The following is a 47,037-nucleotide window of genomic DNA, read 5'->3' as shown; positions in this document are numbered from 1 at the left end:
TCGGGCAGCGTCGGCAGGAGATGGCGGACGGCCTCAGGATCGATCACGGGCTGCGCTGCGTACACGCTTGCCATGACGAGCCGAGTCGGATTGGGGTACAGCACGAACAGGGTCCAGAGGAGAATCAACCAGACGGTGTTGCGGGGCATCGTTGCCTCCTTGAAGCAGGATTGCGTAGGACCGAGCGGCGGGCGGATCAATCGTTGGATAGCTCTATGATGCCGTTAATAGCACCATTTTTGCTAGCAAAAAGCTATCAATCTCCCAGCTTATGTTATGTTAGCCGAGTAACCTAGCTGTGCATACACCTGTGGTCATAGTGCCGCGCCGACACACGCCGGGCTGCGCCGATCGTCGCCGCGCGGCTCAGCGCGCGAAGCTGCGTATCACGCTTCGGGCATATGCTTCATTGGCGATATTGTGAAATCGCGGTACAATGCGATCATCGTGCGGAATCACGGCGCATGTTCGGAAAATAGCGCACCCCGCAGCGATCGGGGGAGCATGGAACCAAGCGAACAAGGAGTAAAGCAGTTGTTCGTTTTGTTCCTTTGTTCTTTGTTCTTCGCCCCACCCCCGGCCTGTCGGCGCAATAGGTAGATATGCAACGAACCCAGCTACGTCACCGCGTGCGTGGCGTTGTTCAAACCATCAGCACGCCTCCGAGTGCGCTTTCGCTGTACGAGCGCAACGCGCGCTATGTCATGATCGACGGGCTGGGCGTGGGACTGGTCGCGGGCGTTGCGACGTTTCTGTCCGTCTTCCTCGCGCGGCTGGGCGCATCGAATATTCTCGTCGGCCTGCTCACCGCCATGCCAGCCGTCACCGGCGCGCTCCTGGCGATTCCGCTCGGCCAGTTTCTTGGACGGCAGACCAACATCGTCACGTGGTACGCGCGCTCGCGCATCTGGGTGCTGTCGTCGTATGCGCTGACCGGCATCACGCCGTTTCTGTTTGGCGATGCCGCGCCGATCGCGATCATCGTGATCTGGGCGATTGCGACGATCCCGCAGACGCTGGTCAATATCTGCTTCACGCTGGTCATGAGCGGCGTGGCCGGGCCGACCAGGCGCATGGCGCTGATGAGCCGCCGCTGGACGACGCTGGGCATCAGCAACGCGCTCTCGGTCGCCGCCGTCGGCTGGGCGCTGGAGCAGATCCGCTTTCCGCTCAACTATCAGGTCGTCTTTATCTGCTCGTTCGTCGGCGGACTAATCAGCTATTATTTCTCGACCAATATCGTGCTGCCTGCCAGCGAGCCGCCCCCGCCGCCGGAGCAGGTGCCGTGGCGCACATCCTTTGCGCGGATGTTTCGGCTCTTCAAAGAGCAGCGCCCATTCACGCATTTTGTCGTCAGCCAGTTCGTCTTTCGCTGCGGCATGGCGATGGCAATCCCGCTCTTTCCGCTCTACTGGGTGCGCGTCGTCCAGGCGTCGGACTCGTCGATCGGGCTGATCAACACCGTGCAGAGCGGCGTGCTGCTCGTAGCCTACGGCCTATGGATCTACATCGCGCGGCGCTGGGGCGCAGGCAACGTGCTGACTCTGTGCGCGTTCGGGCTGGCGCTCTACCCGCTGCTGACGGCGGCGACCGGCAGTGTATGGCCGCTGCTGATCTATGCCGGAGTCGCCGGGATATTCGTGGCCGGCTCCGATCTTGTAATTTTCGATGTGCTGATGGGTACTGCGCCGGAGGCATCGCGCGGCACAGCAGTTGGACTCTATCATACGACGAATTACCTGGCAACCTTTGGCGCTCCGCTGATCGGCGCGGCGCTGGCAAACTATGTCGGGATCGGCACGATGCTGCTGGTAGCGGCGGCGCTCCGGCTGCTCGGCAGCATGCTGTTTCTTGGACTGGGCGTGGGACGCGGCCCGGCATCCGAGACGTGATCAAGCTTGTATCAGGAGGAACTATGTCTGAGGCACTCCAAACGCTGAAAGAACGTCTGGCGACCGTAACGGATCTGAATCGCGCGGCAAGCGTGCTAAGCTGGGATCAGCGCACCTACATGCCGTCCGGCGGCGCGGCAGCCCGCGCGCATCAGGTGGCGACGCTGCGGCGGCTGGCGCATGAGTACTTCACCGCCGACGAGATCGGGCGGCTGCTGGACGAAGCTGCGCCGCTGGCCGCCGACGAGCAGGACGAGAGCGACGACGCCTGTCTGGTGCGCTATGTGCGCCGCGAGTACGAGCAGGATCGCAAGCTGCCCTCGGAGTTCGTGCGGGCGCGCGCCCAGGCGGCCTCGCTGGCAAACCAGGCGTGGGAAGAGGCCCGGCGCAAATCGGATTTTACGCGCTTCCAGCCGTATCTTGAGAAAATGTTTGATTTTGCCAAACGCGAGGCCGATTACCTGGGCTACGACGAGCACCCCTACGATGCGCTGCTCGATCAGTACGAGCCCGGCATGAGCACCGCCCAGGTGCGCGTGGTCTTCGATGAGCTGAAGGCGGGCACGGTGCCGCTGCTCAAGGCGATCATGGCGAGCAGCACGCAGATCGACGACAGCATCCTCCATCAGGAGTTCGACGAAGCCAGGCAGGAGCAGTTCGGCGTCGAGATCACGCGCGCGTTCGGCTACGACTGGAGCCGTGGGCGGCAGGATCGCACGGTCCATCCGTTCTACACCAACTTCGATCAGGGCGATGTGCGCATCACAACGCGCTTCTACCCCGATTTCTTGAATCCCGCGCTGTTTGGCACGATGCACGAGGCCGGCCACGCGATGTATGAGCAGGGCGTTGATCCGGCGCTGAATCGCACGCCCCTGAGCGGCGGCGCGTCGCTGGGCGTGCATGAGTCACAGTCGCGGCTGTGGGAGAACCTCGTAGGCCGCAGCCGACCATTCTGGCAGGCAAATTATGGGCGGCTTCAGGAACTCTTCCCGGCCCAGTTCGGCCAGGTCGATTTCGATGTGTTCTACCGCGCGATCAACAACGTCCAGCCCTCGTTCATCCGCGTCGAGGCCGACGAGCTGACCTACAATCTGCATATCATGCTGCGCTTCGAGCTTGAGACGGCGGTCCTTGAGGGTAAGATGCAGGTCGGCGATCTGGCCGAAGAGTGGCAGAGCCGCATGGAATCGCTGCTTGGCATCACGCCGCCCGACGACGCGCAGGGCGTGCTGCAAGATATGCATTGGAGCAGCGGCCTGATCGGCTACTTCCCGACCTACACGCTCGGCAACGTGCTGTCGGTGCAGTTGTGGGAGAGCGCGCTGGGAGCGCATCCGTCGATCCCCGAAGAGATCGCGCGCAACGAGTATGCGACGCTGCTCGGCTGGCTGCGGCAGAACATCCACCGCCACGGGCGGAAGTTCAAGCCCAACACGCTGATCCAGAAGGCAACCGGCGGCTCGCTCGACGCCAAGCCCTATCTGAACTACCTGCGCGCCAAGTTCGGTGAGATCTATGGAGTAAGCGTTTAGAACAGCGGAACACGGGAACCAGGGAACAGAGAGTACGGTTGAATTTATCCCCTGTTCTTGGTTCCGGGTGCCATGCGGGTGCCCATGCCCAAAGGGCACCCGGCGTCTTTGTGCTCTGTTCTCGCTTCTGCATTCGCTTGCAGCCAGCTCACGATTTCAGGCACGTCCACCCGTCCGGCGGCGATGCCCGTCGTAAACGCCGCCGCCTCAGGCATGCTCACGGTCAGGTCCCAGCCGTTGCGGCGCAGAAACTCCTGCGCCGCGATAAAGGCGATGCGCTTGTTGCCGTCGTGAAACGGATGGTTTTTGATCAGCAGCGACAAGAGGATCGCCGCCTTATCCCACAGCGTCGGCTGCAGCTCTATGCCAAACATCGACTGTCGGGGAGCGGCCAGCGCCGACTGGAGGCCGTGCAGATTCCACTCGTCGAACGAGGTACGCACCTGCGCGGCCAGCCTGGTACGAATTTGCAGCACGTCGAATTGTGACAGATACTCAATCGGCATACGCTACACACCGCGCTTCGATCCACGCCGCGACCTGCTCCTGCGTCGCATCGGTTGCCGCCGCCATCGTGAAATCATACACAGCATCGTCATCGGCATGAAGCCTCATGCCGTTCCGTTCCAGATACACGATCAGTGCCACGAGTGCGACGCGCTTGTTACCGTCCGAGAAGCCATGCGCGCGGACCAGGCGAAAAAAGAGCGCGGTCGCCTTTGCGGGCAGGCCCACGTACAAATCCTCGCCGAACATCGACACATCGGGCGCGGCTACGGCGGCTTCCAGCTTACCAAAGCCGTGCTCGGTGACACCGCGCATGCCGCCGAATGTCTCGATCAGCAATTCGTGGATCAGAAAGATCTCGGTCAGCTTCAGCGATTGGAGCGGCAGCACGTCGTCGCTCATGTCAGCCTGCGCAGCACATCGGCGTGCTGCGCCAGCACGCGCCGGATCTGCGCCACCAGCGTCGGATCGACATCGGGCAGCGCTTGCAGCACAAGCCGTCCATCGGGCAGGCGTTCGAGCGATACCAGCAGCGCGACGGACTCGTGAGCAGACAGCCATTCGTCGAGCGCCGGAGGAACGGCATCGGCGGGCAATGTTAGCATGTCATTCAGATATTTTTCCATATTCCGCGAACTATAGCAGACTTCCCATGCTGCTTCAATGCCCGATCGCCTCGACCCGGCACGCGCTGCCTGGATCGAGAACGTATCCAGTATACACTTTGGAACCTGCTCAGGACCAGGGGGAGACAGTAGAGGTGGACGGCATGCGTCCTGGGCAGATGAAGGTTCATCATACCCAGGACACGTTGCGTCGGGACTGGTCTGCGCTACCGTCCAGGCTGGCGCAGCGGACGACGCGACATGATCGGACGGTTGCCAAAGGGCTGTTTGGGCGGACGATGTGGCGCTCCGCCGCGTCAGGGCTGCGCTGGTTTCTGCTTCTTCTTCGACATACTTCCTCCGTTGCGCTCGCCGACCCCGGATGGTCGGCGGCCACATCGGCAACAGTCAGATGAGCGCGTCAGATTCGCGTGCCAGCGGCTTACAGAGAGGATAGAATCAAAAAGCCGTGGACGAAGTCTTCGCCCACGGCCAACGTATCGCATGGAGCACCAGCCTAGCCCGGCGACACCTCGGCAGAGGGCGTGATGCCGCGCAGCTCCCGAACGCGAACAGCGTTAAGGGGCGTGCTCAGCATCATGTCGCGCAGGTTGACCATCGTGATGTGGCTCCTTGAGTTGCTATCGTAGAGGCGAGCATAGCATGGATCGGTCGTGTTTCAATTGGACTTTCGACCGATCGCCAAAACTCAGCGCGGCGCATCCTCAGTAGGGCGGCTCTGCCGGTCCCCCATAGCCACACATGCCAACTCGCGGCGAGTTGACCAGCGGCATCGGCTCTCCGTAGTCGGTGTGCGGATGCTCCTCGGCATGACGATCACAGAGCACTCCGCCCGCTTCGTCCTCGTAGAGGCACTGGATGCACAGCCAGATCGCAGGCTGTTCGCACTCGATACACTGCGCCTGGAACGGATCGTTGCGCGCCAGCAGCACAATCGGGTGTCTTGTCAGCGCCTTGCCGGTACGAGTGCCGACCAGCTTGATCAAGGTTTCTGAGGACGTGCCAAAATCATAGATATGCGTCACCGTCACGCCTGGCTGGAAGACCTGCGCAATTTTGCGGTTTTTTGCAATCTCCTGCCCGCTCCATCCGCCAACCGAGAATTGACTGAGATGTCCGCAGCACTCCAACCAGATCGCGCGCAAATACTGATCGAGCACGGCGAGCGATGCTGAGCCGCGAATCTCGATATGCAGCCAATAATCGCCATAGCCTGCGTCTTGAATCTGGAGATGGTACCAGGGATCTTCGGCTCCCTTGCCCTGATCGGCGCGCTGGATCGCCGCCTGGCGCTCGGAGCAGGTTGCCAGGTGCCTGGCAAGACCACCGCGCGTCATCGATTTCCCGCAAAAGACACACGACCCTCGAGACTGTTGTCGTCGCGCCATAGTACGCACGATCCTTTCGCCTCAGCACCGTTGCATCTTCGTCGCGCGTCTACGCCTCGGCCTTCCGTCGGCTTCCGGCAGGCGACACATCGATCATCAGAGCGATCACGAGGCCGACGATCGGCCAGAAGGTCCACGCGCCACCGAACCAATGCTGAACGGCGGTGTACCAGAGCAGCGTGGTGGGCAGAAAGAAGAAGCCCAGCACCGGCCATAGCGCCGATTCGAAGATTCCGGTGAACCAATCGCTGAACAGCCATAAGAGTACGATTACCAAACGTGGTGTCGCCAGCGCCAGAAGTCCAAGTAGGCAGGGCATCGCAGCTCTCCTCTGGTTGGAACGGATGAGGTATCGCTTCTGCATCGATGCGCCCTATTCTACGACGCGAGTCAAGCCTGCTCCTACGCCGACACGCCAGGGTGTGGGAACACAAGAACAGCGGAACAAAGAACCAAGCAGCAAGCACCAAGCACCGCGAGGCACTGCTCCCCCTCGCCTATCCAACAGGAGAGCAGGCCGGGGGTGAGGGCATGCAAAGCGAAACTCGGAACTCGAAACTTGAAGTTATCCGAAAGCTTGCTGCAACACCTGCGCGAGGTCGGCAGTAGCTCCGGGCTGAAACGGCAGCGCGCCGACCCGATCGGCGGTGATGAGCGGCACGGTGCCGGGGAAGAGCAAAAACGTGCCGAGTGTCGCCCGCGCTCCTGCCACGCCGATCGCGCTGCGGTAGGCATAGGCATCGTCGAGCGCGTCCTGGGGCACACAGCCATCGGGCGCGACACGATACTTGGCGTCGAAGATCAGCACCTCCTGCGGCTGCTCGGCGCGCGCGCGCTCCACGGCAATATCGGGGATGCGCACAAACGGATCGAGCGCGCCGAGCACCGCGCTCGACGGCGGCTGGGGCTGGTAGCGCCGCTGGTAGCAGACAGCCAGCCGGGCTCCATCCGCGCGCCGCACGGTCAGCAGCGGCGTGTTCTGGCTGAGGCGAAGGGTCCAGCGACTACTGCGGATCGGATCGGTCGCCTGCTGGGCGCGCGCCACAAGCGATTGCACAAGGATCTCGCCCATCGGCAGCAGCGCGTTGACGACTTGCAGCGCGCACCACTGCTCGTAGAGCAGCGGCAACTCCTGGATCGGCAGCCAGAGCGTCGGGCTGTCCAGAGCGATGAACGGCACGGCGCGCAGGTGTCGGTATAGCTCGTACAGGCGGCGGTAGCGCGGGTCGTGGCGCATCAGGTGCGTGGGACCGGGCAGCGCATGCAGCGCGGCAACGCCCGCCAGGAACGGCGACTCAAGCGCCTTGCGCAGATCGCGCAGCGCTCGTCCGCAGCGCTTGTGCCAGCGCTCAAACGTAGCGAGCGCGCCGCCCTCGTCGATCACCTGCGCGTTACGCTGGCGGCGCAGCAGCTCGCGACGCACCATCTCGCGCACAAAGCCCATGCGCCAGAGCAGCACATGCAGCACATGCTTCAGCAGCCGGTGCTCGATCACATCGTGCGACGCGGTCGAGCGGGCGGTACGGACCATGCGCGGCACGGGACCGCCGCGCACGCGCTCAGGCGGACGCAGCGCCGCCTGAAGCGGCGGCAGCACATCGTCGGGCAGATCGTCCAGCGGGCCACGCAGCGCCTCGGCCAGCGCCGCCGCCTCCAGCCGATCGACCTCCGGCAACTGTGTCTCGGTCGGCTGCGGCTGCAACGTGTGATGCGGTCGCGGCCCGATCTGTTTGACCAGCGCCAAAGCGTCCGCGACATGCCGCTCGACCAGCGTGTAGTACTCCTCGACGAGCGGACGCTGCGGAGCGGATGGAGGTTGGAGCGTCGCGCCCTCGCGACCACCGCTCAGCGCATAGACGATCGCATAGGCATCGCGCTGCACTGCCGTGATCAGCGCCTCGTAGCGCTCAAGGTCGAGCTTGCGCGGCACGATCCGCAGCTCGAACGACTCGGTCGTCGTATCGTCGGCGCGGCGCAGCTCAAGCGTCGCCTCGAAGCGACCGACCGCGTGCTGCGGATTCCAGCGCCAGCGCCAGGTCGTATCGCCCAGCGTCGTCGTCGGCGAGCCCAGGTCGGCAGCATCGATCCGCAGCCGCGCGGCCACTACGCCCGGCTGCGGCGCGCAGCCAATCTCGATCGGCTGCCACTCGTAGAAATCGCCGACCGGCGCTGCCGCGCTGAGCGGCTGATTGTTGACCGTGATTGCATCGCGCAGATTCATCAGGCTCCTCTTGCCTGTATTGTACCGCGTGGGGCCGTCAGCGCGTGCTGAGCGATGATCCTATGGCGGTAGAACTTCAAGAAGCCCGTGAAGATGAATACCGAACTCGCCAGATTGAACGCCACCCTTGACCAGTGGAGCGTCTGGAACTCTTGAGCGGTCTGCCGCAGAAAGGCCGCCGAATGGACCGCTGGCCCCTCGATAAACATGATCGTGTTGCGCGGCCAGAAAAACGCCATCGAAACCAGTCCCTCACACACGATCATCAGCAGGCTACCCAAGATCCAATACCGTGCTGAGCGCACATTCCAGCCCAGGAGCAAGGCCCCCGCGCCCGTCACCCAGCTAAGAAAACCGAGCGGCGGAAAGAAGTCGTTTGGAGCGCGAACCGACATGAACTTCAGCGCGATGTCGAACGACTCCGGCGGGTTGTGGAAAATATTGGGATAGATCATAAACGTCTCGATGGCGATGCTGCCCAACAGGATCATCATCACCCACAGATAGGCCAGCATGATCGTGAATGCGATGCGTTGTCGCGTCATGGTTTGCTCCTCAGATGACGGTGCGGTAAAGCCGGTTGCCAGGTATCGGCGACGATCGCGCTGTTTCGTGACGTTGCTCAGCGCGTCTGAATCGACGAAGACCGCTCATCAAAGGTTGCAGCGGCAAGCGTAGCGCGCGACCTGAGCGCACGCGAGGGTATTCCAGGCGATTCGCTCCATGTTGGTCCGCGCAGCCTCCTGCTGTACAATTTACAAACCGGATCTGGACGAGGCTACACTCAATCTAACCCTGAGCTTGGCACAAGATGACAGGAGCACGATATGACGAACAGCCTACAAGAAGTCGCAAAGAAACGGCTGCGAACCAGCTTCGAGGCGCTATCAGCGCGTGAGCAGCAGATTCTTCGGCAGCATGTCGAAGGCATCCATATCAGCCGGAATACCAACCGCGATTTTGAAGAGCGGTTGACATTTGGGCAACGGCTGGCCGATCGGGTGGCGACCTTTGGCGGATCATGGACCTTTATCATGCTGTTTGCCGCGATCCTCTTCTCATGGATTATCCTCAACTCATTAGTCCTGGCACGCCGCGCAGAAGCCTTTGACCCGTATCCATACATTCTGCTCAATCTTGTGCTCTCGATGCTCGCCGCGATCCAGGCACCGATCATCATGATGTCGCAGAATCGCCAGGCGGCAAAGGATCGGCTGACCGTAGCGCATGACTACGAGGTGAATTTGAAGGCTGAGCTCGAAATCGCCAGCCTTCATGAAAAGTTCGACGAGCTACGTGAGCATCAATGGGCCGAGCTGGTCGCGATGCAGCAGGAGCAGATTCGCCTACTGATGCAACTGCTCGATGCCCGGACTACGCCTGTCAAGTCAGGGTAGTGCTTTTTGCCCTTGACCAAGTCACGGCAGAGGTGTCGGATGCCTTCTAGCAAATCTGTGCTAGAATAGCGCATGCTTTTGGTACGCATCTGAGGAGCCGACCGATGAGCGCAGCCCAGCAATATATCGCGTTTCTGCGGGCGATTAACGTTGGCGGTCATACCGTCAAGATGGCCGACCTGCGCGCGCTCTTTGAGGAGCTTTCGTTTGCTAACGTCGCGACGTTCATCGCAAGCGGCAATGTGATCTTTGAATCGCCGAACGCGGACGCGCGCGCGCTCGAAGCGCAGATCGAGCGTCACCTCAAGCAAGCGCTGGGCTACGAGGTCGCGACATTCCTGCGAACGACCGCCGAGCTGGCGGCGATTGCAGCCTATCAGCCGTTCGCCAAGGCCGATGCGGAAGGCAGCTCGCTCTATATCTCGTTCGTGGCAGCGCCGCCCACCAAAGAGGCGCGGCAAAAGCTGATGGCCCTTCGCTCGCCGACCGACGACTTTCACGTCCACGGGCGCGAAATCTACTGGCTATGCCGCACCAAGCTCAGCGAGTCGGCCTTTTCCGGCGCGCTGCTCGAAAAGACGATCGGCATGCCAGCGACGATGCGCAGCGCAACGACGGTCAAAAAATTGGCGGCAAAATACCCCGCTCCCCAGTAGGCTACAGGCACGCTTCGGCTGTGGGAGCGGGATCGTGCGGCGCGTGTACCACCAGGGCCTACGCGGTGGCGTGGACCGGGCTGGCGGCGCGAGCAGAATCCTCGGCCAGGGGCTGCACCGCGACCACACGCTTGCTGTGCGGCGTGTAGAAGATCGTCACGGGCTGTCCAGCGTCGTATCCGGCGTAGAGCGCGCGCTCGACGGGCAGCACCACGATCGGGCCGTCCTCGGTTGCCAGCGCCAGCCGCGAGCGAAACTGGATCTTCCGCAGCGGCCCGCTCAGCGCGGATACCTTGCCGCCAACCAGATCGCGCCAGACGGGCCAGAGCAGGCCCAGCCGCACCAGCGCCATACCGGCCAGTCCCCAGCGCAGGGCAGTGCCTTGCAGCCCGGCATCGGGCTGCCAGCCCAGCGCGAAGAGGATCGCGGCAAGGCCAAAGATGATCTCCGGCAGATTGTAGAGCAGCAGCGCCCGCCGCTGCTGCACCGTGAGCCGTCCCAGATGATTGCGCGCGATCGTCGCGGGCGAGGCGGTCGGCGGGAGCATATTCACGCGCCGGATCGCATTCGCGGTCAGCCAGGCCAGCAGATAGGGCGCGGCAAAGACAAAGAGCACCTCAGGTAGCGACATCGACAGCACCTTTCCACAAAACAGACGCGCCTCGCGGCGTAGAGGCTCGATCATACCGATCGGGCTGTGCATCCAACAGGTATATCGTCCTCATCGGCGCTAGCGCGTTCGGATCGCAGCGCCTAGCCCCGGCACGAGCGCTCACGAGTCGGCGTCGAACTGCTCAAGCAGGCGGCTGAAGCTGTCCGAGCGATCACCGAAGACATAGTGCAGCGGCAGCACGACGATGCCGGTGCTGCCCAGCGAGCGCAGATGCTCGACCGCAGGCAGCGTCCGGTCGCTGTGGACCACGATCGAGATGCTGTACCAGCCGGAGCCGCCGTCGCCCGCCGCCGCGTCCAGCCGCGTCTTGTCGAAGACGGGCGCGACCGTCGGGCCTTGCAGCCCCGCCAGATCGGGCACGGCCACGATCCGCCGCCCCACATCCGCCACCGACGCGCCGGGCACGTTGGCGATCACCTGGGCAAAGCCGCGCGCCCGTCTGCGCGCCTCGATCAGCTCCAGAATCGTCTTGACCGTCGCGAGCTTCTGGGAATCCTGGCGCAGCGCCCGCCGCCCGCAGATCAGACACGCCTGCGAGCGCAGCATCGTGGTGCCCGCGACGATCTTGAGCCGGTTCTCGCGAAACGTCGTGCCGGTTTCGGTGATGTCGGCGATCAGATCGGCGTAGCCCAGCGCGGGAGCCGCCTCGGTCGCGCCCTGCGAGTCGACGAGCGTGAAGACGTTGATGCCCTGGCGGTAGCAGAAGGCGCGCACCAGGTTGGGATACTTGGTCGCGATGCGAAGCTGACGACCCTCAGCGGCCCACTCCGCGGCCAGATCGGCCAGATCGTGCCGGGATTGCACATCGACCCAGGCTTCGGGCACCGCCAGCACTAGATCGACGCCGCCAAAGCCCAGGTCCTCATCGGCGATCAGCAGGTTCTGGTCGTCGCCCGCCAGCTCCGCCACCAGATCGAGGCCGGTGATGCCCAGGTCGACATCGCCCGCCGCAACCTTCTGCACAATGTCCGCCGGACGGTGCAGCAGCACCTCGGCATCGGGCAGGCTGCGGATACGGGCCGTGTACTGCCGTGGGTTGGGCCGCGACACTTTCAGGCCGCTGCTTTCAAGAAAGCGCGTCGCTGCATCGTACAGCGAGCCTTTGGAAGGAATTGCAAAGCGTAGCATATGTGTAATGGTAGAACAAAGAACAAAGAGCAAAGAACAAAACGACTGGCTTTGTCAGTCGGTTGTTCTTTGTTACGTTTCTTTGTTCTTTGTGTCGTCCTCTGTTTGTTTCGGCATCAGTTGTTCACCCGGCTCACGGTTCAAAGTTTCAAGTTTCGAGTTTCAAGCTGCGGCCCTCACCCCCGTCGCTGCCGCGCCACCCTCTGCCCCACGCTCAGGCGGGCCTCCGCCTTCGCCGTGATAGGAGAGGGGGAGAATCTGTGCCTGGTTCTTAGTTCGTAGTTCTTAGTGCGCCGGGTGCCCTCTGGGCGTGGCACCCGGTTCTTGGCTCTTGGCTCTCCACCTGTTCCTTTGTTCTTTGTTTGTTTGTTCTTTGTTCTTCGCTATCAATCCCGCCTCACCCGCTCCGCCCACCACGCGGCGGCGGCGTCCTCGTACGAGCCGCTGAAGTAGCGATCGACGAAGGACTGGTAGAGCGCGCGGCGGCTCGCGTAGAACTCGCGGAGCGGCTGTGGATCGCCAGTCTGGAGCAGCAGGCTGACCCACTGCGCAATCGCGTCGAGCGCCTGCTCGATCGCAACCTCGCCGCTGGCAGCGGTCGCCGACACGGGCAGCTCGCCCAGGATGCCCAGATCGGCGACATGACCGGCGGGATAGTCGGCCAGCGCCTGGGTGAGCGCACGCAGATCGACCAGCTCAGGATGCGTCGCCAGGAGCTGCGCGGTTTCCCAGCGCCCGGCATGATCGAGATACTCCTCGCTGACCAGCGCCATCGGCGGCGTCGCCAGCACCAGCAGATTATGATCGACGATCGCGCGCTCGGCGACATCGATCAGCACCAGCTCGTGGCCCTGCGCGTAGTGTCCGCTCAGCAGCACCACCACCCGAAAGCCGATCCGCGCCAGCTCCGCCAGCAGCTCCTCAAGCACCGCCCGCACCGTCGACGCGCTGAGCGAGATCGAGAAGCGATGCGGCAGCGCGGTGATCGGCAGATACATCGTCGGCAGCACCACGCCGCTGGTACGCGCGACCGCGCGCTCGGCGATACACTCCGCGACCAGGCCATCCAGCCCGACCGGCAGATGCATGCTGTGCCATTCGAGCGCGCCCCAGGGCACATACGCGACGGGAGCCTCCGCCAGCTTTGCCGCCAACTGATCGGGACGCAGCGCGACATAGGCGCTGTCGCGGGGCTTGCCATAGCTCATGCGGTTCCTCCTTGCGGAATAGCGTCGAGATGCAGCGTTTGTTCGGTGCGATCGGCGAGCGTGTACCAGCGCACATGCTCCGGCGACTGGTTATCACAGATCGCCACCGCCAGCGCATCGCGTCGAACGGCATCGCGGACATTGGCGTTGAAGCTGCGGCCACGCACATCGACGATCGCGACGTAGCCGCGCGCGCGCAGATGCTCGGCGGTCGTCAGCGCCGCCGCAAAGTAGGCCAGATCCTCGGCCATCACCAGCACGGTCGGCGCGGGCGCTGGCTGCGGCCTCCCGGCGAGAGCGGAGGCTACGCGCTCCAATCCGTACGCACAGCCGATCGCAGGCACGCTCGCGCGACCGCCCAGCGCCGTCACCAGATCGTCGTAGCGACCGCCGCCGCAGAGCTGAAGGCCGTCGGCGCTGGCGATCTCGAAGATCAGCCCGGTGTAGTAGTGCAGGCCGCGACCTAGCCCGGCATCGACGGTCAGCCGCTCTATGGGTATGGCCTGAGCACTGAGCAGATCGAGGATCGCGCGCAGCTCGCCGATCGGCGCGGGATCGATCTCCTCGGCGGCGAAGAGCGCCTCAAGCTGCGGCAGCGCCACATCGGGCGCGCCACGCGCTCCGGCCAGCTGGCTCATCAGATGCAGCGCCCGCTCGACACGCGGCTGCGGATCATCGCGCCGCAGCTTACGCACCAGCCGCGCCACAATCGCCTCAGGCGGTCGCGTCGAGGTGTCGAGGCGCAGGCCCACGGCGCGCAGCATCGTCAGCAGCAGCGCCTCGATCTGATCGTCGGGCAGCTCGGCGAGCGGCCCCAGGTCAAACAGCTCCTCGCCGTGGACATCGGCAAGCTGCCTCCGGATCAGATCGGTCTGGCCCGCGCGGAGGCGCTCCATGTTCCACAGCAGCAGATTCGCCGTGCGATCGGCCAGGCCCAGGCCGCTCAGCAGCGCGCGGATCACGCCGATATGCCCGATCGTCAGCGTGTACTGCGAAATACCAACCCGCTCCAGGCCACGGCAGGCCAGCGCGATCACCTCGGCATCGGCGCGCGGCGCGGCACCGCCGATCAGCTCGACGCCCACCTGGGTAAACTGCCGGAAGGTGACGCGCTGCGGACGCTCGTAGCGAAAGACGGGGCCGCTGTACGACAGCCGCAGCGGCAGCGGCTCAGACTGTAATGCGTTGAGATACGCGCGCAGCACCGACGCGGTCCACTCGGGACGCAGCGCCAGGCCGCGCCCGTGATGCGTAAAATCGTACAGCTTGCCAACCAGCTCTTCGCCGGCCTTTTTGAGATACAGCTCGCGCCGCTCCAAGATCGGCAAGTCCAGCAACTCATAGCCCCAGCGGCTCATCTCATCTTGTAACGCTGCCTGGACGTCCGCCAGCACGCGCTGCTGCGCCGGTAGCACATCGCGCATGCCGCGCACAGGCTCAAGCATCCGATCCACAATCGCTCCTTCAGTCGGGCAGATTGTAGCACAGGCGTGGTATATAAATTGAAACGCCCGCCCCATGATCGACCCCGGAGGAGCGCATTGCAATACGCTCCCACCGAACTGTCAAATAAGGAAGCCGCTTGAGCACAATCACAACACTGCGCCTGCGCGACGGCAGCACCGTCCGGGCCAAAATCATGGGCCAGGGTCCGCCGCTGCTGCTCTTCGCCAACATGGTTTCGTGGGAATTTTGGTGCCATCAGATCCCGGTGCTGGCACAGCGCTACCGCGTGATCGCGCCCGAATACCGCCGCGTCTATCTGCCGGGCGTCACCGCGCTGGACGCGCTGGCGGACGACGTGCCGGATCTGCTCCACGGGCTTGGCTACGAGCGGGCGCTGCTGATGGGCCACTCGATCGGCGCGATGGTGCTGGCGCGCATGCTTGAAAAAACGCCTAAGGTCGCGGCGGCGGTGGTCCTGGCGAACGGCTTTCTGCATCTGCGCGTGCTGCCCGGCCCGCTGCATCATCTCCAGCCGCGTCTCGTGCCGCTGCTGCGCGCGATCTACCCGCGTCTGCCGTGGCTGGCGCGGCAGCTTGGCTCGTACACGCTGCTGTGGGGCGATCAGCATATCTTTCTGCATCGGGAGCCCGACAGCGAGAAGCGCAAGATGTTCTTCGGCTATACGTTCACGCCTGATGCCTCGATGGTGCTGCGGGTTGGCTCGGCGCTCGAATACCACGAGCCGCCCGATCTCATCCGCGCCACAATGCCGGTACTGGTAATCAGCGGCGGTCAAGATCGCTGGGTTTCGGTGGCGCAGGCGCGTCGGCTGGCGGAGTCGCTGCCCTGCGGCGAGCACCTGATCTGCCCGTCGGTGGGGCACATGCTGCCGATGATCGTACCAGAGATCTTTAACCGCGCCGTTCTGGAATTTTTCGGTCGCGCCGAGAGCGGCGTGTTATAATGCGGATGTGAGCACGGTACACGCAATCCCCATGATGTTTTACACCAAGCCCGGCTGCCACCTGTGCGAGGATGTGGCCGAAGAGCTGGAGATACTTTCCGAGCAGTGGCCGCTCCAGATCACCGCCGTCGACATCACCACCGATCTGGAAATCCATCGGCGCTACTGGGACAAAATACCGGTTGTCGTGGTCGGCGAGCGCATGCTGGCCGCGCCGATCGTGCCGGAGGCGCTACGCGCGCTGGTGGCGAGCAGCGCGCAGCAGATGAGATGATAGGAGAGCAGACAGCTTTTGAATCGAGAGTCGAGCGCTGGGGCGGTGCCCTGCTGCGGCGCTGGCCGCTGCTGCTGAGCGGCGCGCTGGCGATCTACGCCGGGCTGCCGTGGCTCTCGCCGCTGCTGCGGAGCTGGGGCTACGAGCGGCTGGGCCGGATGATCTTTGGCCTGTATCGATCGTTCTGCCACCAGTTGCCGGAGCGCTCGTTCTTTGTGGTCGGCTATCAGGTCTGCTACTGCCACCGCTGCACCGCGCTGTACACCGGGCTGCTGATCATGAGCCTGATCTACAGCGTCCGGCGCTGGCGCAGCACAATCTCGCATCGTCTGCTGCTGCTCCTCACGCTGCCGATCGTCGTCGATGGGCTGTGGCACATGCTCAACGATCTGCTGCCCGGCCTTGGTCTGCGCGCGACCGAGAGCGCGGTCGGCTCGCTCAACTTCTGGCTTCGTATTGTCACCGGCACGCTCTTCGCGCTGGGCGTTGTGCTGTGGGCCTATCCCCGGCTTCAACGCGAGCTGGCACCTATCTAGTTTCGAGTTTCAAGTTCAACGTTTCGAGCTATTTCCTTGTTCCCTTGTTCTTTCGCTTTGTTCCGTTGTTCTTTGTTCCGTTGTTCTTCCTTCGGTTCTTGCTTCAGAGGCTTTCATGGATCAAACTCCCGATATTCTCGAACTGGCTCGGCGCGATATTGCAGCGCGGCGGGCGCAAGAGGTGCAGCGCGCATCGGAGGGGCGGCAGCCGTGGCTGTGGGCTTTTCTGGGGCTGGGCCTGACGCTGATCGGCGGCGTGCTGCTGCTGCCGGTCGGGTCGCTCGCCGATCGGCTACATCTGGTGGTGCAGGGTGTATGCGCGCAGGCGCACTACCTCACGATCGGCTCGTACACGCTGCCGCTGTGTGCCCGCAACACGGGCATCTATGCCGGGTTTTTGGCGACGCTGCTGTATCTGCTGGCGCTGGGCCGGTCGCGCGCGGCCAGAATCCCGCCACTCAGCATCACGATCTTTCTTGGCCTGGCGATTATCGCGATGGGCATCGACGGCTTCAACTCGATGCTGCTGGACATCGGCGGCTACAACGTCTATCCGCCGCGCAACTCGCTGCGGGTGATCACCGGCCTGGGCATGGGCATCGCGATCGGCGCGTTCTTTGTGCTGATGTTCAACATGAGCCTGCGCTACGACGCGCGGCAGGATCAGCGCGTGCTGCGCAACTGGCCTGAGCTGCTGGGCGTGCTCGTCGCCGCGACACTGCTGTACGGGCTGCTCTTCTCCGCGCCGCAGTGGCTCTTCTACCCGCTGGCGATCTTTAGCGTGCTGGGCATCGTCGGTGTGCTCTTCATGGCGAATCTGTTCGTAGTGGCGATGCTGAGCGGCTTGGAGGGCCGAGTTCTGCGTCTGCGGCAGCTTGCCCGCGCGGCGACGATCGGCCTGGCGCTGACGGCGGGAGAGCTGGCGCTGCTGGCCTGGCTGCGCGAGATCATGGAGCGCTCGCTGGGGCTGGCGTAACCCGCAAGCCCCAGCCGCCGGGCGCGTCACCCAGAGGCACGATCCTGCGCACTGATTCAGGTCGCGGCGGAGCGTACGAAGTGACGTGCCAGCGCGCTTTGCAGCGTCGGCGAGGTCCACACTGCCCGCGTGTCCAGGTTGCAGGCCACCAGCGCCTGGGCAATATCCGGTCGCACGCCTACCAGGATCGTCTGCGCGCCAAGCAGCCGGGCGCTTTGAATCGCATCGGTCAGGACGATCGCGGCCTCATGGTCAAGCGACGATACGCCCGTCAGATCGAGCAGGGCCGTATGTGCGCGATGCTGCTCGATGCCGTGCAGAAAACGCCCCGTGAACTCGTCGCGACGCTGCGCATCGAGCACGCCGATCAACGGCAGCACGATCACCCCCTCCAGCACCGGAATGATCGGCATCGACAGGGCGTGGACCGTATCGATCAAGTGGTGCTGGGCGGCGTAGGCTTGTTGTAGCTCGCCCAGCGTTTGCTCCAGCGCGCGCTGTCGCTCCTGCAAAGCGCGCGCTGCGGCCTGCGCCTCCGTAACATCACGAATCAGCAGCAAATACCCCTGCACACTTGCCTGCTGATCGCGAATGGCCGTGCTGCTCATCACCAGCGTGTGCTGTCTCGCCCTGACGATCTGCTCCATCTGATCCGCCGCAAGCGCCATCGGTCGCGGCTGCCCATACGGATCGGTCATTTCGATCGCGGCTGCCGACTGTCCGACGCGCAGGCCAAGCAGGTGCGTTGCCGCCGCATTGGCCCAGAGCACGGTTTCGTCGCGTGCCACCACCGCGATCCCCTGAGGAATGTTCTCCAGCGCAAAGTCCAGCGCCACGCGGGTTGTCTCGAAGATGCGGCGACGAAACAAGAGATAGGCGAGCGCGGCGACAAACAACACATCGCTGACGGAGGGCGCGATAGGTGCCACGGCAGGAAAGCCCCGCGCGACACCGCTCAATGTCCCGCTGGCAATCGCGCTCACGAGCAGCACGACCAGCGACGCCCGCTCCCTGGGCTGCCGGACAAAGGCGTACACCAGCACCGTCAGATGCAGCAGCCAACTGAAGTTAAGCATGTAAGCGAAGACCCAGCCGAGCGATGTGTACATGATCTGCGCGTACCGATCGCCGATCTGCCTGACACCTGCGATCAGGAGACGTTGGCCGAGCACGGCATCCAGGGCAAAGAGCACCGCCGCAAGGCCGTACAGGATAACGACGCTGCGCACAAGCCATCGGCGCTGCCAGAGCTGAGGCACATACAGGGCGCTAAAAAAGAGCAGCATGCTGAGCCCAAAGCACCACAGTGTCACCAGGCGCAGGCTTGCGATAGCCAGGGCCACATCCGGCGACGATGTGATCGCGAGGCCGACGTTGCCGAGCGCTAAGACAATGCGCGTTGCGATCACGTTCAAAAACAGCCAGCCCAGGCGATGCTCGCGGTAGCGGAGGATTGCCACCGTTGCCATCACCGTGCTGACCATAATCGCAACAATCGTCGCAAGAACGGAAACCATTGTGACTCCTTGACGGTCCTAAGGTTTGGAACGTGTATCAGCAATGTGCTGTACCATCACGCAGGAGTCGCCGCTCACAGGCAAGCGCCGTGCGGCTGGGGGGCTGGTCCGACCCGGCTATCCTGGCTGGCGGCGCGCTGTGTCTGGCGCAGGTTGGAAGCCGGGCACCAGCGCGTGCCGCGCATGATCGAGAATCCGAAGGGGACGTACGTGAGGTACGCCCCCTACAGCCTATGGCGATAGTTCTACCCCGTCGATGTCGTCGTCTCGGCGGGCGGTACGCTCGCGTCGGGCACGTTCACCAGGATCTCGGAAACCCAGCCCTCGCCGCCCTGGATCTCTGAGCCTTCGGCGTGCTTCTCGCCCAGCCGCACGCGGTACCACGTGCCGCTCTTCGCCAGGAAGACCAGCTCATCGCCGACGCTGACCTGCCCGATGCGGCGGCTGTCGCGGCTGGGACCGTTGCGCACGTTGCCGCTGGCTTTGACCGTCCCGACGATCTGGTCGGCGGCCTCGATCGATGGCGTCGGCGTGGCCGGCTCGGCGGTCGGCGTCTCCTCCGGCTCCGCTGTCGCCGTCTCATCCGCAGGAGCGCTGACATTGACAACCGGCACGGGCACGTTGCCGCCGCGCCCAAGCTCGTCGCGCAGCGCCTGCACGCGATTACCGGCAAAGGCCAGCACCGCCAGCATCGCCACGAAGACCAGCGCGGTCTTGATCGGCTCCGAGAAGCGTAGCAGCGCCGAGCGCGATTGCAGCCGGTCAAGTGCAAGCTGCGCCGTATCGGCCACGGACTCGCCCCAGCTCGTTTTGCCGTGATCCTCCTGCACCACCCGGCGCAGCGCCAGCAGCGTGCGGGTATCGCCGACCTCCGAGAGCGCTCGCACGACGCTCCAGCGCACGTTGCTGTTGGGATGTCGCAGCGCGTTGATCAGCGCACCGCTCGCGCGACCGTCGCCGATCTGCGCCAGCGCCTCGGCGGCGCGGTACGAGGTGAGCCAGGGATAGTTGGGCGAGAGCGCCGACGATAGCGCGGCCACAGCCGGTTCGCCAATATCGACGAGATCGTTCACCGCCTGGCTGTGCAGCGGATGATTGGGATCGCCCAGGGCGTTGATCAGATCGCGCAGCCGATCCTGACTGACCCGTGGCCGGTCCGGGCTGGCTTCAACGCGCGGCGTGTCGTGCCGTGGCTCGTCCTCAGGTTGACCGGCGACCTCACGTGTACGTGTACTCATATTTCCCTGGTATTCCTCCTGTAACCGCTTGCTTGGCTTCAACTCATTCGACGCCCGATCCGTTCGGGCCAATGGTGGAGCACGCGCTCCAGAATCGCTTGGGCCGCCGCCGCTTTCGGCTGTCGCGGCAATCGCTCGTGGCTGCCGTCTGCGGCCAGCACCGTCACCTCGATCTCGGATTGTCCGATGCTACTGACGGCATCGTTGGCGACGATCATGTCCAGGCCCTTGCGCCGCATTTTATCGGCGGCATAGGTTAGCAGATCGTTGGTTTCGGCGGCAAAGCCCACCTTGACCGGCTGCGTGACCTCCACCAGCGATTGCAGGATGTCGGGCGTGCGTTGCAGCTCGATCGTCAGCTCCGCGTGGGTCTTCTTCAATTTATGATCCGCCGTTTGCGCCGGGCGATAATCTGCGACAGCGGCGTTCATCAGCAGCAGATCGGCGTCGGTCATCGCGGCATGAACCGCATCGTGCATCTGCTGCGCCGTCTCGACACGCACCACCTCGACGCCGTACGGCGCTGCATAGGCGGTCTGCCCCGCGATCACCACCACCTGCGCGCCCTCGTCCCGCGCCGCCTCCGCCAGCGCAAAGCCCATCTGCCCCGACGCCCGATTGCCGATGAAGCGCACCGGATCGAGCGGCTCGTGCGTGCCGCCAGCCGTGACCACAACCTTGCGACCGGCCATGCGGCCATGCGCGCGGCCCAGCAGCACGCGCATCTCGGCTTCGATCCGCAGGATGTCGGGCAGGCGTCCGCTCCCCACCAGCCCCGACGCGAGCAGGCCCTCGTCTGGCTCCATGACATGCAGGCCGCGCCGTCGCAGCACCGCGACATTCTCCTGAGTAGCGGCGTTGCGCCACATGTTGGTTTCCATCGCAGGCACGAGCAGCACCGGCGCGCGTGTGGCGAGCACCGTCGTCAGGATGAGATTGTCGGCAAAGCCAGCCGCGATGCTGGCGATGGTATGGGCCGTGGCGGGCGCGATCACCACCAGATCGGCGTCGTGGCCCAGCTTGATATGCGCCGCCGCGTTTTCGAGCGTCGACCACATCTCGGTATAGACCGGACGATAGGTTAGGCTTTGAAAGCTGAGCGGCGTGACAAAGCGCGTCGCCTCTGCGGTCATCACCACATCGACGAGCGCCCCGGCAACCGTAAGCTGCCGCGCCAGCTCGATCACTTTGTAACTTGCGATGCTCCCCGAAACGCCCAGAACAATGTGTTTGCCAGCCAGCATACCCACGCATCTATCCTTGGTCAATTCGTCATTGTAGCAGCGCGCCGTAGCAACGTCAAAGCGCGACGATGAAAGGGCGATCGTCGACTTCGTAGAGTCGGATCGCCTACGCGCCCTGGTTGATCCGATAGATCCGGTGCAAGCCTTCGAGCACCAGATTATCGGCGATGTAGTCGATCACCTTATCGTCGGCGGGCAGCGCATCCATGATCACCTGCGATAGCCCGCCGGTCGCTACGACGGTCGCGCGCTCGCCCAGCTCATCCCACATGCGATGGATCAGGCCCTCGGTCAGCGCGGCCCAGCCCAGGACGATCCCCGATTGCATGTAGTGGACGGTGTTTTTGCCGATCGCGCGCGGTGGACGCACCAGATCGACCTGATAGAGCTTGGCCGCCGAGGTGGAGAGCGCCTCCGCCGAGATGGCAAGGCCCGGCGCAATCGCCCCGCCGATGTAGTCGCCCTCGCGCGAGACAACATCGAAGACGGTGGCCGTGCCGAACTCGATCACGATCACCGGGCCGCCGTAGCGCTGGTATGCCGCGACCGCATGCGCCACGCGGTCGGCTCCAAGCTCGCGCGGCGTGTCGATCAGCAGCCGCATCCCGATCTTGACGCCCGGCCCGATCACGATCGGCTCGACGCCAAGATAGTTGCGGGCCAGCTCGATAAAGACCGCCGTCAGCGGCGGCACCACACACGAGATCGCGCAGCCGCGCACCTGCGCCAGATCGTACTTGCGCAGCGCGAACAGATTGCGCACAATCACCGCGTAGTCGTCGGTCAGCCTGTGCCGCTCGGTTGAGATGCGCCAGACCTCAACGCGGGTATCGCCGTCGTACAGGCCAAATTTAATGTTTGTATTGCCAATATCGATCGCCAGGAGCATGATCTACCTCAATCGTTGTTAGCGCGCCGTCAGGCTGGGGCTTGGAGGACACCCCACATATGTGCGTTGTACGGAAACAACAAGCACTTTCCCGAACATGTGTCAACCGCATTCTAGCATTTAAACGCGCAGCGGGTTACGATCGATGCGCGGCTTGACCAGCGGCACGGCCTGTGCATAATGCCGCAGAATCATAGAAGGAGCAGCTATGCCTAATCAGCTTCCTGAAACGCGCCGGGTCCAGCTCGCCCGGCTTTTTACGCAGGTGTTCGACGCGCCGCCGACGTTGTTTACACGCGCGCCGGGTCGAGTCAACCTGATTGGCGAGCATACCGATTATAACGAAGGCTTTGTGCTGCCCGCAGCGATCAATCGCGCGGCCTACGTGGCGGCGCGCCCCCGCGACGACCGACAGTTGCGCCTGTATGCCAGGCAAAAAGACGAGCACGCGACGCTCGCGCTGGACGAATTGAAGCCGGATCTCGTCACGGGCTGGGCGGCCTACATCGCCGGCATGGCCGATTTTCTCCAGCAGGCCGGGCATACGCTGACCGGCGCGGATCTGATGATCGATGGCGATGTGCCGCAGGGCGCGGGACTCTCATCGTCCGCCGCGCTGGAAATGGCGATCGGCGCGACGCTGCTGGCGCTGGCCGGGCACGAGATCGACCGGGTGCAGCTGGCTCAGGTCGGGCAGCGCACCGAGCACCATTATATCCATGTGCTGAGCGGGATCATGGATCAACTGATCTCGGCGCTGGGCAAGGCCAATCACGCGCTGCTGATCGACTGTCGCAACTACAGCACGCAGCCGCTACCGCTGCAACGCGATGTCCAGATCGTCGTGTGTAACAGCAAGGTCAAGCGCGAGCTGGCGCATTCGGGCTATAATCAGCGCCGCGCGGAGTGCGACGAGGCGGTGCGGCTGCTGCGCGCGGTGCTGCCCGAAATTACAACCCTGCGCGATGTCACGCCCGATCACCTCGATCAGCACGCCGATCTGCTGCCGGAGAACGTGCTCAAGCGCGCGCGGCATGTTGTCACCGAGAATGCGCGCGTGCTTGAGAGCGCCGAAGTGTTGCGGCGCGGCGATCTCCAGCGCTTCGGGGCGCTGATGAACGAGGCGCACGCCAGCTACCGCGACGATTTCGAGGCCAGCATCCGCGAGATCGAGGTGCTGGTCCACGCCGCGCAAACGCTGACGGGCGTCTATGGCTCGCGGCTAACCGGCGGCGGCTGGGGCGGCTGTACCGTCAGCCTGGTCGCGGACGAGGCGGTCGAGCGCTTTTGCAGCACGGTCAGCACGATCTATGAGCATGAGGTCGGGTACACGCCCGACATTTATGTCTGCACGGCGGCGGATGGCGTCGAGGTCGTTCCGGTGGAGGAAGAGCAGACCGCCACGTAGCCGCAATCGTACGAAGGCACGGGAGAGAACATGGATACGCACGAGTACACAGCCAAACGCGAGCGTCTTCACGACCTGATGCGGCGGCACGGCGCCGATGCCGTCTGGCTGACGCAGACCGCCAATGTCGCCTGGCTCTCCGGCGGCAATCGCAGCTACATCGACGCTACCACCGACTACGGCGTAGCCGCGCTGCTGGTGACGCCCGACCGGCGCTATGTGCTGACCAACACGATCGAGGGCGAGCGCCTGCGGCACGAGGAGGGCTTCGCCGACTGGGAGATCGTCGCCGAGCCCTGGTTTCAAGCGCCCGCGCGCTTCGACGAGCTGACCAAGGGCATGCGCGTCCTCGCCGATCGCCCGCATCCCACTGCGATCGACGTGAGCGCGGATCTGATCAAGCTGCGCGCGCCGCTGACGCCGCCGGAGATCGAGCGCTATCGTGCATTAGGCCACGACGCCGGCGCGGCGCTGGCACGAGCGGCTCGCGCGGTCGAGCGCGGCATGACCGAGCACGCCATCGCGGGGCTGATTGCCCGCGAGACGTTCGCCATCGGCGCGTTTCCGACGGTGGTGCTGGTGGCGTCGGACGAGCGCCTGCAAACGGTTCGCCATCCGCTGCCCACCGATCGGCGCGTCCAGCGCGTGGTGATGATGGTGCTCTGCGCGCGGCGGCATGGCCTGATCGCCAACCTGACGCGGATCGTCCACGTTGGTCCAGCGCCCGATGAGCTCCAGCGGCGGATCAAGGCGGTGAGCCAGATCGACGCGACAGCCATCGCCGCCACCCGGCCCGGAGCGCGCATCGCCGAGGTCTTCGCGCAGATCCGGCAGGCGTATGCCGATGTCGGCTTTGCCGACGAGTGGCGCAACCATCATCAGGGCGGCGCGTGCTCCTACGGCGGGCGGGATTATATCGCCACGCCGGAGAGCGCCGAGGTTGTGAACGCGCCGCAGGCGTTTGCCTGGAATCCAAGCGTGCCCGGCGCAAAGTCGGAGGACACCGTGCTGATCACCGAGGCCGGAGCGGAGATTCTCACACCCTCCCCGGACTGGCCGATACAGCGCTATGAGGTCGGCGGCCAGACGATCGAGCGGCCAGCGGTGCTTGAGCTGTAGCCGCGCGGTGTGGCGAGTGCCACGATGAGGCCGGGATGCGCCTGTCACCGGGCGTGTCCCGAACCTCCGCCTGCCATCCAGCATCGTCACATCATTGCATGGTCGGATCGTGCGGACGATCAGCGTTTAACCAGGACGCAGACCGACTGACCAAGATTGCCGAGTCCTTCCATAACACGTCCATCATCCAGCGTCACCGGCTGCGATAGCGGGATATGCGGCTTATCGCCGTCGTGCATCGCCTCAATCTCAAGATCGAGGTGGCTGCTCCATGCTGCAATCGCATCGCGGCTGATAAACATATTCAGCGGATGGTCGCCGCCGATGTCGGCAATATTGCCGTCGAAAATATCCCAATGGCACGGGATCGCGAAGTCCAGAAACGAAAAGATAATCTTGCCGCCCGGCTTGAGCACGCGCCTGGCCTCGCGCAGATAGATATACGACTGTTCGTGCAAGAGGTGGGTAAACACCGAGAAAAAGCACACCATGTTGGCCTGCTCGTCGTGTTCGGGGATCGACAAGCCCTCCGTCACCTCGAAGCGCCAATCCGCACGACCCACCAGCGCACGCGCGTAGTCAACCAGATCAGGCACGACATCCGTGCCGAGGTAGGGTCCCTTCAAATACGCGGAAAGCGGCTTCGCCAATCGGCCAGAGCCGCAGCCGACATCGATCACGTACTGGTTGGGCTGTAGGCCGTACTGAATCAGCAGCTCGCGCTCGATGATCCCGAATGCCTCGAACTCCGCCCCGATCGCTTGATGCATCGCCTCGTCCGGGGCATACTTCTGCTTGACCGATTGCACAAGGTCGCGGTAGCTTTGGCGAAAGTCGAGCTTCTTCATATCCAGATCTCCTGCTGTTTTGAGAATCAATGCTCATGGAGACGCAATCACGGGGTGAAGCCGGATTATAGCATAGGCGCTATGCGCTCGTGCCGCCCGGCAATCTCCGATGCATGGCTTGTGGGGCGCATGGCATACGCGCCGAAGATGAGGGAGACGCACATGTGCGGTTCAGCGGCGATCCACCCATCCCACCCGCGCCCACCCAAAACTCCCACCGCACTATCAACCGTAGCAGTTGTCGCGTATCGCCGCGATCAAGTATAATCGCCTCGCAGAGGGGTCTGCTTCTTCGTCGCAGCGTCGCAGCACAGCAGCGTGGCAGAGCCGTTTCGCCCCAACCTTTCAGCGCCACCTCCGGGCCAATGGCGATCCCCGCTGTGGAGCAGAAGCGATGGACCCGCGCAGAGATTCGCGATAGCCAGCTATCGCCTGCCTGGTTTTGGAGGACAAGTTGCCGCAATTTCTGGCTGATCTCCTGACATCGACCCAATGGCTTGGCACGATCGCCGCCGGACTCTGCTACGTCGGCGCGGTGTTGGGCGTGTTTATCACCTTTCGCGTCCTATCGTTCCCGGACCTGACGATCGAGGGATCGTTTCCGCTGGGCGCGGTCGTGGCCGCAGTTTTCCTGATCAACGGCTGGTCGCAGTGGCTCTCGCTGCCGATCGCCTTTGTGCTGGGCGGGCTGTCGGGCGCGACGACCGCCTGGCTGGCGACGCGGCTCAAGATCAACGGCCTGCTGGCCTCGATCATCGTCGCGCTTGGCCTCTACTCGATCAACCTGCGGCTGCTGGGCCTGGGCACGATCGACCGCAGCCCGACCGCCAACCTGCCGATCCCAATCTCCGGCGCTCCATCGGTGGAGAACCGCGTGCAGCCGTTCTTCGCGGGATTGAAAGGCATCTGTCTGGCCGAGCGAAGCTGCTTCAACGACGCCTACATCAACTACAGCGCGCAAACGCTGATCTTCCTGCTCTTCGCGATCGGGCTGGCGGCGGCGCTCTACTGGTTTCTCAACACCGAGCTTGGCCTGGCGCTGCGGGCAACCGGCGACAACGAGCAGATGGTGCGGGCGCAGGGCATGAGCGCCGACACGCTCAAAATGCTGGGCCTGGGCGTCTCGAACGGCCTGATCGCGCTGTCGGGAGCGCTGATCGTCGCGCGCTTCGGCTACGCCGAGGTCAACCTGGGGCGCGGGCTGATCATCACCGGGCTGGCGGCGGTGATCATCGGCGAGGTGGTGGTTGCGCCGCGCACGCTGCGAACGGCGCTGCTGGGCGTGCTGCTCGGCTCGCTGCTGTACCGCGTATTCATCACGCTGGCGCTCAACAACACCCGCTCGATCGGCCTGCAAGAGACGGATCTGCAACTGCTGACGGCCTGCATCGTCGTGCTGGCGCTGGCCCTGCCGCAGCTTCGGCGCTTCGTGCTGCCGCGACGAGGCGTATGATGATCCAGCTACGCAACATCCACAAATTCTTCCATCGCGGCGAGGGCCACGAGGTCCACGCGCTGCGCGGCATCGACCTCGACATCGGCCCTGGCGAGTTCGTCACGCTGATCGGCACCAACGGCGCTGGCAAGTCCACGCTGCTCAACACCATCGCGGGCGTGTACGCGCCCGACGAGGGCAGCATCTCGATCGGTGGGCGCGACGTGACCAGACAGCAGGAGCACCAGCGGGCCAGCCTGATCGGGCGAGTCTTTCAAAACCCGCTCGACGGCACCGCAGGCTCGCTGACGATCGAGCAGAACATGGCGCTCGCGCTACGGCGCGGTCACAGGCGCGGCTTTAGCCTGGGCGTGACGCGCGAGCGACGCGAGCATTTTCGCTCGGTGCTCAAAACGCTGGGGCTAGGGCTGGAAGAGCGGCTGCAAGCGCCCGTGCGGCTGCTCTCCGGCGGCCAGCGGCAGGCGCTCACGCTGCTGATGGCGACGCTGCAACGTCCGCAGGTCTTGCTGCTCGACGAGCATACCGCCGCGCTCGATCCCGGCGCCGCCGCCCAGGTGGAGAGCCTGACACGCCACCTGATCGCCGAGCATGGCCTGACCGCGCTGATGGTCACGCACAACATGCAGCAGGCGCTCGCGCTGGGCACGCGCACGCTGATGCTGCACAGCGGGCAGATCATTCTCGATCTGCGCAGCCCGGAGCGCGACGGCCTCACCGTTCAAGACTTGATCGCGCATTTCGCCCGCACCCGCAAGGAGGTGCTCGCCGACGACGAGCTGATGCTGACGTAGCTCGGCGAAAGAACCAAGGAACCAAGGAACCAAGAACCAAGAACTGAGAGCCAAGAACTCGAAACTTGGAACTCGAAACTTGGAACTCAATACACGGAATAAGGAGTTTTTCATGCCACGTGTTCGCAATTTTGCCGTCCTGATCATTGCCCTACTATTGGCAGCCTGCGGCACGCCCGCAACAACCGACAGCTCATCGACGGGTGCCGCGACCGGCGCGACGACCGCGCCGCAGGGCGGCGCCGCTGGCAAGACCTACCGGGTCGGCATCGTTCAGCAGACCACTCACCCGGCGCTCGACGACGCACGGCGTGGCGTCGAAACCGCGCTCAAGGAGTCGGGCTTGAACATCGAGATCATCGCCAAGAACCCGCAGAACGACCCGGCGACGCTGGCGACGATCACCGATGGCTTCCGCGACGAGAAGCTCGATCTGGTCTTCACCGTGGGCACGCAGCCAGCGCAGGCGGGCTTCAAGAGCTTGCAGGGATCGGGCATTCCGATGGTCTTCAACACCGTCGTCGATCCCTACAAGGCAGGCGTCGCCAAGTCGGAGACGGACCATCCGGGCGTTACGGGCATCCAGGCGCTACCTCCCGTGCAGCAGGTGTTCGATATGATGCTCAAGATGCAGCCGGAAACCAAGAAGGTCGGCAACATCTGGACATCGAGCGAAAAGAACTCCGAGGTCGTCACCGGCATCGCGCGCGAGTACGCCAAGAGCAAAGGCATCGAGTTCGTCGAGCGCAACGTCACCAAGGCCGACGAAGTGCTCCAGGCGGCGGAAAGCCTGGCGGCGGACAAGGTGGATACGATCCTGATCCTGACCGATAGCACCGTCGTCTCGGCGCTGGAGTCGGTGGTCAAGGTCGCTAACGACAACGACATCGGCCTCTACTGCGGCGATCCGGCCTCGGCTGGCCGTGGCTGCACCGCCGGTCTGGGCCTCGACTACTACGACAACGGCTACATCAGCGCCAAAGAGCAGGGCATCGCGATCCTCAAAGGCGCGAAGCCGGAAGACCTGCCGATCCGCAAGCAGGAGAAGCAGGTGATCGCGATCAACACCGCTGCGGCGCAGGAGCAGGACGTGACGATCTCCGAAGAGGTTGCCAAGATGGCGACGCAAACCCTGGATAAGATCACGCCCAAGAAGTAGCCGCCGATCGGCGGAGGCGGCCCAGCCGTTGCCGAAAAATGGACCGATGGCGGCTGGCCTAAAGTACCACATCGCGGCACGGCGACCTCAAGCACAAGGCTGGGTCGCCGTGCTATACTTCCGGGCAGCCTTGCCAGTGGACCGTCAGGCCGGGAGTGTTGGGATATTCGACACCACCTCATTCCTGTACGGAAGGATGTTCCAAGATTGGCGACAACACTGCTCGATGTTGCACGACGTACCAACACATAGCTTCTAAGGTTCCAGCAGGAGACAGCGCCAAGCCAAAGCACATCCGACGAAATCTTTCTGGTTGTACTTAGATAGTAGATTCTATGGATACAGCTACGAAGGCGCTTCCAATCAAGCGTGAAGTTGATGTCTATATTGCGATGGGCTTTGGACGCAAGCTCGCCTCAAGCCTTGGCTTTAACGATATCGAGCGGACCAAGATCGAAATCATGATCTTGGAGCTGGCCCGTAACATTTTGCGGCACGCCAACGGCGAGGGAGACATCACCATCGCTCCGGTCGAGCACGACAACCGTCGAGGCATGCTGATCACCGCGCGCGACGATGGGCCGGGCATTCCCGATATTGCCCGCGCGCTTCAGGATGGCTTCAGCACCACCGGCACGCTTGGTGCAGGGCTACCGGGCGTGCGCCGCCTTGCCGATGCATTCACGATCGATTCCGCGCCGGGCAGCGGCACCATAGTCAAAGCATGGAAATGGCACAACCCCCCGAAACGAGGATAGCAAGCATGCTCGATATAGGCGTGGCCGAGCGACCCAAGGCTGGGGCCACGATCTCCGGCGATAGCTACCTGGTCAAGAATCATGGCGACCAGGCGCTGGTCGCCGTGATCGACGGATTGGGCGGCGGGATGGCTGCCGCCGAGGCCGCCCGGAAAGCATACGACGCCATCGACAACCTTGCCGATCGCCCGCTCTCGATGATCATGCAGGCCGCGCATAACGCCTGTATGGGCACGCGCGGCGCGGTGATCGGCCTGCTGCGGCTCGATCTTGTCCATCAGGAGGCGCAGTACGTCGGCGTCGGCAACATCGGGATCTACGTGATCAGCCAGCACACGATCAAGCCGCTCTCGCGCAACGGGATCGTCGGCTACCGCATGCCGTCGCTGATGGAGCACAAGGCCAGGTTCGACGGCGGCGATACCTTTATCTTGTTCAGCGACGGCATCTCGATGCGCTTCTCGGAAGCGCCGCTGATGAGCGAGGTGCTGGAGCCGCAGCCGCTGGCCGAGCGGATCTTAGAGCACTTCGGCAAAAGCATCGACGACGCGACGGTGGTCGTGGCGAAGACCCGGTCTGTCTCCCCCCAGCACCCATAACCGAGCACAAAGCACCACGTGTCAAGGAGCGGGCAGCGGCGCGCAACGCCTTGGCACATGGAACCTGGAACTCCGAATATGAGCGAACGCTTAGCCCATTGGCTTGAAACCCACGAGTCCGAGATCATTCCGCGCTGGGCGCGCCGCATCCGTGAGCGTGGCGTCAGCGACGAGCGACTTGGCACCTCCGAGCTACGTACCACGTTCTTCGTGCAGGCCTACGCGGGATTGATCGCGGCGGCGCGTGGCGACTACTCCATGCTTACTGCTGCGCTCAACCAGGCCCCGCATCTGCGTGGACGCACCGACCGAACGCTGCCGCAACTGCTGGAGATTCCGTTCCAGATCCGTCGCATCCTGTGGGATCTGGCGCTGCAAGAGGACGAGCCGCAGGTGATGATGCAGGTGTTGGCCGAGTTCGAGCCGCTCACCGAGTGGATGGTCGGCGTGCTCTCGCGGCAGTTCGGCCAGGAGATCGAGCTGGCGCTGCGTCAGCGGATCGACGAGGCGGAGTTTATGGCGACGCAGCTTGCGATGGCGACTGAGGAGGCTGATTTTGTTGCCATGCGCATCAACCGGCTCTTCAAGTTCTCCCAGGCGCTCAGCGGCAGCCTCCAGCTTCACGAGCTGGTCAGCATTATCGGGCAGGAGCTGCAACAGGCGCTCAGCGCCGACCGCTGCGCGATCTGGCTGCGCGCCGACCAGCAGTTGATCAACGCGCGCGCCTGGGGCTACCCGCAGCCGCTCGAAACGATCCGCTACGCGCTCGAAGAAACAAGCCTGGTGCCGCAGGCGCTACGCCGCGCCAAGCCCTGGCTGCTGCCCGATCCATCGTCGACTCAAGACGGCGGCTGGGTCGATCCCCAGTCGGCGCTGCTGGCGCTGCCGCTGCTGGCCGGCGAAGATCGGCTGGGCGTGATCGTGATCCAGGGGCCGCCGGATCGTCTCAGCACGGAGCAGATCGCGCTGGCGCAATCGCTGGCAAACCAGGCCGCGCTGGCGCTGGAGAATGCCCGGCTGTACGAGCAGATCGTGCGCTTCAACGCCGAGCTTGAGCAGCGCATTCAGGAGCGCACCCAGGAGCTTCGTGCCGAGCGCGACCGTCTCGATCTGCTCTACGCGATTTCGAGCGCCGTGATCAGCACGCTCGACGTAGACACGATGCTGAACGAGCTGCTCCAGGTGCTCGCGCAGCGCATGTCGGTCAGCCATGGATCGGTGCTGCTGCTGGATACCGAGACGGCTCAGCTTGTGCGGCGGGCGACGCTCGGCAGCAATAACAAGCAGATCAGCCACTTCCCGATCGGCATGGGCGTCGCCGGATGGGTCGCGCAGCATCGCATGCCGGTGCTGATCGACGACGTGATGCTCGACCCGCGCTGGGTCGAGCCGCAGGTTGCCGAGGGCGAGCACAAGCATCGCGGCTCGCTGCTGGGCGTGCCGATCACGGCCTCCGATGGGCTGCTGGGCGTGCTGATCCTGTCGCATCCAGAGATCGGCTACTTCAAGCAGGAGCACCAGCGCGTGCTGACCGTCGTCGCCAACGAGGTTGCGAGCGCGCTGCACAACGCCGATCTGTACTACTATATCAGCGAGCAGGCCGCGAAGCTGGCGATGATGGTCCAGGCCGAGCGCGCGACCTCCAGCCAGAGCCAGGCGATCCTGCAATCGATCGCCGATGGCGTGGTCGTCTGCGACTGTGACGGACAGGTCATGCTCGCCAATCCGATGAGCGCGCGTATCCTTGAGCAGCCGCTGGAAGAGCTGTTCATGGCGAATATCCACGAGATCCTGCGCACGCTCAAGATCTCCGGCCCTGAGCGCTCGCCGCTGCGCGACCTGCTGGCCGATCCACGCGACGATCAGGGCCAGCCACGCCAGTTCCGCACCACGTTCCGCATCGGGCCGCGCTCGGTGGATATGGCGCTCGGCCCCGTGCTGACCGATCGCGGCGAGCTGCTGGGCGGCGTGGCGATCCTGCGCGACATCACCCGTGAGATCGAGTCGGACCGGCTCAAGACCGAGTTTATCGGTACGGTCAGCCACGAGCTGCGCACGCCGATGACGGTGATCAAAGGCTATGTCCAACTGCTCGGCATGGGCTCGATGGGCGAGCTAAGCCCCACCCAGCGCCAGCTGCTCGACACGATCAAGACCAGCGCCGAGCGCATGACGGCGATCATCAACGATCTGCTCGACATCACCAAGATCGAGTCGGGCAGTGTGGAGCTTGACTTCAAGCCGGTGCGCGTCCTCGACACCGTGAGCATGACGGTCAATAGTCAGCAAACGCTGCTGACCAGCCGCGAGCAAAACCTGCTGATCGATGCGCCGATGGAGATGCCTCCTGTGCTGGTCGATACCACGCGCTTCCAGCAGATCTTGGACAATCTGCTCTCGAATGCGATCAAGTACACGCCCAAGCAGGGCCAGATCACGATCGCGGCCAGGAAGATCCAGGGCAAAGATCTGCCAGCCGAGCAGCGCGCGGGCCTGGCGACGCGCCGCACCTACGTGCAGATCGACGTGACCGATACCGGTATCGGCATCGCGCCCGAAGACCAGGAGCGTATCTTCGAGCGCTTCTACCGCGTCGAGAGCGACCTGAAGGTCGAGGCGGGCGGGACAGGTCTGGGCCTGGCGATCGTGCGTCCGCTGGCGCTGCTGATGGGCGGTAGGCTCTGGCTCACCAGCGAGCTTGGCAAAGGCTCGACGTTTACGCTGATCCTGCCGGTTGCGGGGTAGGCAGGCCCTCACCCGGGCCCAGAGGGCACCCCTCTCCCATTGCATAGGAGAGGGGGAAATGCATCGACACCGATCCATGCATCGCATGCCATCAATCGTGCCCGTACAGCCGATCCCATAGGGACGTATGCACTACGCGCCGATCGTCACTATCCACGAATCGATCTTCACGTCCCTACCGATCGAACACGCTTAACGACAAACGCCCCGGCATATGCCAGGGCGTTATTTTCGTCTGCTTTCGAGTTTCAAGTTCCAAGTTTCGAGTTTCAAGTTTCGAGTTCTCTTAGTTCTCGGCTCCTGGTTCCCTTGTTCTGCGCCCGCTATGGCGCGGTGACGTCGGGGCCGACCGGCTGCGGCTTGCTGATGCGGCCTTGCTCGTCGCGGAAGCGCACGAAGACCTTGCGCTCCTGGCCGGGCTGCCAGTTCCACACGCGCACATCTACGAACGGCTCCCAGACGGCATCGCGGAAATCCTCGTGGATCGAGAGCTGCATCTCGACATGCTCCGACATCCACATCTGCGGTGTCTGCGTGCCCTGCGGCTCAGGATCGATGCCGTTGACCGCCAGGCTCAGCACCGCCGCCGTATCGAAGGTCGAGCGCACCTCGCCGGTCGCGCTGATCGGCGACTGAAGCTCAAGCGTCGTCGTCACCACCGTCTCGTTGTCGGCGCGGTCGCGGTAGCGGATCGCGAACGTATGCGTGCCCTCGGTGCCGGTGATCGACCAGCGATAGCTGTCGTGGTAGGCCAGCGGCCCTGACCACGGCTCGTTGTCGCGGCGCAGTTGGACCGAGACGATGCCGCCCTGCGGATCGATCGCGTTGGCATCCAGCACCACCGTGCGATCCGTCACGATGCGCGCCGTGCTGATCGGACCCGCGCTGCGCGAATAGAGATCTTGCTTCTCCGCCAGCCGCTTGATCTCGCGTCCGTTCAGCGCACGCTTGAAGACCGCCAGCTCATCCAGCGCAATGCCGCTCGCGCCAAATCCGGCGATAAAGCGTCCAAGCTGAAGCTGCTCGCCAAGACTGTTCGGCAGCGCGATCGAGCTAGCCTGCGCCGTAAGCTGCCCATCGATAAAGAGCGACTTGCGCCCCGTGTCGCGCTCCCAGGCCACCGCGAAATGGTGCCAGGCGTCGCGCTGGAGCGTGTCGGAGACGGTGAGATTGTGCGCGACGCCGCCGCTGTCGACCGTCCAGAAATTCCACAGCGCGCGCTCGTCGGTCTGCTCACGTCGCAGCGCCAGCGTATCGGTGTAAACTTTGCCGTCCTCAGGATTCGCGCTCGCCGCGACCAGATAGTGACGTTTGCTGCGGCTCTGCGGATACTCCGCCGGAAGCCTGGCCCAGAACGCGATCGTGCCGCGCTCAAGCTCAAGATTGCCGCTGATCGGATAGCTCAGCCCCAGCGACGACAGCTCGATCGCGCGATCGAAGACGCCTTCCTTGAAGCTCGGCTTCGCCCCTGACGATCCCTGAGTGCCGCTAAACTCCACGATGCCCTGACCAATCGCCGGGACGAGGTTCTCGTCGAAGTGAGCCAGCAGGCCAAGATCACCGTCGGGCACGACCGCTAGATTGCCTGTCGGCGGCTCGCGATCTTGCGGCGCGGGCGCGTCGGGGCGGGTAAAGTCGTACAGGCCGCTCAGGCTCTCGTCCCACAGCCAGACGCTCGTCTCGCAGCCAGCGGCCCAGGCAGAGCACGGATCGGGGCCGGAGCCGTACCAGCCGTAGGGATCGACCTGCTTGCCGTTGTGCCGGACCTCGAAGTGCAGATGCGCACCGCCGGAGGTGAAGCCGGTCTTGCCGCTGGTGCCGAGCACCGTCCCGGCCTCGACCGCCACGCCGACGCCTTTGTCGATCTTGCCCTCGAAGATGACCGCGAACTGATCGAGATGCCAGTAGATCGTCTCGTAGCCCGCGTACGCGCCGCCGTGGCGGATCACGACGCCGTTGCCGCGCGTGGTGTAGGCATAGGCGATGCCTGGCGCGGCGGCCAGCATCGGCGTGCCGATCGGCTGAGCGGGAAAATAATAATCGTGGCCGTCGTGCGTGTTATACGACAGGTTGCCGCGTCCCAGGTAGTTGACGATAAACGAGTTGCCATCGCCGCCGCGATCGACCGTGGGATAGGCGTGGTCGAAATACGACGAGTGGATCACCTCGACTCCGGCAGGCCACGGCAGCTTGAGAAACGGACGCGACGCGGCGGGTGTTGGCGTCGGGAGCGCGGGCTCCTTGCCCCAGAGCTGCGTGTACAGCGGCACATAGCGATCGACCAGGCCGCGCCACTCGCTCTGCGCGCGACCACTCGCCAGGAAGCGCTGCACGGCGATCACCGATGCCTCTTGTTTTATGTCAAGCGTTACGCTGGTACCATCGCTGAACTTGACTACCGGCGCGCTCGTGTACGGGCCGAAGCCCGCGCGAATATCGCGCACGGCCCACTCGACCTGCTGCGTAAGCCCGTCGGGACCTGCCGCGCCGAACGGCTTGCGGATCGTCTCCGGCGCGGGCGTGGGCTCCGTTAGCAGACGCGGCCCTAGCTCAAGCAGCGTCAGGATGATGCGCGGATCGAGATTGTAGTACGAGGTATAGCCTTCGATCACCTGCGCGGCAGTGTACTTGCCCTCGCGGTAGCTTTTGAGGGCACCGGGCTGCCCGTCCAAAAATTTTTGGACGTTGAGCTGTGCGGCGGCGCTTGACGGCGCTGCGGCAGCAGGAACGATCGATCCTAGACCCAGGCTGAAGAGTATGATGAAGCAGAACAGCCGATTGGAAACGCGCATGAGCAACCTATTATTTGCTGTCAGATGCAGGAGACAGGCGGATAGTACCATGTCGATCGGCCCGCGTCAATGGCTGCAAGCTGACGTGAATAGTTTGGCTTCTGATCGTTGGGCGACCATCCGACACACAGGCTCAAGGGACCTTCGGCCCATCATCGGTCGAGGGCCAGCACCCTGAGATTCCAGGCGTGGTCATGCTATAATGCGCGGCACATCATTGTCACCAACCAGCAGGAGACGACCCCGGCTTCTGCGCCGCAGATCCCAACGTGTATCGCCCGCCAATGGAAAGGATACCCATGAAATCACGCGCCGCCGTCCCTATCCTGGGACTCCTCTTGACGATGCTCTTCGGTACGCTGAGCTTGAGCGCGCAGGCCCGGCAGCTTCCCGCGCCCACGGCTGACGTGTCGCTGACCTTTCAGGTGACGCTGCCGCCCGAAACGCCCGCCGCCGACACGATCTACATCGCCGGAAATTTCACGGGCTGGAATCCGGGCTCCACGCCAATGCAACGCTCCGGCAACACCGCCAGCATTACGCTCTCATTCGCGGCAGGCACGAATCTGGAGTACAAGTACACGCGCGGCTCGTGGAGCAGCGTCGAGAAGGCCGCCGACGGCAGCGAGCTTGCCAACCGCACGACCACCGCCGACGCCGATCGCACGGTGAGCGATAGCGTCGCGCGCTGGGCCGATGTCCAGAACGAGCCGGGGCCGGACGTGACGATGAGCGTCTCGGTGACGCTTCCGCAGACGACACAGCCGGGCGATACGATCTACATCGCCGGAAACTTCCAGGGCTGGAATCCGAGCGCCACGCCGCTGGTGCGCAGCGGCTTGCAGGCCACCGGCACGATCACCGTCAGCGAGGGCAGCACGCTTGAGTTCAAGTTCACGCGCGGATCGTGGGGCTCGGTCGAGCAGACGGCGGAGTGCGTCAACATTCCCAATCGTACCGCAGTTGCCACGGTGGGCGGCACGATCAGCGCGTCCGTCGCAGCCTGGGCCGATCGCTGCACCGTGGTCTATGATCCACGGGTCGAGAAGATCGCGCTCGACAGCCAGACGCTTGGCGTCGCCAAAGAGTTTTATGTCTACACGCCGCCGGAGTACAGCGCCAGGCCGGGGCTGCGCTACCCGACGCTCTACCTCTTCCGGGGCCACGAGCGCGAATGGATCAACCAGCAGGAGGACAGCACGCGCGGCGGTCGCAATGTGATCGACGTGTACGAGGAGCTGCTCGCGGCGGGGCAGGTCGGGCCGATGATCCTGGTCTTTCCCGGCATCAGCAGCGCCGACAACTCAGTCTCCGGCATGCTGACCAACTTTCTCGCGCCGGAGCTGACCAGCGCGGCGGGTGTCGGCACGGGACGCTTCGAGGATTATCTGGTGCAGGAGCTCGTGCCCTACGTCGACGGGCACTATCGCACGGTGCCGACGCGCTCCGGTCGCGGCGTGGACGGCTTCTCGCTAGGCGGCTTCATGAGCACCAAGATCGCGTCGCAGCATCCTGAGCTGTTCAGCACCGCCGGAGCGTTCGACGGGCTGTACTTCTACGCCGACGCCACGTGCCAGAGCATCGCGGAGAGCGACGGCGTCTTCGGCCTCTCGCTCTTCGATCCGGTCTTCGACCAGCCACGCGATCGAGCATACGCCGCCGCCAACAACGCGCCGAACATCGTCTGCAACCGCAGCGTCGCCGAGGTCCGCAGCATCCGCTGGCTGATCCAGTACGGCCCCGAATCGGCTGAGCCGAGCGATGCCAACTTCTACCGTGGCGAGCATCTGCGGCACAAGCTGATCCAGAAGGGCGTCACAGGTCCGCTCCCGGCGATCCTGGCCGGCGGGCACAACTGGCGCACCGCCGACGAGCACATGCGCCAGACGCTGCCGCACCACTGGGCGGCGTTGCGTCTCTCCGCCAGAGCCAGCGTGTATCTGCCGCTGCTTGCGAGGTAGCCGAGGCGCGGATCGACGTACAGCGCCCGCTTCCGATGTGGAGGCGGGCGCTTCTGGCCGGCCTGGATCGCCTACTGGACCAGCGCGTTCCAGGTATTGAGGCTGACGATCCCATCGACGGTCAGGCCGCGCGAGGTCTGAAAGCTCCTGACCGCGCTGTCGGTGGCCGGGCCGAAGATGCCGTCGATCACCAGGCTGTAGCCTTTGGAGACGAGCTGGCTCTGCACGGCGCGCACGGCGTCGCCGCTATCGCCCTGCTTAGTCACGATCACCAGCACCTCCCAGGTTTGCGCGCCCACAATCCCATCGGCGGTCAGGCCCTTGGAGGACTGGAACTTCTTGACGGCGCGCTCGGTGCCTGAGCCGAAGATGCCGTCGACCGTCAGGCTCTGGCCGTGCTCGCGCAGCAGGTATTGCACGGTCTTGACACGCTCGCCGGTGTGCCCACGCTGAACGATCGGCCAGACACGCGGGGTGGGACCGCCGATCAGCGCCGCGACATCGCTGCGGAGCTGCGGCAGCATGGCATAGAGCTTATCGCCGGGGCACTCGGTGGCGTTGAAATCGCGGTGGCCGTAGATCTCCGTGCTGGGAATGCCGTACTGCTGGCAGATGTAGGCGCACATCGCCACGAGCTTATCGTAGAGCGCCTGGGGCGGTGTTGCCGTTATGTAGGTGCCCTCGTTCTCGATCCCAACGGCAACATCGTTCTGGTTCAGGCAGTGCGCGCCGCGCACGTGGTTGACGCCGCCCTGCAACACCTCAAGGCTGCGGTGGCGTCCTTCCAGCACATAGCCGCCCCGGCTAATCGTAAACTGCTGCCCGGTGTCGATCCAGCCATTGTTGTCCATGTGGTAGTTCTGGATCGCCCGCGCCAGCGAGTAGGCATGCGCCAGCGAGTAGTCGGTGGAGTTCGACGTGGCGGTATGATGCACGATCACCTTGGTTGGCTTCGAGGAGAGCACTGTGATTGGCTCGGTGGGCTGTCGCGCGCCCCAGGTATCGCAGCCGATGATGTTCGGCGCGGTGACGGCGGCGAGATCGACGGGCGCGGGCGAGGCGGAGGAGGGCGACGCGAAGCGCAGCTCAACGCCGCCGATTACTACGCTTGAGCCAACGCCAACCGACATCTTGAGGAACGAGCGACGAGAAAACGATGAGTCGGACATGCCTGAAACCTCCCTGAACCAAATGCCAGAACAAAGGGAAGAACCGAGAACAAAGAGGGAGAACCGAGAACCAAGAACGGGCGACCTCTGGGCACACCAGGGGCCGCCAGGCCGGGAGGTGTGGGCCTCAACTCGAAGCCCGAAGATCGGAACTTGGAACCCGAAACTCGAAACTGTGTCCTACGCAGACTATACGAGAAAAATTAAAAATGGTCAATATCTGAAGGCGAGCAAAGCCGGTACGCATTGCGGATAGATTAACCATTGCGCTTGCCCGCCACGCTATAATGCTGAACAATGCATTCAACGAGACGAGCATGACACACCAACTGGGCGTGATGCTCTTAGGCGCACGCTTGCTCGCAACGATCATGCTGTACCTGTTTGTGGAAAACTTCCAGACTCGTTAAAGGTGAGCCTGTGATACCCGATCGGAACCTCGACTGGAACGCCTGCTTCAACGTCCGTGATCTCGGCGGCATCCGCACCGGCGATGGTCGTCGCACCCGGCGGGGTGCCGTCGTGCGCGCCGATAGCCTCAACCAGCTCACGGCAGCGGGCTGGGCAGCGCTGAAGGCCCACGGAATCCGCACGATCATCGACCTGCGCAACGACCACGAGCTTGGGTCCGACACCGCGCCACGCCCGAATGGTCTAACCACGGTGCATATGCCGCTGGACGACATCGCAGACACCGAGTTCTGGGACTACTGCTGGGACAACGGACTCGATGGCAGCCCGCTGTACTATCTGCCCTTCCTTGAGCGCAAGCCGGAGCGCTGCGCTGCCGCCGTGGCTGCCATCGCCCGCGCCGCGCCGGGTGGCGTCGTGATCCACTGCGGCATCGGTCGCGATCGTACCGGACTGATCACGCTGCTGCTGCTGGCGCTCGTCGGCGTCGCGCCTGAGGACATCGCCGCCGACTACGAGCTGAGCAATGTGCGCCTGCGACCGCGCTGGACCGCGCTGGGAGAGGAGGACCAGGAGCCGATCATCGAGGCGCTGCTCAGGCGCAAGCAGACCTCTGCCCGCGCCGCGATCCTCGCAACGCTGGCGTCGCTCGACGTCGCCGCCTACCTGCGCTCAGGCGGCCTGAGCGACGACGATCTGGCAGCAGTGCGTGAGCGGCTGAGCAGCTAAAGCTAACGTGGCGGAGCCGTAGATCACGGCTCGACCAACAAGCTGCTCCCCGCGATACCCTGACCCACACCATCGACGCAAACCTCATCAACGCCACAAACGCACCCAGGAGCGGGTGCGTTTGCATTCCGATCGAACGTGGCAAGGCGCGGGCTACACGCGGGGGAACGGCACCACCCAGATCCAGATCAGCGCCACGAACGCCGCGCCGCCCGCGATGGTGAAGAGATGGAAAATCTCGTGGAAGCCGAAGATACGCGGCAGCGGATTGGGCCGCTTGAGCGCATAGATCACCGCTCCGATCGAATAGAGCACGCCGCCGGCAACCAGCATCGTGATCGCCTGCCAGGGCAAGAGCTGCACAAGCTGCGGCAGCGCGATCAGCGAAACCCAGCCCATGCCCAGATACAGCGCCGTCGAAACCCAGCGCGGCAGCCGCAGCATCAGCACCGTCGCGAGAGCGCCCGTCAGCCCCACCGTCCACACGAGAGTCAGCACCGTAATGCGCAGCGAGCCGGTCAGCACGTTGACGCAGATCGGCGTGTACGTGCCTGCGATCAGCAGAAAGATATTGGCGTGATCGAGCGCGCGCAGCACTTGATGGCGACGACCCTGCCATCTGCCGATGTGGTACACGGCGCTGCCGAGGTAGAGCCAGATCATACTCAGGCCAAAGATCAGCAGCGAAAGAAAGCGCAGCAGATCGGTGTGTGTCTCTATGAGCAAAATAATCGTCACCACCACGGCGGCCAGCGCGGCGAGCGCGTGCGACCAGCCGCGCAGGAGCGGCTTGCGCTCTGCGGCGTGCGATCGGGCGTGCGTTTCCCACGTTGGGTGAGGAGTGGAACTCATGGATATAACTCCCGCATCAGCCTGTGCGAACAGTCTGTAACATACTTCATTCTTAACAGTACGGGATTTGCCCGCGCTTTGGATTAAACCCGGCACTGCCGAGAAAGGAGCAGATCAGCGCTAGCTCGCTCCCTTGTACCCGCCTGGGCATCCACAGCGCGTTGCTCCACACGCGGCAGGTGTAGTATGCTGCCCCTGCACAAGAGCAGCGAAGCTGTGATAGATGAGCTATCGAGGAGCACGCCGTATGCCGAGGACGCCACGAGACGAAGCGCGCGAAGAGCGGATCGCGATGGACATTATTGTCGATGCCTACGGCCCGGAAGAGCAGGCTATGGGCTGGTACTACTACCTCGAAGAAAACTTGCAGTTTCCCTTCGCGGCCACCTGCATCACCCAGCGCGATCTCTCCGCTCCGAGTTGGCGATAACGTCAAAGTCACGGGCATGGCACCCGAAGACGAATGCGACCACGAGATGTTTGTCGTCGTTCGCTGGGAGCGCCGTGACGTCGCCGTGCCGCTTGCGCAGCTCAAAGGCATGAAGATCGATCCGCAGACACAGCAGGCGATTGAGGATTGGCACTACTGGATCAGCCAGGGGTACGAGCTGTGAGCCGCAGGCGCAGCCGCACACCCGTTGCAAACCGATCATAGAGGAGGCGATCTATGCCATTCCAGACCATCCTGACGCGACGGCTGAGATTGTCGCATCCTATCATCCAGGCACCGATGGCAGGCGGCGCGACGACCGCCGAGCTGGTAGCGGCGGTCTGCGAGGCGGGCGCGCTCGGCTCGATCGGCGCGGCGTATCTCACGCCCTCCCAGATCGCTGAGATCTCGCGTGAGGTGCGCGCGCGCACATCGCGGCCCTTCGGCATCAACCTCTTTGCTCCGCTGCCCGCGCCCGATCCGCCAGCGGACGCGAGCGCGGCGCTTGCGCTGCTGGCTCCGTTCCACGCGGAGCTGAGCTTGCCGCCGCCCGGCCTGCCAACCTGGGCGATCGAGCCCTTCGATGGGCAGCTCGCGGCGGCGCTTGAGAGCGGCGCGGAAGTCTTCAGCTTCACGTTTGGCATCCTGCCCTCACCCGCCATCGAGGCGATCAAGGCGCGCGGCATGTTCCTGATCGGAACGGCGACGACAGTCGATGAGGCCCGCGCGCTAGAGGGGGCAGGCGTCGATGCGGTCGTCGCGCAGGGCAGCGAGGCAGGCGCGCATCGCGGCACATTCGCGGTTAACTTCGAGTCTGGGCTGGTGGGGACGATCGCGCTGGTGCCGCAGGTCGTCGATGCGGTGACAGTGCCGGTGATCGCGTCGGGCGGGATCATGGATGGCCGTGGCATTGCGGCGGCCCTGGCGCTTGGCGCGAGCGCCGTCCAGATGGGCACCGCCTTCCTGACCTGCGACGAGGCGGGCATTCCCGAAGCGCATAAGGCGGCGATCCTTCAGGCGGGCGAGCACCAGACGAGCCTGACACGGGCCTTCTCCGGTCGTCCGGCGCGTGGCATCGTCAACCGCTTCATGCACGAGGCCGAGAGCACCGCCGAGGCGATTCTGCCGTATCCGATCCAGAATGCGCTGACGCGACCGATGCGCAGCGCAGCCGCCAGCCAGGGCCGGGCCGACTACCTTTCGCTCTGGGCCGGCCAGGGCCTCCGCCTTGCCCGCCGTCAATCCGCCGCCGAGTTGATCGCGCGGCTGGCGAGGGAAGCCGAGGCGGTCGTGCGCAGATTGGCAACGTTCGATTGACACGTATGCACGCGCGGAGTATAACACCAGCCGCTCGTGAGATCTACATTGCGGCTATTGGAGACTGTGGTATGACCACCAAGCCTACGCTGCGCGGCACACGCATCACGCTACGCCCGATCCGGCTCGACGACATCGATGCCTACCTCGCGCTGATGCAGGACGAGGAGGGCCTGCGCCTGACCGGGACGCAGACCACGGGCTTTTCCCGCGAGCAGACCGAGCGCTGGATCACGACGATCGCGGAGCGCGACGATCGTGTCGACCTGGCGATCGTCCCGCACGATACGAGCGATCTGATTGGCGAGGTGGTGCTGAATGAAATCGACACGACCAATCGCTCGGCCAACATTCGCATCGGGATTCGCACGCCCTACACCGGGCAGGGCTACGGCAGCGAGGCCATGCGCCTGATGCTCGGCTACGCCTTCGACCAGCTACGCCTGCACCGCGTCGATCTTGAGGTCTTTGCGTTCAATCCACGCGCGCTGCACGTCTACGAGAAGCTCGGCTTTCGGCGCGAGGGCGTGCGGCGCGAGGTGCTCTACCTCGACGGCACGTACCACGACTCCATCGTCATGGGCATGCTCGAAGACGAGTACCGGGCGATGCATGCGGCGCAGAGCAACGCCTGAAGATCCGCTGTCGTGGCTGCACACGCAAGCGTGGCCCCTTTCACAGGGACCACGCTTGTACTTTGAACGACCTTCAAGCAGATCAGCGCGACAGGCTCACTCGCGCAGCCGCGTCGTCGGGCCGGTGTTGGGCGTGCCCTGCGCGTCGAACTGAGCGCGCAGCGACTCAGCCTCGCCAATCGCCGCGCTGGCCTGCCGCGCGATCTCCTGGGCGCGGGCGTAGTGCGCGCTGATCGCGTCGTAGTCGGCGATGGCGAGCACGGCCTTGGCCTCCTGCTGATCGTCGCCAGCCGCGAATGCGTCCTGCGCCTCGTGGAAAAGCTGGATGCCCTTCGCCTGGAGCGATTGCAGCCGCTCGATGTTGCCCTGGCTATAGCTGATCCGATCGTACTCCGCCTTGGCCTGCGCCTGCTCCACCAGACGATCCAGATCGGCAATCGCCGCGCCCGCTGTTTTGCGCGCCTGCTGCATGCGCTCGCGCGCCGCCGCCAGGGCATCCGCGCTGACGCGACGCTTTTTGAGCAGCGGCACCGCCACCACACCGATCACGGTCAGCACCAGCGCCCCGCCGAGTAGATAGACCACCGTCGGCACGGGCGGATTGATCGTCGTGCGCACCGCGTCGAGGCCCGCAACCAGACCACCGGCGAGATCGCCGCTGGCAAAGCGAGGATTCATCTGCTCGACCTGGATCGACTGGAAGACCGGATCGAGATTGTCTTTCCAGCGCTGACCGTAGAGCAGCAAGGTCCACCGCGCGTCGCGTGCGACATAGAGCAGAATATCATTCGGCTGGAGCTGGCCGCTGTTCGGAGCGATGTTCCTGCGCGCGAGAAGCGCATCCAGGAATTGTTCGGCCTGGCTGGGTGTCTGGCCCGCCGATGGTCCCGCCGCGACGACGATCACCCGCGCGCCTTCGTCGGCCAGCCGCTGCGCCGCCCGACGCACGCTCTCCTGACTACCCAGCACGGTATCCGGGTCTTCGATCTGCACGCCTGGGGCCTGGGCCAGCGCTGGTAGGATCAGCAGCAGCCACAGCCCGACGAGCACGCTCCAGATTTGCACACGTCGCACGGCTTGCTCCTTCTTATGCTTCCGAGTGCGTCGGCACGTACGCCTCCGCTCCGACATCCTCCGTGGGCGCGTCCGCAAGCGCCTGCCGCAGATCGGCCAGCAGATCGTCCGCGTCCTCGATGCCGACCGACAGCCGCACCAGCCCCGCCGGAACTTCAAGCTTCGAGCCGACCACGCTGGCATGGGTCATCGCCGCCGGCAGCTCGATCAGGCTTTCGACGCCGCCCAGGCTTTCGGCCAGCGTAAAAAGCCGCGTGCGCCGCACCATCTCGCGCGCCGCCGCCTCGCCGCCGCGCAGCGTCAGCGAAACCATCCCGCCGAAGCAGCGCATCTGCCGCCGCGCCAGCTCATGCTGCGGATGGCTCGGCAGGCCAGGGTAGATCACCCGCTCGACAGCAGGATGCTCCTCCAAAAACTGCGCCACCGCTAGCGCGTTGCGCTCGTGCTCGCGCATGCGCAGCGCCAGCGTCTTCGCGCCCCGCAGCGTCAGCCACGAGTCGAACGGGCCGGGCACCGCGCCCGCCGCGTTTTGCAGGAACTTCAGCCGCTCGTAGACCTCGTCGTTGGAGAGCATCAGCGCGCCGCCGACGACATCGGAGTGCCCGCCGATGTACTTGGTCGTCGAGTGCATCACGATGTCCGCGCCCAGATCGAGCGGCTGCTGGCCGTAGGGCGAGGCAAACGTGTTATCGACGACCGTCAGGATGCCGCGCTGGCGGGCCAGCGCGCTGATCGCCTGAATGTCCGCCAGCTTGAGCAGCGGATTGGTCGGCGTTTCCAGCCAGATCAGGCGCGTCTCAGGCCGAATCGCCGCCGCGACCTCCTCCGGCTTCGACATATCGACAAAATCGAAGAGCAGCCCGTGGTCGGTCATCACTCGCTGGAAGAGCCGATAGGTGCCGCCGTAGACATCGTCGCCGCAGATCACATGCTCGCCCGCCTTGAGCGTCAGCATCAGCGTGGTTGTCGCGCCGAGGCCGGAGCCGAACGTCAGCGCGTACTTCGCGTTCTCAAGCGATGCCAGGCAGGCTTGCAGCGCCGTGCGCGTGGGATTATCCGTCCGCGAATACTCGTAGCCTTTATGAACGCCAACCTCGTCCTGCGCAAAGGTCGAGGTCTGAAAGATCGGGACGATCACGCTGCCGGTGCCCGGCTCCGGCTCCTGACCGACATGAATAGCCCGTGTTGAAAAACCGTAGTCCACGAACGCCTCCTTGCGTGTGACATCGCGTTATAGTTAGCGTATACGATCGACGACCGGCGCTGCGTATGCGGCTACCTTAGGCGATGATAGAGCTGCCGCGCAGATCGTCGCCGCTGCGATTATAGCACGCCACTTCGTTCCAGCCAGCCGACGAAAGGATGATGGTATGCGCTTGCTGTTGAGCTTCGAGAATCCCTGGTGCCTGTTCAGTCTTTTGCTGCTGATCTGCCTGCTGCTGATCGCCGCAGCGCTACTCTCCTACAGCCGATCGAGGCAGCGGCCAGCACTCCGGCCCGCGCCACCGGAACAGCCGCCGCGTCCGGCCTGGCAGCCTGAGGTGACGGCGACCGCGCCGTTCGAGGCGCTGCTGGCGATTCAGGAGCGCCTGGCCGATATGCAGCGGCATCTCACGCCCGGCTCAGACGACGCGCGCTGGTTGGAGGGCTTTCGCAACGATCTGCGCAACGTGATGGACGATGTCTACTGGGAGCTGTATCATGCCCAGGACGATACGCGCGACGCGCTTCTGGAGCGGCTCGACGCTGAGGTAGCGCGGCTGAATCAGACGATCGGCGCGCATATCTCGGCGACGATCAGCCGTGAAACCGATCGCAGCGCGCTGCACACACAGCTCGACCGTCTGCGCGCAGCCGTCGATGAGGCGTAGGCTTCGGAGTCTGGCGCGGACACTCGACGATTCCTGGTGCCTGGAAGGGATCAAAGGGATTGCCAAAAGGTTGCTTGAGCGTGAATCAGGAAGAGGCCGTCATCTGGCATGCCCGGCAGACGCCGAACGCCTCCAGCCAGTGGCCCTCGATGCGGAAATTGAGCCGCTCCGCCAGGCCGCCCAGCAGCTTTTCCAGCTCGCAGCCCTGAAACGCGATCACATGCCCGCACTGGCGGCAGACCAGATGATGCTGGTGCCCAGGCTCGGCCACCACGTATCCGTGCTCGCCCTCCGGACGATGCACCAGCCCTAGCCACTGGTAGCTATGCAGCAGCTCCAGCGTGCGGTACACCGTGGCCCGGCCTACGTGAATCCTGGCCGCTTGCAGATCCGCCAGCAGCTCCTCAGCCGTAAACGGCGCGCTGTAGCGTAAAATATGCTCAAGAATCGCCCGGCGCGGCCCCGTCAGCCGGTGGCCCTCGTCCGCTAAATGTTCGACAACGCGCTCCGTCCAGCCCACAGTGCCATCCTTACCGTTCAGCAAGTCATTCGGTACCTGAAATTGTACCACGCGATGCCAACGAACTCAGCCTTGCTG

Annotated in this window: 45 protein-coding genes; 23 read left to right on the top strand and 22 right to left on the bottom strand. The window is 64.0% G+C overall.

What is annotated here, in order from left to right:
- The first annotated feature begins 602 nt into the window (after window positions 1–602).
- Window positions 603–1,892, top strand: coding sequence for an MFS transporter (locus VFZ66_19340; GenBank protein ID HEX6291347.1), 1,290 nt, complete (start codon window positions 603–605; stop codon window positions 1,890–1,892).
- A 23-nt stretch (window positions 1,893–1,915) separates the two neighbouring features.
- Window positions 1,916–3,427, top strand: coding sequence for a carboxypeptidase M32 (locus tag VFZ66_19335; protein ID HEX6291346.1), 1,512 nt, complete (start codon window positions 1,916–1,918; stop codon window positions 3,425–3,427).
- 44 nt (window positions 3,428–3,471) lie between these two features.
- Here VFZ66_19335 and VFZ66_19330 read toward each other — a convergent pair whose 3' ends face one another.
- From VFZ66_19330 to VFZ66_19300, 7 genes are all read right to left on the bottom strand, one after another.
- Window positions 3,472–3,933: a type II toxin-antitoxin system death-on-curing family toxin gene (locus VFZ66_19330; GenBank protein ID HEX6291345.1), complete on the bottom strand. Its 462-nt coding sequence runs from the start codon at window positions 3,931–3,933 to the stop codon at window positions 3,472–3,474.
- Window positions 3,923–4,336, bottom strand: a complete 414-nt coding sequence (locus VFZ66_19325) for a type II toxin-antitoxin system death-on-curing family toxin (protein ID HEX6291344.1) — start codon at window positions 4,334–4,336, stop codon at window positions 3,923–3,925. The genes VFZ66_19330 and VFZ66_19325 overlap by 11 nt, the downstream gene beginning before the upstream one ends.
- Window positions 4,333–4,539, bottom strand: a complete 207-nt coding sequence (locus VFZ66_19320; GenBank protein ID HEX6291343.1) for a hypothetical protein — start codon at window positions 4,537–4,539, stop codon at window positions 4,333–4,335. Before VFZ66_19320 ends, VFZ66_19325 begins: the two co-directional genes overlap by 4 nt.
- 725 nt (window positions 4,540–5,264) lie before the next feature.
- Window positions 5,265–5,897 carry a hypothetical protein gene (locus VFZ66_19315; GenBank protein HEX6291342.1) on the bottom strand — a complete coding sequence of 211 codons (633 nt, stop codon included), beginning with the start codon at window positions 5,895–5,897 and terminating at the stop codon, window positions 5,265–5,267.
- Window positions 5,898–5,997: 100 nt separating this feature from the next.
- Entirely contained in the window at window positions 5,998–6,267 is a 270-nt protein-coding gene (locus VFZ66_19310) for a hypothetical protein (GenBank protein HEX6291341.1), read from the bottom strand.
- Between the two features lie 246 nt (window positions 6,268–6,513).
- A complete protein-coding gene (locus VFZ66_19305; GenBank protein ID HEX6291340.1) occupies window positions 6,514–8,169 on the bottom strand; it encodes a DUF2357 domain-containing protein in 1,656 nt (551 codons plus the stop codon).
- Window positions 8,169–8,714, bottom strand: a complete 546-nt coding sequence (locus VFZ66_19300) for a DUF1772 domain-containing protein (protein ID HEX6291339.1) — start codon at window positions 8,712–8,714, stop codon at window positions 8,169–8,171. The genes VFZ66_19305 and VFZ66_19300 overlap by 1 nt, the downstream gene beginning before the upstream one ends.
- 282 nt (window positions 8,715–8,996) lie before the next feature.
- On the opposite strand from VFZ66_19300, the gene VFZ66_19295 reads away from it, so the two are divergent.
- Both VFZ66_19295 and VFZ66_19290 read left to right on the top strand, forming a co-directional pair.
- Window positions 8,997–9,566, top strand: coding sequence for a DUF1003 domain-containing protein (locus tag VFZ66_19295; protein HEX6291338.1), 570 nt, complete (start codon window positions 8,997–8,999; stop codon window positions 9,564–9,566).
- Between the two features lie 104 nt (window positions 9,567–9,670).
- A complete protein-coding gene (locus tag VFZ66_19290; GenBank protein ID HEX6291337.1) occupies window positions 9,671–10,222 on the top strand; it encodes a DUF1697 domain-containing protein in 552 nt (183 codons plus the stop codon).
- A gap of 58 nt (window positions 10,223–10,280) precedes the next feature.
- On the opposite strand, the gene VFZ66_19285 is transcribed toward VFZ66_19290, so the two are convergent.
- From VFZ66_19285 to hisZ, 4 genes are all read right to left on the bottom strand, one after another.
- Window positions 10,281–10,853, bottom strand: a complete 573-nt coding sequence (locus VFZ66_19285) for a hypothetical protein (protein ID HEX6291336.1) — start codon at window positions 10,851–10,853, stop codon at window positions 10,281–10,283.
- Window positions 10,854–10,994: 141 nt separating this feature from the next.
- A complete protein-coding gene (gene hisG, locus VFZ66_19280; GenBank protein HEX6291335.1) occupies window positions 10,995–12,023 on the bottom strand; it encodes an ATP phosphoribosyltransferase in 1,029 nt (342 codons plus the stop codon).
- A 386-nt stretch (window positions 12,024–12,409) separates the two neighbouring features.
- Window positions 12,410–13,231: a creatininase family protein gene (locus tag VFZ66_19275; GenBank protein HEX6291334.1), complete on the bottom strand. Its 822-nt coding sequence runs from the start codon at window positions 13,229–13,231 to the stop codon at window positions 12,410–12,412.
- Window positions 13,228–14,676 carry an ATP phosphoribosyltransferase regulatory subunit gene (gene hisZ, locus VFZ66_19270; protein HEX6291333.1) on the bottom strand — a complete coding sequence of 483 codons (1,449 nt, stop codon included), beginning with the start codon at window positions 14,674–14,676 and terminating at the stop codon, window positions 13,228–13,230. The genes VFZ66_19275 and hisZ overlap by 4 nt, the downstream gene beginning before the upstream one ends.
- Window positions 14,677–14,813: 137 nt before the next feature.
- On the opposite strand from hisZ, the gene VFZ66_19265 reads away from it, so the two are divergent.
- The 4 genes from VFZ66_19265 (at window position 14,814) to VFZ66_19250 (ending at window position 17,427) form a co-directional block, all read left to right on the top strand.
- A complete protein-coding gene (locus VFZ66_19265; protein HEX6291332.1) occupies window positions 14,814–15,641 on the top strand; it encodes an alpha/beta hydrolase in 828 nt (275 codons plus the stop codon).
- Between the two features lie 31 nt (window positions 15,642–15,672).
- A complete protein-coding gene (locus VFZ66_19260) occupies window positions 15,673–15,915 on the top strand; it encodes a glutaredoxin family protein (GenBank protein HEX6291331.1) in 243 nt (80 codons plus the stop codon).
- Window positions 15,912–16,451: a DUF2085 domain-containing protein gene (locus VFZ66_19255; GenBank protein ID HEX6291330.1), complete on the top strand. Its 540-nt coding sequence runs from the start codon at window positions 15,912–15,914 to the stop codon at window positions 16,449–16,451. Before VFZ66_19260 ends, VFZ66_19255 begins: the two co-directional genes overlap by 4 nt.
- A gap of 115 nt (window positions 16,452–16,566) precedes the next feature.
- Window positions 16,567–17,427 (top strand): DUF2085 domain-containing protein, encoded by an 861-nt coding sequence (locus tag VFZ66_19250; protein HEX6291329.1) that lies wholly within the window; start codon window positions 16,567–16,569, stop codon window positions 17,425–17,427.
- Between the two features lie 56 nt (window positions 17,428–17,483).
- On the opposite strand, the gene VFZ66_19245 is transcribed toward VFZ66_19250, so the two are convergent.
- The 4 genes from VFZ66_19245 to VFZ66_19230 form a co-directional block, all read right to left on the bottom strand.
- Window positions 17,484–18,944 (bottom strand): STAS domain-containing protein, encoded by a 1,461-nt coding sequence (locus VFZ66_19245; protein ID HEX6291328.1) that lies wholly within the window; start codon window positions 18,942–18,944, stop codon window positions 17,484–17,486.
- A 245-nt stretch (window positions 18,945–19,189) separates the two neighbouring features.
- Window positions 19,190–20,182 (bottom strand): HEAT repeat domain-containing protein, encoded by a 993-nt coding sequence (locus VFZ66_19240; protein ID HEX6291327.1) that lies wholly within the window; start codon window positions 20,180–20,182, stop codon window positions 19,190–19,192.
- 38 nt (window positions 20,183–20,220) lie between these two features.
- Entirely contained in the window at window positions 20,221–21,426 is a 1,206-nt protein-coding gene (coaBC, locus tag VFZ66_19235; GenBank protein ID HEX6291326.1) for a bifunctional phosphopantothenoylcysteine decarboxylase/phosphopantothenate--cysteine ligase CoaBC, read from the bottom strand.
- Window positions 21,427–21,532: 106 nt separating this feature from the next.
- A complete protein-coding gene (locus tag VFZ66_19230) occupies window positions 21,533–22,315 on the bottom strand; it encodes a type III pantothenate kinase (protein ID HEX6291325.1) in 783 nt (260 codons plus the stop codon).
- A 208-nt stretch (window positions 22,316–22,523) separates the two neighbouring features.
- Here VFZ66_19230 and VFZ66_19225 point away from each other — a divergent pair, with 208 nt between their 5' ends.
- A complete protein-coding gene (locus VFZ66_19225; GenBank protein HEX6291324.1) occupies window positions 22,524–23,723 on the top strand; it encodes a galactokinase in 1,200 nt (399 codons plus the stop codon).
- Window positions 23,724–23,753: 30 nt separating this feature from the next.
- The gene (locus VFZ66_19220) at window positions 23,754–24,842 is read left to right on the top strand and encodes a M24 family metallopeptidase (GenBank protein HEX6291323.1); all 1,089 of its coding nucleotides are present in this window, start codon (window positions 23,754–23,756) and stop codon (window positions 24,840–24,842) included.
- 119 nt (window positions 24,843–24,961) lie between these two features.
- On the opposite strand, the gene VFZ66_19215 is transcribed toward VFZ66_19220, so the two are convergent.
- Window positions 24,962–25,690, bottom strand: coding sequence for a class I SAM-dependent methyltransferase (locus tag VFZ66_19215; protein HEX6291322.1), 729 nt, complete (start codon window positions 25,688–25,690; stop codon window positions 24,962–24,964).
- A gap of 454 nt (window positions 25,691–26,144) precedes the next feature.
- Between VFZ66_19215 and VFZ66_19210 the strand changes: the two genes are divergently transcribed.
- From VFZ66_19210 to VFZ66_19185, 6 genes are all read left to right on the top strand, one after another.
- Window positions 26,145–27,143 (top strand): hypothetical protein, encoded by a 999-nt coding sequence (locus VFZ66_19210; GenBank protein HEX6291321.1) that lies wholly within the window; start codon window positions 26,145–26,147, stop codon window positions 27,141–27,143.
- Window positions 27,140–27,937 (top strand): ATP-binding cassette domain-containing protein, encoded by a 798-nt coding sequence (locus tag VFZ66_19205; GenBank protein ID HEX6291320.1) that lies wholly within the window; start codon window positions 27,140–27,142, stop codon window positions 27,935–27,937. The genes VFZ66_19210 and VFZ66_19205 overlap by 4 nt, the downstream gene beginning before the upstream one ends.
- A gap of 112 nt (window positions 27,938–28,049) precedes the next feature.
- Window positions 28,050–29,096, top strand: coding sequence for an ABC transporter substrate-binding protein (locus VFZ66_19200; protein ID HEX6291319.1), 1,047 nt, complete (start codon window positions 28,050–28,052; stop codon window positions 29,094–29,096).
- 335 nt (window positions 29,097–29,431) lie between these two features.
- Window positions 29,432–29,854 (top strand): anti-sigma regulatory factor, encoded by a 423-nt coding sequence (locus VFZ66_19195; GenBank protein HEX6291318.1) that lies wholly within the window; start codon window positions 29,432–29,434, stop codon window positions 29,852–29,854.
- 5 nt (window positions 29,855–29,859) lie between these two features.
- Window positions 29,860–30,453, top strand: coding sequence for a SpoIIE family protein phosphatase (locus VFZ66_19190; protein ID HEX6291317.1), 594 nt, complete (start codon window positions 29,860–29,862; stop codon window positions 30,451–30,453).
- 78 nt (window positions 30,454–30,531) lie between these two features.
- Entirely contained in the window at window positions 30,532–33,198 is a 2,667-nt protein-coding gene (locus tag VFZ66_19185) for a GAF domain-containing protein (protein HEX6291316.1), read from the top strand.
- A 323-nt stretch (window positions 33,199–33,521) separates the two neighbouring features.
- On the opposite strand, the gene VFZ66_19180 is transcribed toward VFZ66_19185, so the two are convergent.
- Window positions 33,522–35,990, bottom strand: coding sequence for a peptidoglycan DD-metalloendopeptidase family protein (locus VFZ66_19180; GenBank protein HEX6291315.1), 2,469 nt, complete (start codon window positions 35,988–35,990; stop codon window positions 33,522–33,524).
- Window positions 35,991–36,289: 299 nt separating this feature from the next.
- Between VFZ66_19180 and VFZ66_19175 the strand changes: the two genes are divergently transcribed.
- A complete protein-coding gene (locus VFZ66_19175; protein HEX6291314.1) occupies window positions 36,290–37,951 on the top strand; it encodes an alpha/beta hydrolase-fold protein in 1,662 nt (553 codons plus the stop codon).
- 71 nt (window positions 37,952–38,022) lie between these two features.
- Here the strand turns inward: VFZ66_19175 and VFZ66_19170 are convergent, their stop codons facing one another.
- Window positions 38,023–39,120 (bottom strand): N-acetylmuramoyl-L-alanine amidase, encoded by a 1,098-nt coding sequence (locus tag VFZ66_19170; GenBank protein HEX6291313.1) that lies wholly within the window; start codon window positions 39,118–39,120, stop codon window positions 38,023–38,025.
- Between the two features lie 420 nt (window positions 39,121–39,540).
- Between VFZ66_19170 and VFZ66_19165 the strand changes: the two genes are divergently transcribed.
- Complete coding sequence (locus VFZ66_19165; protein ID HEX6291312.1) at window positions 39,541–40,260, top strand: tyrosine-protein phosphatase; 720 nt, start codon at window positions 39,541–39,543, stop codon at window positions 40,258–40,260.
- A gap of 153 nt (window positions 40,261–40,413) precedes the next feature.
- Here the strand turns inward: VFZ66_19165 and VFZ66_19160 are convergent, their stop codons facing one another.
- Window positions 40,414–41,112, bottom strand: coding sequence for a hemolysin III family protein (locus VFZ66_19160; protein ID HEX6291311.1), 699 nt, complete (start codon window positions 41,110–41,112; stop codon window positions 40,414–40,416).
- 247 nt (window positions 41,113–41,359) lie between these two features.
- On the opposite strand from VFZ66_19160, the gene VFZ66_19155 reads away from it, so the two are divergent.
- The 4 genes from VFZ66_19155 (at window position 41,360) to VFZ66_19140 (ending at window position 43,494) form a co-directional block, all read left to right on the top strand.
- Window positions 41,360–41,542, top strand: a complete 183-nt coding sequence (locus VFZ66_19155) for a calcium-binding protein (protein ID HEX6291310.1) — start codon at window positions 41,360–41,362, stop codon at window positions 41,540–41,542.
- Between the two features lie 16 nt (window positions 41,543–41,558).
- Complete coding sequence (locus VFZ66_19150; GenBank protein ID HEX6291309.1) at window positions 41,559–41,726, top strand: calcium-binding protein; 168 nt, start codon at window positions 41,559–41,561, stop codon at window positions 41,724–41,726.
- A 53-nt stretch (window positions 41,727–41,779) separates the two neighbouring features.
- Window positions 41,780–42,859, top strand: coding sequence for a DUF561 domain-containing protein (locus VFZ66_19145; protein HEX6291308.1), 1,080 nt, complete (start codon window positions 41,780–41,782; stop codon window positions 42,857–42,859).
- Window positions 42,860–42,930: 71 nt separating this feature from the next.
- Complete coding sequence (locus VFZ66_19140; protein HEX6291307.1) at window positions 42,931–43,494, top strand: GNAT family protein; 564 nt, start codon at window positions 42,931–42,933, stop codon at window positions 43,492–43,494.
- A gap of 96 nt (window positions 43,495–43,590) precedes the next feature.
- On the opposite strand, the gene VFZ66_19135 is transcribed toward VFZ66_19140, so the two are convergent.
- Window positions 43,591–44,568 (bottom strand): TPM domain-containing protein, encoded by a 978-nt coding sequence (locus tag VFZ66_19135; protein ID HEX6291306.1) that lies wholly within the window; start codon window positions 44,566–44,568, stop codon window positions 43,591–43,593.
- A gap of 13 nt (window positions 44,569–44,581) precedes the next feature.
- Entirely contained in the window at window positions 44,582–45,772 is a 1,191-nt protein-coding gene (locus tag VFZ66_19130) for a cystathionine gamma-synthase (GenBank protein ID HEX6291305.1), read from the bottom strand.
- Window positions 45,773–45,938: 166 nt separating this feature from the next.
- Between VFZ66_19130 and VFZ66_19125 the strand changes: the two genes are divergently transcribed.
- Window positions 45,939–46,439 (top strand): hypothetical protein, encoded by a 501-nt coding sequence (locus VFZ66_19125; GenBank protein ID HEX6291304.1) that lies wholly within the window; start codon window positions 45,939–45,941, stop codon window positions 46,437–46,439.
- Window positions 46,440–46,524: 85 nt separating this feature from the next.
- On the opposite strand, the gene VFZ66_19120 is transcribed toward VFZ66_19125, so the two are convergent.
- The gene (locus VFZ66_19120) at window positions 46,525–46,959 is read right to left on the bottom strand and encodes a Fur family transcriptional regulator (GenBank protein HEX6291303.1); all 435 of its coding nucleotides are present in this window, start codon (window positions 46,957–46,959) and stop codon (window positions 46,525–46,527) included.
- Window positions 46,960–47,037 lie beyond the last annotated feature (78 nt).

The organism is Herpetosiphonaceae bacterium, from assembly GCA_036374795.1.
GTDB lineage: Bacteria > Chloroflexota > Chloroflexia > Chloroflexales > Kallotenuaceae > LB3-1.
This window is presented reverse-complemented; position numbering and strand designations above follow the sequence as displayed.

What these genes read in the sequence shown, in the direction of transcription:
- VFZ66_19340 (HEX6291347.1), top strand. Translation starts at nt 603, where the DNA reads ATGCAACGAACCCAGCTACGTCACCGCGTGCGTGGCGTTGTTCAAACC.
- VFZ66_19335 (HEX6291346.1), top strand. Translation starts at nt 1,916, where the DNA reads ATGTCTGAGGCACTCCAAACGCTGAAAGAACGTCTGGCGACCGTAACG.
- VFZ66_19330 (HEX6291345.1), bottom strand. Translation starts at nt 3,933, where the DNA reads ATGCCGATTGAGTATCTGTCACAATTCGACGTGCTGCAAATTCGTACC.
- VFZ66_19325 (HEX6291344.1), bottom strand. Translation starts at nt 4,336, where the DNA reads ATGAGCGACGACGTGCTGCCGCTCCAATCGCTGAAGCTGACCGAGATC.
- VFZ66_19320 (HEX6291343.1), bottom strand. Translation starts at nt 4,539, where the DNA reads ATGCTAACATTGCCCGCCGATGCCGTTCCTCCGGCGCTCGACGAATGG.
- VFZ66_19315 (HEX6291342.1), bottom strand. Translation starts at nt 5,897, where the DNA reads ATGACGCGCGGTGGTCTTGCCAGGCACCTGGCAACCTGCTCCGAGCGC.
- VFZ66_19310 (HEX6291341.1), bottom strand. Translation starts at nt 6,267, where the DNA reads ATGCCCTGCCTACTTGGACTTCTGGCGCTGGCGACACCACGTTTGGTA.
- VFZ66_19305 (HEX6291340.1), bottom strand. Translation starts at nt 8,169, where the DNA reads ATGAATCTGCGCGATGCAATCACGGTCAACAATCAGCCGCTCAGCGCG.
- VFZ66_19300 (HEX6291339.1), bottom strand. Translation starts at nt 8,714, where the DNA reads ATGACGCGACAACGCATCGCATTCACGATCATGCTGGCCTATCTGTGG.
- VFZ66_19295 (HEX6291338.1), top strand. Translation starts at nt 8,997, where the DNA reads ATGACGAACAGCCTACAAGAAGTCGCAAAGAAACGGCTGCGAACCAGC.
- VFZ66_19290 (HEX6291337.1), top strand. Translation starts at nt 9,671, where the DNA reads ATGAGCGCAGCCCAGCAATATATCGCGTTTCTGCGGGCGATTAACGTT.
- VFZ66_19285 (HEX6291336.1), bottom strand. Translation starts at nt 10,853, where the DNA reads ATGTCGCTACCTGAGGTGCTCTTTGTCTTTGCCGCGCCCTATCTGCTG.
- hisG (HEX6291335.1), bottom strand. Translation starts at nt 12,023, where the DNA reads ATGCTACGCTTTGCAATTCCTTCCAAAGGCTCGCTGTACGATGCAGCG.
- VFZ66_19275 (HEX6291334.1), bottom strand. Translation starts at nt 13,231, where the DNA reads ATGAGCTATGGCAAGCCCCGCGACAGCGCCTATGTCGCGCTGCGTCCC.
- hisZ (HEX6291333.1), bottom strand. Translation starts at nt 14,676, where the DNA reads ATGCTTGAGCCTGTGCGCGGCATGCGCGATGTGCTACCGGCGCAGCAG.
- VFZ66_19260 (HEX6291331.1), top strand. Translation starts at nt 15,673, where the DNA reads ATGATGTTTTACACCAAGCCCGGCTGCCACCTGTGCGAGGATGTGGCC.
- VFZ66_19255 (HEX6291330.1), top strand. Translation starts at nt 15,912, where the DNA reads ATGATAGGAGAGCAGACAGCTTTTGAATCGAGAGTCGAGCGCTGGGGC.
- VFZ66_19250 (HEX6291329.1), top strand. Translation starts at nt 16,567, where the DNA reads ATGGATCAAACTCCCGATATTCTCGAACTGGCTCGGCGCGATATTGCA.
- VFZ66_19245 (HEX6291328.1), bottom strand. Translation starts at nt 18,944, where the DNA reads ATGGTTTCCGTTCTTGCGACGATTGTTGCGATTATGGTCAGCACGGTG.
- VFZ66_19240 (HEX6291327.1), bottom strand. Translation starts at nt 20,182, where the DNA reads ATGAGTACACGTACACGTGAGGTCGCCGGTCAACCTGAGGACGAGCCA.
- coaBC (HEX6291326.1), bottom strand. Translation starts at nt 21,426, where the DNA reads ATGCTGGCTGGCAAACACATTGTTCTGGGCGTTTCGGGGAGCATCGCA.
- VFZ66_19230 (HEX6291325.1), bottom strand. Translation starts at nt 22,315, where the DNA reads ATGCTCCTGGCGATCGATATTGGCAATACAAACATTAAATTTGGCCTG.
- VFZ66_19225 (HEX6291324.1), top strand. Translation starts at nt 22,524, where the DNA reads ATGCCTAATCAGCTTCCTGAAACGCGCCGGGTCCAGCTCGCCCGGCTT.
- VFZ66_19220 (HEX6291323.1), top strand. Translation starts at nt 23,754, where the DNA reads ATGGATACGCACGAGTACACAGCCAAACGCGAGCGTCTTCACGACCTG.
- VFZ66_19215 (HEX6291322.1), bottom strand. Translation starts at nt 25,690, where the DNA reads ATGAAGAAGCTCGACTTTCGCCAAAGCTACCGCGACCTTGTGCAATCG.
- VFZ66_19205 (HEX6291320.1), top strand. Translation starts at nt 27,140, where the DNA reads ATGATGATCCAGCTACGCAACATCCACAAATTCTTCCATCGCGGCGAG.
- VFZ66_19200 (HEX6291319.1), top strand. Translation starts at nt 28,050, where the DNA reads ATGCCACGTGTTCGCAATTTTGCCGTCCTGATCATTGCCCTACTATTG.
- VFZ66_19195 (HEX6291318.1), top strand. Translation starts at nt 29,432, where the DNA reads ATGGATACAGCTACGAAGGCGCTTCCAATCAAGCGTGAAGTTGATGTC.
- VFZ66_19190 (HEX6291317.1), top strand. Translation starts at nt 29,860, where the DNA reads ATGCTCGATATAGGCGTGGCCGAGCGACCCAAGGCTGGGGCCACGATC.
- VFZ66_19185 (HEX6291316.1), top strand. Translation starts at nt 30,532, where the DNA reads ATGAGCGAACGCTTAGCCCATTGGCTTGAAACCCACGAGTCCGAGATC.
- VFZ66_19180 (HEX6291315.1), bottom strand. Translation starts at nt 35,990, where the DNA reads ATGCGCGTTTCCAATCGGCTGTTCTGCTTCATCATACTCTTCAGCCTG.
- VFZ66_19175 (HEX6291314.1), top strand. Translation starts at nt 36,290, where the DNA reads ATGAAATCACGCGCCGCCGTCCCTATCCTGGGACTCCTCTTGACGATG.
- VFZ66_19170 (HEX6291313.1), bottom strand. Translation starts at nt 39,120, where the DNA reads ATGTCCGACTCATCGTTTTCTCGTCGCTCGTTCCTCAAGATGTCGGTT.
- VFZ66_19160 (HEX6291311.1), bottom strand. Translation starts at nt 41,112, where the DNA reads ATGAGTTCCACTCCTCACCCAACGTGGGAAACGCACGCCCGATCGCAC.
- VFZ66_19155 (HEX6291310.1), top strand. Translation starts at nt 41,360, where the DNA reads ATGCCGAGGACGCCACGAGACGAAGCGCGCGAAGAGCGGATCGCGATG.
- VFZ66_19150 (HEX6291309.1), top strand. Translation starts at nt 41,559, where the DNA reads ATGGCACCCGAAGACGAATGCGACCACGAGATGTTTGTCGTCGTTCGC.
- VFZ66_19145 (HEX6291308.1), top strand. Translation starts at nt 41,780, where the DNA reads ATGCCATTCCAGACCATCCTGACGCGACGGCTGAGATTGTCGCATCCT.
- VFZ66_19140 (HEX6291307.1), top strand. Translation starts at nt 42,931, where the DNA reads ATGACCACCAAGCCTACGCTGCGCGGCACACGCATCACGCTACGCCCG.
- VFZ66_19125 (HEX6291304.1), top strand. Translation starts at nt 45,939, where the DNA reads ATGCGCTTGCTGTTGAGCTTCGAGAATCCCTGGTGCCTGTTCAGTCTT.